The 56553-nt window shown below is 62.9% G+C and carries 55 protein-coding genes (1 of these 55 only partly in view); 21 read left to right on the forward strand and 34 right to left on the reverse strand.

The window, feature by feature from the left end; genetic code table 11:
* The coding region (locus ISP15_RS17185) for a two-partner secretion domain-containing protein (protein WP_404549068.1) at positions 1 to 2563 on the reverse strand (2563 nt) is incomplete at its 3' end.
* Between the two features lie 587 nt (positions 2564 to 3150).
* Positions 3151 to 4863, reverse strand: a complete 1713-nt coding sequence (locus tag ISP15_RS17190) for a sulfatase-like hydrolase/transferase (protein ID WP_404549070.1) — start codon at positions 4861 to 4863, stop codon at positions 3151 to 3153.
* Between the two features lie 170 nt (positions 4864 to 5033).
* Between ISP15_RS17190 and ISP15_RS17195 the strand changes: the two genes are divergently transcribed.
* From ISP15_RS17195 to thrC, 5 genes are all read left to right on the forward strand, one after another.
* On the forward strand, positions 5034 to 7061 hold the full coding sequence (locus tag ISP15_RS17195) for a bifunctional 2',3'-cyclic-nucleotide 2'-phosphodiesterase/3'-nucleotidase (protein WP_404549072.1): 2028 nt from the start codon (positions 5034 to 5036) through the stop codon (positions 7059 to 7061).
* A 197-nt stretch (positions 7062 to 7258) separates the two neighbouring features.
* The gene (locus ISP15_RS17200; protein ID WP_404549073.1) at positions 7259 to 7408 is read left to right on the forward strand and encodes a hypothetical protein; all 150 of its coding nucleotides are present in this window, start codon (positions 7259 to 7261) and stop codon (positions 7406 to 7408) included.
* An 88-nt stretch (positions 7409 to 7496) separates the two neighbouring features.
* The gene (locus ISP15_RS17205; protein WP_404549075.1) at positions 7497 to 8642 is read left to right on the forward strand and encodes a homoserine dehydrogenase family protein; all 1146 of its coding nucleotides are present in this window, start codon (positions 7497 to 7499) and stop codon (positions 8640 to 8642) included.
* The gene (locus ISP15_RS17210) at positions 8639 to 9628 is read left to right on the forward strand and encodes a homoserine kinase (protein WP_404549076.1); all 990 of its coding nucleotides are present in this window, start codon (positions 8639 to 8641) and stop codon (positions 9626 to 9628) included. Before ISP15_RS17205 ends, ISP15_RS17210 begins: the two co-directional genes overlap by 4 nt.
* On the forward strand, positions 9625 to 10959 hold the full coding sequence (thrC, locus tag ISP15_RS17215; protein ID WP_404549078.1) for a threonine synthase: 1335 nt from the start codon (positions 9625 to 9627) through the stop codon (positions 10957 to 10959). The genes ISP15_RS17210 and thrC overlap by 4 nt, the downstream gene beginning before the upstream one ends.
* 53 nt (positions 10960 to 11012) lie before the next feature.
* Here the strand turns inward: thrC and ISP15_RS17220 are convergent, their stop codons facing one another.
* Positions 11013 to 11582 (reverse strand): hydrolase, encoded by a 570-nt coding sequence (locus ISP15_RS17220; RefSeq protein ID WP_404549079.1) that lies wholly within the window; start codon positions 11580 to 11582, stop codon positions 11013 to 11015.
* Between the two features lie 53 nt (positions 11583 to 11635).
* On the opposite strand from ISP15_RS17220, the gene ISP15_RS17225 reads away from it, so the two are divergent.
* Positions 11636 to 12250 carry a TetR/AcrR family transcriptional regulator gene (locus ISP15_RS17225; RefSeq protein ID WP_404549080.1) on the forward strand — a complete coding sequence of 205 codons (615 nt, stop codon included), beginning with the start codon at positions 11636 to 11638 and terminating at the stop codon, positions 12248 to 12250.
* Positions 12251 to 12254: 4 nt separating this feature from the next.
* Here the strand turns inward: ISP15_RS17225 and ISP15_RS17230 are convergent, their stop codons facing one another.
* Positions 12255 to 12683, reverse strand: a complete 429-nt coding sequence (locus ISP15_RS17230; RefSeq protein ID WP_404549081.1) for a DUF4156 domain-containing protein — start codon at positions 12681 to 12683, stop codon at positions 12255 to 12257.
* A 278-nt stretch (positions 12684 to 12961) separates the two neighbouring features.
* On the opposite strand from ISP15_RS17230, the gene ISP15_RS17235 reads away from it, so the two are divergent.
* From ISP15_RS17235 to ISP15_RS17265, 7 genes are all read left to right on the forward strand, one after another.
* The gene (locus ISP15_RS17235; protein ID WP_404549083.1) at positions 12962 to 13168 is read left to right on the forward strand and encodes a hypothetical protein; all 207 of its coding nucleotides are present in this window, start codon (positions 12962 to 12964) and stop codon (positions 13166 to 13168) included.
* A 255-nt stretch (positions 13169 to 13423) separates the two neighbouring features.
* Complete coding sequence (locus ISP15_RS17240; RefSeq protein ID WP_404549085.1) at positions 13424 to 13894, forward strand: tRNA (cytidine(34)-2'-O)-methyltransferase; 471 nt, start codon at positions 13424 to 13426, stop codon at positions 13892 to 13894.
* A gap of 48 nt (positions 13895 to 13942) precedes the next feature.
* Positions 13943 to 14593: a ubiquinone biosynthesis accessory factor UbiJ gene (locus ISP15_RS17245; RefSeq protein ID WP_404549087.1), complete on the forward strand. Its 651-nt coding sequence runs from the start codon at positions 13943 to 13945 to the stop codon at positions 14591 to 14593.
* Positions 14594 to 14598: 5 nt separating this feature from the next.
* On the forward strand, positions 14599 to 16236 hold the full coding sequence (gene ubiB / locus ISP15_RS17250; protein ID WP_404549180.1) for a ubiquinone biosynthesis regulatory protein kinase UbiB: 1638 nt from the start codon (positions 14599 to 14601) through the stop codon (positions 16234 to 16236).
* A 142-nt stretch (positions 16237 to 16378) separates the two neighbouring features.
* Positions 16379 to 17086, forward strand: a complete 708-nt coding sequence (locus ISP15_RS17255) for a pseudouridine synthase (RefSeq protein WP_404549089.1) — start codon at positions 16379 to 16381, stop codon at positions 17084 to 17086.
* A 29-nt stretch (positions 17087 to 17115) separates the two neighbouring features.
* Complete coding sequence (gene arfB / locus ISP15_RS17260; RefSeq protein WP_404549090.1) at positions 17116 to 17538, forward strand: alternative ribosome rescue aminoacyl-tRNA hydrolase ArfB; 423 nt, start codon at positions 17116 to 17118, stop codon at positions 17536 to 17538.
* Positions 17535 to 18131 carry a 1-acyl-sn-glycerol-3-phosphate acyltransferase gene (locus ISP15_RS17265; protein WP_404549092.1) on the forward strand — a complete coding sequence of 199 codons (597 nt, stop codon included), beginning with the start codon at positions 17535 to 17537 and terminating at the stop codon, positions 18129 to 18131. Before arfB ends, ISP15_RS17265 begins: the two co-directional genes overlap by 4 nt.
* 92 nt (positions 18132 to 18223) lie before the next feature.
* Here ISP15_RS17265 and ISP15_RS17270 read toward each other — a convergent pair whose 3' ends face one another.
* Positions 18224 to 19132, reverse strand: coding sequence for a LysR family transcriptional regulator (locus tag ISP15_RS17270; protein ID WP_404549182.1), 909 nt, complete (start codon positions 19130 to 19132; stop codon positions 18224 to 18226).
* Positions 19133 to 19391: 259 nt separating this feature from the next.
* Here ISP15_RS17270 and aceB point away from each other — a divergent pair, with 259 nt between their 5' ends.
* A complete protein-coding gene (gene aceB, locus ISP15_RS17275; RefSeq protein WP_404549094.1) occupies positions 19392 to 20987 on the forward strand; it encodes a malate synthase A in 1596 nt (531 codons plus the stop codon).
* Positions 20988 to 21021: 34 nt separating this feature from the next.
* Positions 21022 to 22317: an isocitrate lyase gene (aceA, locus tag ISP15_RS17280; protein WP_404549096.1), complete on the forward strand. Its 1296-nt coding sequence runs from the start codon at positions 21022 to 21024 to the stop codon at positions 22315 to 22317.
* 6 nt (positions 22318 to 22323) lie between these two features.
* On the opposite strand, the gene ISP15_RS17285 is transcribed toward aceA, so the two are convergent.
* The 3 genes from ISP15_RS17285 to ISP15_RS17295 all read right to left on the reverse strand — a co-directional run bounded on the left by ISP15_RS17285 (position 22324) and on the right by ISP15_RS17295 (position 26178).
* Entirely contained in the window at positions 22324 to 24120 is a 1797-nt protein-coding gene (locus tag ISP15_RS17285) for a cation:proton antiporter (RefSeq protein ID WP_404549098.1), read from the reverse strand.
* A 65-nt stretch (positions 24121 to 24185) separates the two neighbouring features.
* Positions 24186 to 25700 carry a YifB family Mg chelatase-like AAA ATPase gene (locus ISP15_RS17290; RefSeq protein ID WP_404549100.1) on the reverse strand — a complete coding sequence of 505 codons (1515 nt, stop codon included), beginning with the start codon at positions 25698 to 25700 and terminating at the stop codon, positions 24186 to 24188.
* Between the two features lie 148 nt (positions 25701 to 25848).
* Positions 25849 to 26178 carry an accessory factor UbiK family protein gene (locus tag ISP15_RS17295; RefSeq protein ID WP_404549102.1) on the reverse strand — a complete coding sequence of 110 codons (330 nt, stop codon included), beginning with the start codon at positions 26176 to 26178 and terminating at the stop codon, positions 25849 to 25851.
* A gap of 111 nt (positions 26179 to 26289) precedes the next feature.
* On the opposite strand from ISP15_RS17295, the gene glnK reads away from it, so the two are divergent.
* On the forward strand, positions 26290 to 26628 hold the full coding sequence (gene glnK, locus ISP15_RS17300; RefSeq protein WP_404549104.1) for a P-II family nitrogen regulator: 339 nt from the start codon (positions 26290 to 26292) through the stop codon (positions 26626 to 26628).
* A gap of 1 nt (position 26629) precedes the next feature.
* Here glnK and ISP15_RS17305 read toward each other — a convergent pair whose 3' ends face one another.
* Positions 26630 to 27169, reverse strand: coding sequence for a DUF1453 domain-containing protein (locus tag ISP15_RS17305; protein ID WP_404549105.1), 540 nt, complete (start codon positions 27167 to 27169; stop codon positions 26630 to 26632).
* A 96-nt stretch (positions 27170 to 27265) separates the two neighbouring features.
* A complete protein-coding gene (gene gpmA / locus ISP15_RS17310; protein ID WP_404549107.1) occupies positions 27266 to 28009 on the reverse strand; it encodes a 2,3-diphosphoglycerate-dependent phosphoglycerate mutase in 744 nt (247 codons plus the stop codon).
* A 163-nt stretch (positions 28010 to 28172) separates the two neighbouring features.
* Between gpmA and ISP15_RS17315 the strand changes: the two genes are divergently transcribed.
* Positions 28173 to 28814, forward strand: a complete 642-nt coding sequence (locus ISP15_RS17315) for a DUF4097 family beta strand repeat-containing protein (RefSeq protein WP_404549108.1) — start codon at positions 28173 to 28175, stop codon at positions 28812 to 28814.
* 12 nt (positions 28815 to 28826) lie between these two features.
* Here the strand turns inward: ISP15_RS17315 and hemF are convergent, their stop codons facing one another.
* The gene (gene hemF, locus ISP15_RS17320; protein WP_404549110.1) at positions 28827 to 29732 is read right to left on the reverse strand and encodes an oxygen-dependent coproporphyrinogen oxidase; all 906 of its coding nucleotides are present in this window, start codon (positions 29730 to 29732) and stop codon (positions 28827 to 28829) included.
* A gap of 152 nt (positions 29733 to 29884) precedes the next feature.
* Between hemF and ISP15_RS17325 the strand changes: the two genes are divergently transcribed.
* The 3 genes from ISP15_RS17325 to ISP15_RS17335 are packed head-to-tail and all read left to right on the forward strand — an operon-like array spanning position 29885 to position 32660.
* Entirely contained in the window at positions 29885 to 31093 is a 1209-nt protein-coding gene (locus tag ISP15_RS17325; RefSeq protein ID WP_404549112.1) for a beta-ketoacyl-[acyl-carrier-protein] synthase family protein, read from the forward strand.
* Positions 31090 to 31881, forward strand: coding sequence for a beta-ketoacyl synthase chain length factor (locus ISP15_RS17330; RefSeq protein ID WP_404549114.1), 792 nt, complete (start codon positions 31090 to 31092; stop codon positions 31879 to 31881). Before ISP15_RS17325 ends, ISP15_RS17330 begins: the two co-directional genes overlap by 4 nt.
* Positions 31878 to 32660, forward strand: a complete 783-nt coding sequence (locus tag ISP15_RS17335) for a glycosyltransferase family 2 protein (protein ID WP_404549116.1) — start codon at positions 31878 to 31880, stop codon at positions 32658 to 32660. Before ISP15_RS17330 ends, ISP15_RS17335 begins: the two co-directional genes overlap by 4 nt.
* Here ISP15_RS17335 and ISP15_RS17340 read toward each other — a convergent pair.
* The 4 genes from ISP15_RS17340 to ISP15_RS17355 all read right to left on the reverse strand — a co-directional run bounded on the left by ISP15_RS17340 (position 32645) and on the right by ISP15_RS17355 (position 34684).
* Positions 32645 to 33034 carry a phosphotransferase gene (locus ISP15_RS17340; RefSeq protein ID WP_404549117.1) on the reverse strand — a complete coding sequence of 130 codons (390 nt, stop codon included), beginning with the start codon at positions 33032 to 33034 and terminating at the stop codon, positions 32645 to 32647. The genes ISP15_RS17335 and ISP15_RS17340 overlap by 16 nt on opposite strands.
* A gap of 50 nt (positions 33035 to 33084) precedes the next feature.
* Positions 33085 to 34035, reverse strand: coding sequence for an LpxL/LpxP family acyltransferase (locus tag ISP15_RS17345; RefSeq protein WP_404549119.1), 951 nt, complete (start codon positions 34033 to 34035; stop codon positions 33085 to 33087).
* Positions 34032 to 34292 carry a hydroxymyristoyl-ACP dehydratase gene (locus ISP15_RS17350; RefSeq protein ID WP_404549184.1) on the reverse strand — a complete coding sequence of 87 codons (261 nt, stop codon included), beginning with the start codon at positions 34290 to 34292 and terminating at the stop codon, positions 34032 to 34034. The genes ISP15_RS17345 and ISP15_RS17350 overlap by 4 nt, the downstream gene beginning before the upstream one ends.
* A 122-nt stretch (positions 34293 to 34414) precedes the next feature.
* On the reverse strand, positions 34415 to 34684 hold the full coding sequence (locus tag ISP15_RS17355; protein ID WP_404549121.1) for a phosphopantetheine-binding protein: 270 nt from the start codon (positions 34682 to 34684) through the stop codon (positions 34415 to 34417).
* A gap of 323 nt (positions 34685 to 35007) precedes the next feature.
* Between ISP15_RS17355 and ISP15_RS17360 the strand changes: the two genes are divergently transcribed.
* Positions 35008 to 36000, forward strand: coding sequence for a chorismate transformation enzyme, FkbO/Hyg5 family (locus tag ISP15_RS17360; RefSeq protein ID WP_404549122.1), 993 nt, complete (start codon positions 35008 to 35010; stop codon positions 35998 to 36000).
* 391 nt (positions 36001 to 36391) lie between these two features.
* Here ISP15_RS17360 and glmU read toward each other — a convergent pair whose 3' ends face one another.
* From glmU to tal, 19 genes are all read right to left on the reverse strand, one after another.
* Positions 36392 to 37759, reverse strand: coding sequence for a bifunctional UDP-N-acetylglucosamine diphosphorylase/glucosamine-1-phosphate N-acetyltransferase GlmU (glmU, locus tag ISP15_RS17365; RefSeq protein WP_404549123.1), 1368 nt, complete (start codon positions 37757 to 37759; stop codon positions 36392 to 36394).
* A gap of 220 nt (positions 37760 to 37979) precedes the next feature.
* Positions 37980 to 38402 carry a F0F1 ATP synthase subunit epsilon gene (locus ISP15_RS17370; protein ID WP_404549125.1) on the reverse strand — a complete coding sequence of 141 codons (423 nt, stop codon included), beginning with the start codon at positions 38400 to 38402 and terminating at the stop codon, positions 37980 to 37982.
* A 146-nt stretch (positions 38403 to 38548) separates the two neighbouring features.
* Entirely contained in the window at positions 38549 to 39982 is a 1434-nt protein-coding gene (gene atpD, locus ISP15_RS17375; protein ID WP_404549126.1) for a F0F1 ATP synthase subunit beta, read from the reverse strand.
* Positions 39983 to 40141: 159 nt separating this feature from the next.
* Positions 40142 to 41044, reverse strand: a complete 903-nt coding sequence (atpG, locus tag ISP15_RS17380) for a F0F1 ATP synthase subunit gamma (protein WP_404549127.1) — start codon at positions 41042 to 41044, stop codon at positions 40142 to 40144.
* A gap of 103 nt (positions 41045 to 41147) precedes the next feature.
* Positions 41148 to 42698, reverse strand: coding sequence for a F0F1 ATP synthase subunit alpha (atpA, locus tag ISP15_RS17385; protein WP_404549129.1), 1551 nt, complete (start codon positions 42696 to 42698; stop codon positions 41148 to 41150).
* A 25-nt stretch (positions 42699 to 42723) separates the two neighbouring features.
* Positions 42724 to 43260, reverse strand: coding sequence for a F0F1 ATP synthase subunit delta (locus ISP15_RS17390; RefSeq protein ID WP_404549130.1), 537 nt, complete (start codon positions 43258 to 43260; stop codon positions 42724 to 42726).
* Between the two features lie 3 nt (positions 43261 to 43263).
* Positions 43264 to 43734, reverse strand: coding sequence for a F0F1 ATP synthase subunit B (locus ISP15_RS17395; RefSeq protein WP_404549132.1), 471 nt, complete (start codon positions 43732 to 43734; stop codon positions 43264 to 43266).
* Positions 43735 to 43834: 100 nt separating this feature from the next.
* Positions 43835 to 44125, reverse strand: a complete 291-nt coding sequence (atpE, locus tag ISP15_RS17400; RefSeq protein ID WP_188795436.1) for a F0F1 ATP synthase subunit C — start codon at positions 44123 to 44125, stop codon at positions 43835 to 43837.
* 53 nt (positions 44126 to 44178) lie between these two features.
* A complete protein-coding gene (gene atpB, locus ISP15_RS17405; protein ID WP_404549134.1) occupies positions 44179 to 44982 on the reverse strand; it encodes a F0F1 ATP synthase subunit A in 804 nt (267 codons plus the stop codon).
* A 3-nt stretch (positions 44983 to 44985) separates the two neighbouring features.
* Positions 44986 to 45351: a hypothetical protein gene (locus ISP15_RS17410; protein WP_404549136.1), complete on the reverse strand. Its 366-nt coding sequence runs from the start codon at positions 45349 to 45351 to the stop codon at positions 44986 to 44988.
* Positions 45352 to 45560: 209 nt separating this feature from the next.
* Positions 45561 to 45953, reverse strand: coding sequence for a phasin family protein (locus ISP15_RS17415; protein WP_404549138.1), 393 nt, complete (start codon positions 45951 to 45953; stop codon positions 45561 to 45563).
* 151 nt (positions 45954 to 46104) lie between these two features.
* Positions 46105 to 46467, reverse strand: a complete 363-nt coding sequence (queD, locus tag ISP15_RS17420; RefSeq protein WP_404549140.1) for a 6-carboxytetrahydropterin synthase QueD — start codon at positions 46465 to 46467, stop codon at positions 46105 to 46107.
* A 4-nt stretch (positions 46468 to 46471) separates the two neighbouring features.
* Entirely contained in the window at positions 46472 to 47743 is a 1272-nt protein-coding gene (locus tag ISP15_RS17425; RefSeq protein ID WP_404549142.1) for a glycoside hydrolase family 57 protein, read from the reverse strand.
* Positions 47736 to 49031, reverse strand: coding sequence for a glycosyltransferase family 4 protein (locus tag ISP15_RS17430; RefSeq protein ID WP_404549145.1), 1296 nt, complete (start codon positions 49029 to 49031; stop codon positions 47736 to 47738). Before ISP15_RS17430 ends, ISP15_RS17425 begins: the two co-directional genes overlap by 8 nt.
* A gap of 205 nt (positions 49032 to 49236) precedes the next feature.
* On the reverse strand, positions 49237 to 51558 hold the full coding sequence (locus ISP15_RS17435) for a glycoside hydrolase family 15 protein (protein WP_404549147.1): 2322 nt from the start codon (positions 51556 to 51558) through the stop codon (positions 49237 to 49239).
* Entirely contained in the window at positions 51555 to 53000 is a 1446-nt protein-coding gene (gene zwf / locus ISP15_RS17440) for a glucose-6-phosphate dehydrogenase (protein WP_404549148.1), read from the reverse strand. The genes ISP15_RS17435 and zwf overlap by 4 nt, the downstream gene beginning before the upstream one ends.
* 3 nt (positions 53001 to 53003) lie before the next feature.
* Positions 53004 to 54059: a phosphogluconate dehydrogenase (NAD(+)-dependent, decarboxylating) gene (gnd, locus tag ISP15_RS17445; protein ID WP_404549150.1), complete on the reverse strand. Its 1056-nt coding sequence runs from the start codon at positions 54057 to 54059 to the stop codon at positions 53004 to 53006.
* On the reverse strand, positions 54056 to 56371 hold the full coding sequence (gene pgi / locus ISP15_RS17450) for a glucose-6-phosphate isomerase (RefSeq protein ID WP_404549152.1): 2316 nt from the start codon (positions 56369 to 56371) through the stop codon (positions 54056 to 54058). Before pgi ends, gnd begins: the two co-directional genes overlap by 4 nt.
* Positions 56368 to 56553, reverse strand: the 3' end of a protein-coding gene (gene tal / locus ISP15_RS17455; RefSeq protein ID WP_404549154.1) for a transaldolase. It continues 888 nt past the right edge of the window; 186 of the gene's 1074 nt are visible here — the last part of the coding sequence; the start codon falls outside the window, past its right edge; it ends in the stop codon at positions 56368 to 56370. The genes pgi and tal overlap by 4 nt, the downstream gene beginning before the upstream one ends.

Here is a 56553-nt window from a genome sequence, read left to right on the forward strand (position 1 = left end):
TCAGGTGGCCGGCGCTGTAGAGCGTGCCGCCGTTATTGCTGAGCGCGTCGCTTTGCAACGCGAAGGCACCGCCGGACACCAGGGTGCCGCGGTTATTGGTGATCTGCGAGGCATCGAGCGTGACGTCGCCCTGGCCGCCGAGTGTGCCGCCGGTGTTGTCGAGGCTACCGGTCACGTTGACGGTGGTCGTGCCGTTATCGGTATTGGCGATACGGCCGCCCTGGTTGCTGAGCGATGCGGCATTGAGCGTCAGCGTGGCGTTGCCCGGGCCGGTACCGGCTTCGAGCGCGCCGTTGTCATTGGCCAGCGCGCCGCCGAGGTGGGCGTTGAGGCTTCCTTGCGCGTGCATGGCCCCCGTGTTGCTCGCATCGCCTTGCGTGGTGAGGGTCAGGTCGCTGCCGGCATAGACCTGTCCGGCGTTGCTGAGCGTGCCGGCATGGAGATGGACAGCGGCGTTGCTGCCGAGGAAGCCACCGATACCGTTGGTGAGCGCTTGCGTGACAGCAAGATCGAGGTTGCCATCCAGCGCCTTGATCTGGCCGTTGCCGTTATCGAGCGTGTTGGCGATCAGTTGCGCCTGATGGGCTTGCAGCACACCGTCTGGGTTGATGAGCGATCCGGTAAATTGCCCTTGCAGATGCTGGGCGACCACCGTGCCGCCGGTGTTGTCGAAATCGCGGCCGGCAAGCGTCGCGTTGCCCGCCACGCTGAGCGTGCCGTCCTGGTTGCGGGCTGTTCGCGCGGTGAGGGCGAGGTCGCCCTGGCCGAGGATTTGCCCTTGATCGTTGGTGAGCGTGTCCGCATCGAGGCTGAGCATGCCTGCACCGGCCTGTTCGATCGCGCCCCCCGTGTTGTCGATGGCATGGGCGTTGATGGCGACGGTATCGGCATTCGCTATCCAGGTGCCGTGCGTGTTATCCAGCAGGCCGCCGATCCGCACGCTCATCGGGCCGCTGCCGGTTTGCATCACGCTGCCGTAGGCGTTGCGCCAATCGCCCACCGCCTGCGCATCGAGCTGACCGGCTTGCAGCGTGCCGCCGCTGTTGTCGACGGTGCCGGCGCTGTGCACGGTGAGCGCACCGTCCGTGGCAAGGGTGGCCTTCGCGTGGTCGATATCGCCCGCGGCGCTGACGAGGGCGACGTCACCGCCGGCGCGGGTTTGCGCGCCGGACAGGTCCAGCGCGCTGCCTTGCAGGGTGATCGCGCCGCTGGCGAGATGGCTGCCGGTGGACGACAGCGCACCGGCCGTGACGACGCTCAACGCCGCGTTGCCCTGCAGGGTGCCGTCGCGGGCGACACCGGCACCCAGCGTGCCGGTGGAGGCCAGTTGCTGCGCGCGCACGCTGGCCTCGTTGGCGGCGGCGATCACGCCGGCATGATTCACCGCGCCGGCGCTTTGCATCGCAAGGTCGCCGCCGCTGTAGACGGTGCCGGTGTTGGTGATGTCGCCGGTACTTTGCACGGTCATGCTGCCTGCCGATTGCAACGCGCCGCTATTGCCCAGCGAAGCGGCTTGCAGCGACAGGGTGTTGCCGCTGTAAAGCGCGCTGCTGTTGTCGATGCCGCCCGTGACTTGCACGTTCATCGCACCACCGGATTGCAGCGTACCGCTGTTGCTGAGCGAGGCTGCGTTGAGGGCGAGGTGGCCAGCGGAGGAGGTGTTGCCGGTCAATTGCAGCTGGCCGGCTTCATCGATGGTGAAATCGCCGCTTTGCGTGGCCAGCTCGCCGGCATTGCGCACGCCCAGGCCCGCTTCGGTGCCGATCAGGTGGATGGTGTTGGCATACATGCCGCCCAGCGTGGCCACGTCGATGCTTACCGTCGGCGCCTCGCCGGTGCCCGCTATCGCCTGCGTGGACAGATCGCTATAGCCGACCTGGTTGGCGCCGGTGATGACGTTGAGGTGTTGGGCCCACACCTTGCCGCTGACGCTGAGGCTGCGCGTGATCAGGTCAAGGCGATCGATGTGGGAGACATTCAAGCCCTCGCCATCGATGCGGAGGGCGCCGCCGGTGACGCGGAACGCGCTCAAGGCGCCGTCGGTGCCGAAGACCGGGATGCCCGTGGTCAACGTCGCACGGTTCGTGTTGATGAAACCACCGCCATTGACCGAAATCCCGTTGGGATTGGCGATGATGACATCGGCCGCCTGGCCGGCCACTTCCGTATAGCCGCGCAGGGAGGTGGGCTGGAGCGAGGTGACTTCGTTGACGATCACCTTCGCCGATTGGCCGGCCCGGTAGTTGGGATTGCCGACGATATAGCCGCCCAATTGCGTGGCCGAGACGCCGGCGGCGTTGTTGAGGATCAGGCCCTGTTTGTCGACGTTGAACTGCTGGTACGGGTTATGCGACACGCCCGCCGCCGAGGGCGCCACAAGGTTCACCACCGGCACGCCGTTGCCGGCCGCGCCGATGCCGGGGCGGTGCGCGCCGGCGTTGGGGTCGGCGACGACCTGGGCCTGCACGGTCCACGGCGAGCCCAGCAGGGCGGCGATCACAGCGGCGCTGAGTGCGCGCCGGGAAAGGGAGAACGAGGAAGCCTGCGTAAAGGGGCGGTGCATGCTGTCTGTCCTTGACGGTAGGGCCGGCGTTGCTCGTGACCGGAGCGCTTATCCCCCCATGGATAAGCCCGCATCATCCAAGACCTGCGGCGTCGTTTGTCTCGCATCGGCTTGCCATACCCCGCGCAAGCCGTGGGTCAACACCATAGTGGCAACCACGGTTGCTGACGCACGCCTGACAGAAAGATAGACGTTACTTACATACGCTTGAGAGTTCTGCTGGCAACCAGGCTCGTGCGGTGCATGACGGCGCACGGAGTGGTTGCTCATGGCACGTGTTGAACGGCCTGGATTGCCGCGGAAATTACGTTCTGGCACCCATGGTCGCGCCTTCTGACGGGAGAGCCGCTAAATCAGGCCTTGTATGGCATTACCGGATCGCGTGATCCGCAATGACTAATACATGCCGAGCAGACAACGCGCATTGCGTCATCCAGCAAGCATCGCTTAGCCGCAAAATATAGAGGCAAGCCCAGGTTGTCCTGCCCACCCAGGAACAAAGATAGAAAGTCGCGCGATGGCAGCGCCTTATCTCGATCCTCTCGCGCGCAGGAGAGAGGAAGGAAGCGTGCGCGGTGTGCGCAATATCACTGATACACGTGCAGGCGATTGAATATCCAACCGTAGTACGACTTCACCAGGTCCTTGTCCCCGCAATCAGCATAGAGCCCATGGCAGCGCTCGCGCAGCGAGGTGAGCGCGGAGAAATACCCATCCATCGGCAAACCCGCCGCCTTCAGCACCATGCCCGGCAGATGTGCGATATCCAGCATGGGATAAGTCGGCAGTGATGCGCCCGGCACGTTGCTCTTGATCATGTAGTACGTCAGGTAATCCTGATAAGGCACCAGCGCCGGAGGGAGGTTGCGCGGCAGCGTGCGCATCAGGTCGTCGAACGATGGCTGGTGATCGCCGAAGTGCACCAGCACGGTCGGTTGATCGCGATCGAGGAAATGGTGTTCCAGCCCGGCCATCGCCACATCCGAATCGTGCAGGCGCTGCAGATAGGTATCGAAATTCAGCGCGGTGGCCGGCGGCAAGCCTTGCAGCAGGTTCTGGAACGGCTTGGGCAGCGTGGACATCGGATCATCGTGCGGGCCGTGCTGGTTGATGGTGAGGATCATCATGAAGACCGGCTGGCCGGGCTTTTTCAGCTTGTCGTAGACGCGCCTGGCGGCGTCGAACATCTGCGTGTCCGTTTCGTCCCAATCGTCCAGGCCGAGTTCGCCCGCGCCGTAGAAATGATCGACCCCGTAGGCCTTGTAAGCGTCCCGCCCGTTGAGGAATTCGCCATGGGTGGGATAGATCGCCACGGTGAGATAGCCGAGCCGCTTCAGCTGCAGCGGCAGCGAGTCGCGCACGTGCGGTGCGAGCACGTAAGGCGCGTACATGCCGCCAGGACCGAAGATATCCTGCGGCATGCCGGTGAGCGCCGCGAATTCGCTGACCCAGGTGCCGCCGCCAAACGTATGCACGCGCATCACGCCGGTGCCGCGCGTGCGCGCATCGGCCTTGAGCATCGCCACATCGCACGCGGGCACGGTGCAGTGCGTATACGGAGCGGGATCGAACGTGCTTTCTTCCAGCACTTGCACGATATCGGGGTATTGGCCCGGATCGACCGTCGCGGGCACGCCGCCGGCGGTAGCCTGCCAGTCGCGGGCGGCGGTGGCGTCGTCCGCGTTGGCGGGCACGCGCACGCTGGAATCGCGCAGGTTGACGAAGAAATTGGTCAGGTCGGCATCGTCCGACATTTTTTCCCATGCGCCGCGCGCGTGCACTTGCGCGAACGGACCAGAAGGAAGCAGGCACCACCAGAACGCGATCGCGCACAGGGCGATACCGCCCAGGCGCAGCAAGCCTTGCGGCAAGGCGCGCATGCCGGCAAACAGGCGGCGGTCGTAACGCCACGCCAGCCACAGCACGATCGGCACGGCGATGACGACGCACAGACCAACACTGTAGATGTTCGGATAACGCCGTAGCGTTTCGAACAGGCTGGAGCGCACGTAGTACACGAAATCCGCCGGCATCAGCGGCGATTCGAGATATTCCTCCTTGAGCACGGTAATCGCGCGCAGCAGCAGGAACAGGCCGCCGCTGAACACCAGCGCAAACGCCAGCCGCGCGAATACAAACGCGGCCACGCCCAGCACGCAGAGCATCAACGCCAGCACGAATGCGCGCTGTTCCAGCAGCGGCTCTTGCCAGGCGGTAAACCAGGCGCAGATGGCGAAGAATGCCAGTGCGCAGGCCGTGGTCGTGCGGTTTCGCGCGGCGCGAAACGGAATCAGCGGCATGTGGAACGTCCCCCTGGTACGGCGTCGCCTCTCGTTGGGCGGCGCATCATGGTGTGCGAGCAAAATCGATATTTTAGAGCTTTTTCCTGCCCAGGCGGTCGGCCGACAGGCGCGAAATGTCATCCATATCTGCTACGTTCATGCGCCGACTGCCTCTTGCCGGAAGCCCTATGCGTTTGCGTTCTTGCCGCCTGACCGCCCTTATTGCCACCGCCTTGCTGGCCGGCTGCGCCAGCCAGCCACAGCAGCACTCCCAGCCGCAGGCGCTGCCTGCCGGCTTGCGCGCCGACGTGGCATTGCTGGAAACCACGGACCTGCATTCGAACGTGCTTAGCTACGACTACTACAAGCAAAAAGCCGACCCGACCCTGGGTTTCGAACGCACGGTTACCTTGATCCGCAAGGCACGCAGCCAGTTCACCAACAGTTTCCTGTTCGACGCTGGCGACACCATCCAGGGCAGCGTACTGGCCGACTACCAGGCGCAGGTGCAGAAGATCGACTGCGGCCAGGAACTTGCGATCTACAAGGCGATGGACGCGATCGGCTACGACGGCGGCACCATCGGCAATCATGAATTCAACTACGGCCTGCCCTTTTTGTCGCAGGTCACCGGCACACCCATGAATGTGGATGGCGCCAACCCGCAGCGTTGCGCCGGCCCGCATTACCCACTGGTGCTGGCTAACGTCAACAGCGTTCGCGACGGCAAGCCGATCTTCAGGCCGTGGACGATCGTCGAACGCAAGATTGCCGCTTTTACGCCGGATGGCAGCCAGCTGAGCGTGCCGCTGAAGATCGCCATCATCGGCTTCACGCCGCCACCGATCATGCAGTGGGACAAGCAGAACCTGGACGGCAAGGTGACGGTGACCGGCGTGGTCGAGGCAGCCGAGAAATACATGCCCCAGATCCAGGCGCAGCATCCGGATCTGGTGATCGCGATCCTGCATGGCGGCCTGAATACTTCGCTCTACTCTGCCGACATGGAAAACGGTGGCTGGTATCTGGCTGGCGTACCGGGTATCGACGTGTTGCTGATGGGACACGAGCACACCGATTTCCCCGGCCCGCGCTTCGCCCACATGCAGGACGTCGATGACCAGCGCGGCTATGTGCGCGGCGTACCGGCAGTCATGGGTGGCTTTTTCGGCAAGGATCTGGGCGTGATCCGGCTGGCGCTGGTACGCCAGCAAGACCATTGGGCGATCGACAAGAGCAAGACCTTCAGCCAGGTATGGCCGATCTGTCCGCCGATGATGATGGCGGGCAAACCCGCCGTGTCCGCATCCAATTGCGTGCCGGCCGATCCCCAGGTACGGCTGGCGGTGGGCAAGGTGCAGCAGGCCGCCGTGGACTACGTCAATACGCCCATTGGCCAGAGCACGGTACGCATGAGCAGCTATTTCGCCGACGAAGGCGATATGAGCGCGCTCGCGCCGGTGAATGCCGCGCAGATCGATTACACCCGGCGCGAGCTGCCAGCCACGCACCCTGAGTTGACCGGCGTGCCAGTACTGGGTTCCGCCGCGGCTTTCCGTACCGGCTTCGGCGGCCCCGACGATTACACCGATGTGTTGCCCGGTGCGCTCACCCTGCGCAACGCGGCCGACCTGTACTTTTATCCCAATACGCTCACGGCAGTAGAAGTGGATGGCAGCGGACTGAAGGCATGGCTGGAACAGTCCGCCCGGCGCTTCAACCGCATCGATCCGAACGCGCATGGCGAACAGCCGCTGATCAACGAGAAATACGTCGGCTATAACTTCGACCAGATTCAGGGCGGCGTCGCCTACGTCATCGATCTCTCCAAGCCGGCCGGGAAGCGCATCGTAAAGCTGACCTATCGCGGCAAGCCGGTGACACCCTCACAGCATTTCGTGGTGGTGACCAACAACTATCGCGCCAACGGCGGCGGCCATTTCCCGGGATTGGACGGGCATAACGTGGTGCTGGCCGCGCCCGACGGCACGCGCGAGATCCTGGCGCGCTGGTTGCAGTCGCATCCTTCGCTCGGCGCCAAGGATCTGCCGGCCGCGTCATGGCATTTTGCGCGGCTGAAGACCAAAGGCACGGTGGTGTTCACGAGTGCCAGCAACAAACAGGCCCTCGCCGCCACCGACGGGCTGCACGCCGTCCGGCAGCTGCGCGACAACGGCGATGGCACGGCGGTGTACGCGATCGATCTATCGCACTGAGGAAAATCAGGCCGATTGCAGGATGTGGCGTGAAGGAATCGTGCAATCGGCCACTGCGCCCGAAGCTGTCAGTTTCTGTTGCAACCGTTACCCATGCTGCATCGAGCGTTCGGCCGTCCAAATAACCCGCACCCAAATGCGATAGTTTCATTAGCCAAGCATTGACAGCCGCTTCGGGGCACCTCTATCTTCGAGCCATGTCGCCATTATCCACGCCCGCACGCATTGCATTTGCCCCGGTGAACACCGGGCATGCCGGCGTGGCGGCGACCATGATCATCGCCACGATCATTACCACCACCACTACCGGTACGACCGGTCATGGGGTGGTGTCTGTGCGCGAATAGGTTCTTACACGCAACGGCCCCGCCCTCGAAGAGGCGGGCCGGCACACCACCGAACCGCAGCGAGACGGGGCCTCAACCGGAGGCCACCATGGACAGCTGTGCATCACTCATTGCCGGACCTTTGCATCGCCTGCCGCCGCTGCCGGCGGCCACGTCGCGGCGTCGAACCCTGGCCGTCGGCCTGGTGGGTCCCGGGCGCGTGGGCAGTGTGCTATTGGAACAGCTGCGTGCGGCACAGGATCGCCTGGCACGCGAGAACGGCCTCGACCTGAAGCTCTGTGGCGTGGCTGCCAGCCGACGCATGTGGCTGGATTGCGATGATCCTGAACTCAATGCGCGCCATGACAGCGCGCAGACCTGGCGCCCTGCCGACCTGGACCAGTTCGCCAACCACGTGCGCGGCGACGGCCAGCGCCACGCGATGCTGATCGATTGCAGTGCCAATGATGCGGTGGCTTCGCAGTATCCCTATTGGCTCGCATCGGGCCTGCACTTGGTTACGCCGAACAAGCTGGCCAGCAGCGGGCCGCTGTCGCGCTGGCAGGCGATCCGCGCGGCCAGCCATCACGGCGGACGGTTTCGCTACGAGGCCACGGTCTGCGCCGGCCTGCCTGTGGTGCAGACACTGCGCGATCTGCTGGATACCGGCGATCAGCTGTTATCGGTCGAAGGCATGTTTTCCGGCACGCTCGCCTGGCTGTGTTGCCATTACGACGGGCAGCGCCCGTTCTCCGCGCTGGTCCGCGAAGCGCATGCGCTGGGCTATACCGAACCGGATCCGCGCGACGATCTGTCCGGCACCGACGTGGCGCGCAAGCTGGTGATCCTGGCGCGCGAAGCTGGCTGGCCGCTATCGCTGCACGATGTGGCGGTGGAAAGCCTGGTGCCGCCGGCGCTGGCCGAACTTTCGCTGGAAGCATGCATGAGCCGGCTCGACGAACTGGACGCGCCGATGACCGAATGGCTCGCCGCCGCCCAATCCAGGCACGGCGTACTGCGCCACGTAGCCAGCCTGGATCGCGATGGCCGCGCCCAGGTCCGCTTGCAGGTGCTGCCGCTGTCGCATCCGTTCGCACACACCCGGCTTACGGATAACATCGTGCAGTTCCGCACCCAGCGCTATCGCGACAATCCGCTACTGGTACAAGGACCCGGCGCCGGCCCCGAAGTGACGGCGGCCGGGGTGTTCGCCGACCTGTTGCGCATCGCCGAATCGCTGGAAGTGCGCGCATGAATACTCCTCTTGCCATGAAGTCCGCCATGCCGCCGCAACGCCTGCTATCCGCTTCCGCCGTCGCCTATGCCAGCGTGGGTAACGTCGGCGTGGGTTTCGACATCCTCGGGCATTGCATGGCCGGCGCGAACGATCGTGTCGACGTCCGCCGCATCGATACGCCGACCGTGCAGATCGCGGGCATCGATGGCTGCGTCGACGTGTTGCCGATGGACGCCGCGCACAATACTGCCGGCGCCGCGTTGATGGCGCTGCGCAAGGCGCTCGGCCTGCAACACGGGTTCGAGCTTTCACTGCACAAAGGCATTGCGCTGGGATCGGGCATGGGTGGTTCGGCGGCTTCCTGCGTGGCGGCATTGGTCGCGGCCAATGCACTGCTGGAGCGCGCGCTATCGCGCGAGGCGCTGTATGAATTCGCGCTGCAGGGCGAAGCGGTGGCCAGCGGCGGCCGCCATGGCGACAACGTCGGGCCCATGCTGCTTGGCGGCCTGGTGCTGGCGACACGCGACCGGCTGTTGCGCATCCCGGTTCCGTCGGGCTGGCACTGCGCGTTGGTGCATCCGCATGTGGTACTGGAGACGCGCAAGGCACGCGCGGCGCTCGCCGGCGATTACGCACTGGGCGAGTTCGTGGCGCAGTCGGCCAACTTCGCGCTGGTGCTCGCCGGTTGCTTCCGTGGCGATGCCGGACTGGTGCGGGAAGGATTGAAGGACGTACTGATCGAACCGCGTCGTGCGTCGCTGGTGCCGAACTTTGCGCGCGTGAAGCAGGCGGCGCTGGATCATCGCGCGCTCGGCGCCAGCATTTCCGGCGGCGGCCCCAGCGTGTTCGGCTGGTTCGAACACCAGGCCGATGCCGACGCCGCCGTCGCCGCGATGGGTGCCGCCTTCGCCGAAGCAGGGCTGGACAGCGACGGCTTCGTCGCACCAGTGGCGGGCCCTGCCGCCTCGCTGGTGGCAGCTGGCGACGCGGGGGAGCACGCATGAGCGGATCGTTGCGCTATCCCAGCACGCGCGGCGGCTGTCCGGCCGCCAGCTTGAGCGAAGCGATCGCCGCCGGGCTCGCCCCGGATGGCGGCCTGTACGTTCCAGAACGTCTGCCGCGACTGGAACCGGCCGCCTTCAGGCCGGGGGACAGCCTCGCCGATACGGCAACCACGCTGCTCGAGCCGTTTTTTGCCGGGGACACGCTGGCCGGTTCGTTGCCGACGATCTGCGCCGAAGCGCTGACCTTCCCCACGCCATTGCGATCGCTGACGCAGCATCCGGGTACCTGCTTGCTGGAGCTTTTCCACGGACCCACCGCCGCCTTCAAGGACGTCGGCGCGCGCTTCCTCGCCGCATGCCTGCGCCGGCTGCGCGGCGATCATGCGCCCCCGCTGACGATCCTGGTGGCCACCTCCGGCGATACCGGCGCCGCGGTGGGCGCCGCCTTTCATCGCCAGCCCGGGATCGAGGTGGTGATCCTGTATCCGGATGGCCGCGTGTCGCCACGGCAGGCGCATCAACTGGGTTGCTTTGGCGACAACGTGCATGCGCTGCGGGTGCAAGGCCGTTTCGACGATTGCCAGCGCATGGTGAAAGCCGCTTTGAACGACCCGGCGCTGCAAGCGCAATCGCCGTTGTCGTCCGCCAACAGCATCAGTCTCGGCCGGCTGTTGCCGCAGATGAGCTATTACGCGCATGCCGCGCTGGCGTGGTGGCGCCAGCACGACCAGGCGCTCAACGTGATGGTGCCTACCGGCAACCTGGGCAATGCGCTGGCCGCGGTGTGGGTCCGCGAAATGGGCTTGCCGCTGGGCAAGATCCGGCTGGCCTGCAACGCCAACGCTACGCTGCCCGATTTCTTCGCCGGCGACGATTACGCGCCGCGTCAGGCGGTGGCGACGCTGGCGAACGCGATGGATGTGGGAGCGCCCAGCAATTTCGAGCGGCTGCTCTGGACCTTTGCGCGGCCGGATGCACTGCGTGCGCAACTGCAGGCACAAAGCGTGGACGACCGCAGCATTGCCGAGACGATCGCAAAACATGCACGCGAACAGGGGGACGTGCTGTGCCCGCACACTGCCACCGCCATGCACCTGCTCGACCGGTACCGCGCTGCCGGCGACGACATGCCATGGGCCGTGGTGGCGACCGCGCATCCGGCAAAATTCGAAAGCGTGGTCGAGCCCTTGATCGGCACATCGATCGAGGTGCCGGCCACGCTGGCCGCCATGCTGCAGCGGCCAGCATCCGCCACGCCGTTGGCGGCGCAAGACGATGCCTTGCGCCAGTGGCTCATGGAACGCAGCCCGCTGCATGCCACCATTGATTGATGCTTCGCTATCCGCAGCCTCTCCCGGGAACCAGGAGAGGGAGAACCCATGCTTCAGCCGAGCATGTCCAGCACTTGCGCGGTAGCGCGCACGCGACCGATGCGCGGAAAGATGTGCTGGACCGCAAAGCCATGCTGTTCGGCATTGGCCGCGCTCATCGCGTCTTCGGCAAAGACCAGCCCGAAGCCCAGTTCCCATGCATTGCGCGCGGTCGATTCCACGCCGATATTGGTCGAAATGCCGCCAAGCACGACGTGCTCGATGCCACGGCGGCGCAGTTGCAGTTCCAGCTCGGTACCGTAGAACGCGCCCCACTGGCGCTTGGTTACCCGAATATCGCTGTCGACCACGCCGAGGTCGGCGGGAAAATCCCACCAGTCGGCCGGCAACGTCCTGGCCGGCATCGCCTGATCGACCGGCTGGCGCAATGCGTCACCGCCATCGGCGGACCAACCCACGCGCACCAGCACGACCGGCGCACCAAGTTCGCGGAATCGCCGGGTCAACGCACTAGCATTGCCCAACACATCGGCGGCGCTGTGGGGACCGCCCGCGAACGGTAGGATACCCTTCTGCAAGTCGATGAGAACGAGCGCCGTGTGGCGCGGATCGAGTTTTTCCACGGGATTCTCCGGATCATGAAAGTGAGGATATCCTCACTTTGGAGTTTATGAGGATGTCCTCGCAAAAAACAAGCAGTGTGCGCCGTGTCCCGCAACGCCAGCGCGGCCATGAGCGCGTGGCCGCGCTGCTGGAGGCGGCCGCAGGTTGCTTTGTCGAAAAAGGCTATGGCGCGACCACGATGACCGAGATCGCCGCGCGTGCCGGCGCGGCGATCGGCTCGCTCTACCAGTTCTTTCCGACCAAGGAAGCGCTGGCGCGCGCGCTGCTGGAGCAGTATGCGCAATCCGTCTATGCAGAACTGGGCAAGCTTGCCGAGCAGTCGGCGCAATGGGATACGGAAGAACTGGCCGCGCGGCTAAGCCTGTTCCTGGTGGCGTTCCGCAGACGCCATCCTGCTTTCGTGATCCTGGTTGAGGCGGCACCGACGCCGGCGGCCGATGCCATGGCGATCCGCCGCCGCGTGCGCGCGGAACTGCAGGCATTGCTGGCCCATCGCGCGCCGCGGCGTTCGAGCGAAGACCTGTACGCGGCGGCAGTCGTGGTGCAGCAGCTGATGAAAGCCGCCGTGGCGATCCAGGCGGAACCGGGCATGCCGGGGCGCCACGCTGCGCTGGGGCAACTGCAACACGCCATGCAGCTGTATCTGCATGACGTGTTCGGCGAATAGCGGATCAGCCGCCCTTGGCGGGATAGGTCTGGAAGCCGCCGCTCTGCGGCGGCGGCGGCGGCGGCGGTTGCGCGCCAGGGCTCTGCACCGGCGGCGGGGCGAACGACCCTTCATGGTGGTTGCCGCAGCTATACGCTTCCCACGGCTGCGAACCGTCGGCCGGGTCGGCGAGCGGCTTGATGGTATCGGCGTGCATGCTCAACGCGCTGTTGCGCGCCTGCACCTGCAATTCGTCGCGCACTTTGATGTCGTTGCGGTCGAACGGCCCCACATGGTCCATCACCGAGACAGTGATCTTGCCCAGATCGCGGCACCCGGAAACGTCGCCGTTCCACACGGTGCGCACAATGCTGGAGCCCGGATCCGGATTGATGCCCCAGGTACAGCCGCCGAGCAGCACGACAGGTGCGAGCAACAGCAGGGTCTTGCGCATGAGTAACTCCATATAAGCGAGAAGGCGAAGGCGTAGCGCCTGCCATCGTAGCGCGTCGCCCCGCCCGGTCGCCGAACGCAGGCTTAGCGCGCGGGCCGGGCGGCGTCCGGACACTGTCCGAACGCGGGTGTCCGGTGTCCGCGGACAAGTTTCGGGTATGCACCGATCATCGATAAATCCATGCCCATCAACGGATTGCGGACGCCGACCCAGCTGGCACGGGGATTGCTGAGTAACGGGCGAGGACCCCACGCGGTCCACTACTCGGAGATAGGGACATGAAATTCGAAACATTGATTCTTCGCGGCTTGTTTGTCGCATGCATGGTGGTTTGCGGACTGATCCTGGCTGCCATGGTCACCACCCGCCCGGCACCGGTGCAATTGGCGAACAGCGCTTCGGTGACCGCACTGCTCACCTCGGCGCCTACGCGCTGCGCGCTGCCATCGGTGGATGAGATGCTCTGCGTGCGCGTAACCGGCTGAGCATCGCGGTGAGAGAGGAGCATGACGCCAGAAGCAGAAGCCTGCTCCCACGAGCCTGCTCGACGCCCGTTGCTGATGTGCAAACCGACTCTCGCCTCGGATGCTGCCTGGGCGCCAATCTCGGCCGCACGGCTGCAGGGACGACGGCGCTTGCCTCGCCCTGTCCGTCCGCGTCTTCAGTTGGCCCGCATGGTCCGCGTGGACGATATGGGCTGATCGCAACACGTGGCGTCCCGCTCGTCCGATAATGGCCGCATGCTGCATGTCATCCTTTTCCGTCCTGAAATCCCGCCCAACACCGGGAATGTGATCCGCCTGTGCGCCAATACGGGCGCCGCGCTGCATTTGATCCGTCCGTTGGGCTTCGAACTCGACGACACGCGCCTGCGCCGCGCGGGCCTCGATTACCACGAATATGCGCGCGTCGCCGTGCATGACGACCTCGACCGCTGCCTGGTCTCGCTCGGCCATCCGCGCGTCTTTGCGTTTTCGACCCGTGGACGCACCCTGCATGCCGACGCATGTTTCGCGGAGGGCGACGCCTTGCTGTTCGGCTGCGAAACGGCCGGCCTGCCGGACGCGGTGCTGTCCGCGCTGCCCGCGCCGCAGCGGCTGCGCCTGCCGATGTGCGCAAACAGCCGTAGCTTGAACCTTTCCAACAGCGTGGCGGTGGCGGTTTACGAAGCGTGGCGCCAGCTCGGCTTCGCCGGGGCGACGAGCTCCTGATCGCGCCCATCACGGCAACGCCGATGGGCGGGCGGCTACAATCCCGGGATGACTGCCACCGCATCCCCCAACCCGCTTCCGCCGCCGCTGCGCAAACTGGCCGGCCGCGCGCTGGAAAGCGCACTCAATCACGCGCTTTCGCTCGACCCGGATACGCGCGCCAAGCTTCCCGCGCTCAATGGGCGTAACGTGCAGTTGCATGTGCAGGGCGTCGGCCTGGCGTTGGCGATCGGCGTGGAGCGCGACCGGCTGACCGTCGGCCCTGCGCCGGAAACCAGTGACCTGCGGGTAGCCGCCACACCCGGCAGCCTGTTCTCCATGTTGTTCCGCCGTCATAGCGAAACCCTCGCGCCGGGCAAGGTGGAGATCGCGGGCGATGCGGAACTCGCACGCCGCCTGGAAAAACTCGCCAGCGGTTTTGCGCCGGATTTCGAGGAAGCGTTCACGCGGACCTTTGGCGATGTGCTGGGCGTGCCGATTGCCAAGGCCGTGCGCGGCGCACTCGCCCACGCGCGCGAAACCGCCTCGCATCTGAGCCAGGATGGCGCCGCATGGTTGCGTGACGAGGCCCAGCTTGCGCTCGCGCCCAGCGAAGTGGAGACGTTCCTGGATGAGGTGGATACCCTGCGCGAACGCACCGAACGTCTCGATGCCCGCCTGGCACGGCTCGAACGCGCACAGCGGGGATCGCATCCGTGACGCCGCTGAAGGTAGTTCCCGGGCTGCTGCGCGTCACCGTGGTGCTGCTGCGCTACCGGCTCGACGAACTGGTCGAGGCGACACACCTGTTTCGTCCGCTGCGGTTCGTGCGCCCGCTGCTGGGCCGGCCCGCGACCGATGTGCGATGGCTTTCCCGCGGCGCGCGCCTTCGCCTGGCGCTCAATGAGCTCGGCCCGATCTTCGTCAAGGCGGGACAAGTCCTGTCGACGCGGCGCGATCTGGTGCCCGGCGATATCGCCGACGAGCTCGCCTTGCTGCAGGACCAGGTACCACCGTTCCCGGGTGAGCAGGCGCGCGCCATCATCGAGCGCGAACTGAAGCTGCCGATCGACCAGCTTTATGCCAGCTTCGATCCGGTACCGCTGGCCTCGGCTTCGATTGCCCAGGTGCATGGCGCCACGCTGCGCGATGGCCGCGCGGTGGTGGTAAAGGTGCTGCGCCCGCGCATCGACGAGCGCATCGCGCGCGACGTGAGCCTGCTGCATTCGCTCGGCGAGCTGGCACAACGCTGGCATCCGAACGCGGACAAGATCCGGCCCCTCGATGTGGTCGGTGAAGTCGAGAAGATGCTGGAGAACGAGCTGGACCTGCAGCGCGAAGGCGCCAATGCCAGCCTGCTGCGCCGCAACTTCATCAGTGGCACCGACATGTATGTGCCCGAAGTCCATTGGGAGCTCACCGGCGCCAGCGTGCTGACGCTGGAGCGCGTATCCGGGGTGAGCTGCGATGACGTGGCCGCGATCGATGCGGCCGGCATCGATCGCAAGCAGCTTGCGGCCAAGGGTGTGCGCCTGTTCTACGAGCAGGTGTTTCGCGACAACTTTTTCCATGCCGATGCGCATCCGGGCAATATCTGGGTCGATCCGACGCGCGTTGAAGAACCGCGCTTTATTGCGCTGGATTTCGGCATCATGGGTTCGTTGCCGGAAGCCGACCAATACTGGCTTGCGCAGAATTTCATTGCCTTGTTCGAGCGCGATTACGCACGCATCGCCAAGCTGCACGTGGACGCCGGCTGGATGCCCAACAATGTGCGGCTGGACGAACTGGAAGCGGCCGTGCGCACGGTTTGCGAACCCTATTTCACACGTCCGCTGTCGCAGATTTCACTGGCCGAACTGGTGGTAAAGCTGTTCCAGACGGCACGCAAGTTCGAACTCACCTTGCAGCCGCAGCTGATCCTGCTGCAGAAAACCTTGCTCAATATCGAAGGCGTGGGGCGGCTGCTGGATCCGGATATCGATATCTGGGCAGTGGCGCATCCAGTGCTCAAGCGGATCCTGCGCGAGCGCTACAGCCCGATGCGCACAGTGCGGGAAATCCGCAAGCGCATACCGGAATGGTTCCACAATGCGCCGCAGCTGCCAGAATTGGTGCGCGACGCCCTGCGCCAGGTGTCGGCAGGAGAGCAGCGATTGCTTGCCGATGCCGATGAACTCAGTCACCAGCGGCACCTGGTCCGCCGACTGATGCAAATGATGGGAAGCGGCCTGCTCGGCGCGACCCTGATTCTTTGCGCCACCGTGCTGTGGACGTTCGGTCCCCAGCATGGTCCATGGCTGCCGCTGGGCGTAGGCCTGTGCGGCCTGCTTTCCTTTGCGTCCGGCTGGATGCGCCGTTAGCTTCGTTGTAACCATCCTGCTGTCAGCGTTGACGTGCCCGGCACGGCGATTCCCACGAAAAGCAGGCTTGGCGGCGCCAATGCAGCGCACTGTCGCCGCGATTTCCGCACAACACCTCCCACGCCGGTCACATACGAAAGCCATGCTCGAGTTGCTTTATCAGGACGACGCACTGATCGCGGTGAACAAACCCGCTGGACTTGCCGTGCACCGTTCCAAGATGGTCGCCAACGCCGACGAGTTCTTGATCGATACATTGCGCGAACAGGTCGGCGGCCATGTGTATCTGGCGCATCGCCTCGATCGCGCTACCAGTGGCGTGCTGTTGATCGCCCGCTCCACCGAGGTTGCCGGCGCGCTCGGCGAACAGTTCATGGGCCGCGACGTGCACAAGCAATACCTGGCGGTGGTACGCGGCTGGCCAGATCCGGCCGATGGCATGGTCGACTATCCCTTGCCGGGTGCTCGCGATACCGGTCCGCGACGCGAAGCCCGCACCGCGTACCGTCGGCTGGCCTGCGTGGAGGTGCCGATCGCACTGGGACGCTATCCGCAGCAGCGCTATGCGCTGGTGTTGGCCGAGCCACAGACCGGCCGCTTTCGCCAGATCCGCAAGCACATGGCGCACATCCATCATCCGCTGATCGGCGATTGCCAGCATGGACGCAGCGACCATAATCGCCTGTACAAGCAATATTTCAGTTGCCACCGCATGCTGCTGCATGCATGGCGGCTGCATTTCCGGCATCCGCTCGACGGCCGGCCAATGACGCTGGAGGCTCCGCTCGATGCGGCTTATCGGGCCGTGTTGGAGCGTTTCGGCTGGACGCTTCCTGCCGAGCCATCATAAGCGGCGCGCTGACCAGCTAAACTGGCGCCATGTTGCCCGTAAGCCGTTCCATCGTCCTGCCGGAATCCGAGCTGGTCGTGCGCTTCCTGCGTGCTGACGGGCCCGGCGGCCAGCATGTCAATCGCACTGAAAGCGCCGTCGAATTGCGCTTCGACGTCTTGCATTCACCATCCCTGCCAGAAGAAGTGCGCACGCGCGTGCTGGCACGCAGCGATCGTCGCCTCACCGACGAGGGCGTGCTGGTGATCCAGGCGCGCCGCTTCCGCGACCAGGGCCGCAATCGCGAGGACGCGCGCGAACGGTTGGTGGAAATCCTGCGCTCCGCGCTGGTCGCACCCAAGAAACGCATTGCCACCAAGCCCACCCGTGCTTCGAAACAACGTCGCCTGGAGGGCAAGCAGCAGCGGGCGAAGGTCAAGCAAAACCGGTCGCGAAGCTGGAGTCCCGAGTGAGCGAACCCGTGCTGCCGCCGGCGCCACCGCAAGCCCCCAGGCTCAATAGCCGCTTCTGGCCGTGGCTTTCGCGCAGCGTGTTGCGCCTGTCCGGCTGGCGGCTGGTGGGCCGGCTGCCCGACCTGCCGAAACTGATCATCATCGGTGCGCCGCATTCGTCCTATTGGGACGGCGTGTGGGGCCTGATGATGAAGATCGGATTGGGGGTCAACGTCAACATCATGATCAAGCGCGAAGTGCTGGAGGGGCCGCTGGGCATCATCCTGCGCCCGATCGGCCTGATCCCGATCAATCGCAGCGCCGCGCTCAATGTGGTCGAGCAGATGGTGCAGCGTTTCGGCGAACACGAGCGCATGTGGCTGGGCATCACGCCGGAAGGCACGCGCAAGCGCGTCAAGCACTGGAAGTCCGGTTTCCTGCGCATTGCGCGCGATGCGCAGGTGCCGATCCAGACGGTATTCATCGATTATCCCAGCAAGACCTTCACGCTCGGGCCGCTGGTGCATGCCGGCGATGATCCGGAACAGGATATGGCCATGATCCGCGCGCTATTTCAGCCGTATCGCGGCAAGCATCGCAATACCGAAGCGTAGGCTCATCGCGCACGGCGAGCCGATGCAGGGATGACTGGCAACAGGTATCGCGCGACGCAGGCGTCATGCTTGCGCTGCGGCTTGGCCGATGCTCAGCGTTCCGAATGTCCCGATTCGTCGTAATCGCGATGAGTCAGCAGGCCCGGTCGGATCAAGTCGACGAAGGCGCGTGCCTCGGCGCTGAGAAACTTGCCTTTGCGCATCACCACGCCGTAGCTGCGCTGCGGAAAGTACTGCCGCATATTGCGTACGGCCAGGCGTTGACGATCCGTCTCGGTAATGCAGATGCCGGTGACGATGGAGATGCCCATGCCCATCGCCACGTATTCCTTGATCACCTCCCAGCCGCCAACCTCGATCGCCACGTGGTAGTGCACCTGCCGCTGCTGGAATACCAGGTCCACCATTCGGTACGTGGACAAGCGCTGCGGCGGCAAGATCAGGCCATAAGGCGAAAGGTCCTCCAGCAGGATGTTTTCCTTGCGCGCCAGGGGATGATCGGGCGGCATGATCAGCATCGGGTCGTAGTGATAGACCGGCGCCCACGCGATGTCGTTGGGCACGTCGAGCATGGAGCCCACCGCGAAGTCGGCCTCATCCGCGCGCAACAGCGCCAGGCCGTCCTTGCCGGTGACATTGGCCAATTGCAGGTGCACCGCCGGGAAGCGCTCGCGGTAGCGCTGCACCAGCTCCGGCAGCAGGTACTGGATCGTAGAACTGCCCGCAGCCACGATCAGCCGGCCTGATTGCAGGCCCTTGACCTTGCCTTGGAAATCCCGGTCGAGGTTATCCCAGCCTTCCACCAGCGGACGCGCCAGTTCGTAGAGCGCCTCACCCGCGTCGGTGAGATTGATGCGCCGGCGGCTGCGCTGCAGCAACGCCACGCCAAGCTCGCGCTCAAGCGCCTGCAATTGCAGGCTGATCGAAGGCTGCGAGAGATACAGGGACTCGGCCGCACGGCTCAGGGTGCCCAGTTTCACGATGGCCACGAAAGCGCGCATCTGCTTCAGGCGATTGCCCTTGTAGTAGTAGCGCCCGGCCTCGCCTTGAACGGGCGCGTCTTTTCGGGTTCGTCTCCTGGGCGACGCTGTCGGTTGTTTTTTTGTCATATTTTGGCGTCCAGACCCGGATTTTTAGCCTTTCATTTCAAATAGATGAAAGGCGCATTGAATTTTTTAATAGCAAGGATTGAAACATTTGCTTTGTCAAATAGTACTGCAATAACTAGCTTCTCTACCGAACCCGACGGTGGAGAAACACATGGCAGTACCTAGCGAAAAATTCGTCAGCCAATCTGCCGAGATCCATACGGACCACCCTGGCTATGCAGACATCCTGACCTCCGAGGCGCTGGCTTTCCTGGCCCGGCTGCATCGATACGCCGAGCCTCGACGCCAGTCATTGCTGCAGGCGCGGCGCCAGCGCCAAGCCCGTTACGATGCCGGCTGCCTGCCGGATTTCCGGGTAGATACCCGTGCCATTCGCGAATCGGAGTGGACCGTGGCTCCGATTCCCGCCGCACTGCAGGACCGTCGCGTGGAAATTACCGGCCCGGTCGAGCGCAAGATGATCATTAACGCGCTCAATTCCGGCGCGAAGGTGTTCATGGCCGATTTCGAGGATTCTTCCGCGCCCAGCTTTGCTAATCAGCTGGAGGGCCAGATCCATCTGCGCGACGCGGTGAACGGCACGCTCGAATACCGTTCGCCCGAAGGAAAGCACTACCGGGTAGGCAGCGATCCGGCAGTGCTGGTGGTACGCCCGCGTGGCTGGCATCTGCCGGAACGGCATGTGTCGGTCGATGGCGAAACGATGGCGGGCGCACTGGTCGATTTCGGCCTGTTCGTGTTCCACAACGCTCGCACCCTGCAGGCGCGCGACCTGGGGCCCTACTTCTACCTGCCCAAGCTCGAAGCCATGGAAGAGGCCGCGCTATGGGACGAGGTCATGGCCTTGGCCGAAGACGAACTCGGCCTGCCATGCGGCAGCATGAAGGCAACGGTGCTGATCGAAACGCTGCCGGCGGTATTCCAGATGCATGAAATCCTGCACGCATTGCGCCGTCGCGCGGTCGGTCTCAACTGCGGTCGCTGGGATTACATTTTCTCCTATCTCAAGACGCTGCGCGGCCATCGCGATCGCCTGCTGCCGGAGCGCGGCCAGGTGGTCATGACGGTACCGTTCCTGAAAGCCTATTCGGAGTTGCTGATCCAGACCTGCCATCGCCGTGGCGCCTTTGCCATGGGCGGCATGGCGGCGCAGATCCCGATCAAGGGTGATGACGAAGCAAACGACAACGCGATGGCGAAAGTCCGCGCCGACAAGCTGCGCGAAGTGCAGGCCGGCCACGACGGCACGTGGGTGGCGCATCCCGCGCTCGTGCCGGTGGCAAAGGAGATTTTCGATCGGCATATGCCATCGCCGAACCAGTTGCACGTCCGGCGCGAGGACGTCGAGGCAAACCGCGATGCCCTGATCGCGCCGTGTGGCGGCACCATCAGCCGCGCCGGTTTCGATAACAACGTGGAAGTGGCGCTGCGCTACACGGCCGCATGGCTGGAAGGCCTGGGCTGCGTACCGATCCATCATTTGATGGAAGACGCGGCGACTGCCGAAATTGCCCGCGCGCAACTTTGGCAATGGCTGCACCATGGCAGCCTGGAATTTCCGGATCACGCACCGATCGACTTTGCATGGTTCGATCACGCCCTGGCCGCGCACACGCATCGTCTGCGCGAAAGCAGCTTGCCTGGCGCCAGGCGCGCCGATGATGCCGCACAACTGCTTGCCACGCTCACGCATGCCGACCAGCTCGGCGACTTCCTCACCCTTCCCGCTTACGCACAGCTCGCCTGATTACGCGCACCCAAGCCTTCAAGGAGTACATGTCATGAAAACCCAATTGCCGACCGCCGATCAAATCGCGCTGGAATGGAAAAACAATGGCCGCTGGGCCGGCGTCCAGCGCACCTACACGGCAGAAGATGTCGTCCGCCTGCGCGGCACGGTCGCCATCGAACACACGCTGGCCCGGCGCGGTGCCGAACGATTGTGGAAATCGCTGCATACGGAAGATTTCGTCAATGCGCTCGGCGCGCTGACTGGCAACCAGGCCATGCAGCAGGTCAAGGCGGGGTTGCAGGCCATCTACCTGAGCGGCTGGCAAGTCGCGGCGGATGCCAACGTGGCGGGCGAGATGTATCCCGATCAGTCGCTTTACCCGGCCAACTCGGTGCCGCAGGTGGTCAAGCGCATAAATAACACGCTGTTGCGCGCGGATCAGTTGCATCACGCTGAAGGCAGGGATGACATGGATTGGCTGGTGCCCATCGTGGCCGACGCCGAAGCCGGTTTTGGTGGCGTGCTCAATGCTTTCGAACTGATGAAGGCCATGATCGAAGCTGGCGCGGCCGGCGTGCATTTCGAAGATCAGCTTGCCGCGGTGAAGAAATGCGGCCATATGGGCGGCAAGGTATTGGTGCCCACGCGCGAGGCCGTGGACAAGTTGAATGCCGCACGGCTGGCGGCGGATGTACTTGGTGTGCCGACGCTGCTGGTAGCGCGCACGGATGCCGACGCCGCCGATTTGCTCACTTCCGACATCGATGACAACGACAAGCCGTTCACCACGGGCGAACGCACCGTGGAAGGTTTTTTCCGCGTGCAGGCGGGCCTTGAACAAGCCATCAGCCGCGGCCTCGCCTATGCTCCTTACGCGGATCTGATCTGGTGCGAGACCAGCAAGCCCAACCTGGAGGAAGCGCGCAAGTTTGCCGAAGCCATCCACGCGAAGTTCCCGGGCAAGCTGCTGGCCTACAACTGTTCGCCGAGCTTCAATTGGAAGAAGAATCTGGATGATGCGACGATCGCGAAATTCCAGAGGGAACTGGGCGCGATGGGCTACAAATTCCAGTTCATCACCTTGGCGGGCTTCCATAGCCTCAACTACGGCATGTTTGAACTCGCGCACGGCTATGCACGCCGCCAGATGAGCGCTTTCGTGGAATTGCAGGAGAAAGAATTCGCCGCCGCCGAGCGCGGCTTCACCGCGGTGAAGCACCAGCGTGAAGTAGGCACCGGCTACTTCGATGCGGTGACCCAGGCGATCCAGCAGGGGCAGTCGTCCACCACGGCATTGAAGGGCTCGACCGAGGAAGCGCAGTTCCATCACGCTTCGGCGGCCTGAGCATCCCTAATTGGCTGGTGCCGCTTCCGGCGGCACCAGCACGATCACGGTCCAGCCGGGACGCGGTTCCAGTTCGCGTCGTTCCGCAGCGACGCGAAGCGCGCCTTTTTCATCCACGCCGAACAAGAGCAAGGACGTAGAGCCGTACTGTTCGACGAAGTGCGGCCAGTCGAACGTGGCGGTAAGACCGGTGGACTTGATGCGCCAGCCACGCACCAGCAATTCGGCAAAACGCATGTGCGTCATGGTGTCTTCGAACAGCGCCGGCACCAGCAGGCGATCGTTGAAGGCTGCGCGGTGACTGGTCTCCTGCGGCGCCAAATTGCGCAAGCGATATACCTTTTCGCGTCCGAATTCCTGCTGGTAGTGCAGGCAGGCGAGTGAATTGCGCTCCCGATGCGTGGAAAGACCGAGCATCTGCCCGATGCCAATCAGGTCAAGATGGCGATCGGCATGTGCGGACGCTGGATTGCCGTAGAACGTATGGAGGCCATCCATGCGTGCGCGGCGGATACCGTCCCAATCATCGTCGGCCAGCAACACGCGAAAGCCGGCTTCGTGCAGGGTCTTGCCAATGGCGCGAGCGACTGCGTCGGAACCGAAGATCAGCACGCCATGCGGCTCCGGTTCGGCCACCTTCAACCAGCGCGCGAGCGGACGTGCCGTGGCGCTTTGCAGGACCACCGTGCCGATGATCAGGATGAACACCAGCGGCACCAATGCCTCGCTGCCAACCACGCCCAGGTGCGCCAGCCGCAGCGAAAACAACGCGGAGACCGATGCGGCGACGATACCGCGCGGCGCTACCCACGACATCAGCGCGCGTTCGCGCCAGGTCATGCCGCTGCCCAGGCTGGACACGATTACCGTGATCGGGCGCACGATGAACTGCGCCGCCAGGAAAATGGCGATGCCCGCCCAGAGCATGCCCGGAGGCAACGGCCAGCTCAATCGCGCGGCGAGCAGGATAAACAGCATCGACACCAGCAGCACGGTGAGGTGCTCCTTGAAGTCGAGGATATCGTCGATATGCACGTCGCGCATGTTGCCGAGCGCGATGCCCATGATGGTTACGGCGAGCAAGCCGGAGTCGTGCGCGATCTCGTTGGAAAGCGTAAACGACAACAACACGATGGCCAGCGCGCCAAAGTTTTGCAGATACTCGGGAATAAACTGGCGCCGCAACAGGAAGGCCAGCACGATTGCGCCAACGGCGCCGATCACTACCCCGGTCAACACCGTCGAAAGGAAGATGCCGATGGCGTGGCCTTGATGCCGCGAGACGATGGCCTCATAGATCAGCACGGCAAACAGCGCACCGAGCGGATCGATCACGATACCTTCCCAGCGCAGCGTATTGGCGATGCGCGCGTTGGGGCGCAGCGTGCGCAGCATCGGTACGATGACCGTGGGACCGGTGACGCAGGTCAGCGCACCGAACAGCAGGGCAAGATCCCATCCCATGCCAGCGAAGTAATGCGCCGCGACAGCCAGCAGCAGCAACGCCACGATCGCGCCATAGCTGACCAGGCCGCGCACCACATGACCGATGCCTGAAAGTTCCTTGAAGCGCAGCGTGAGGCTGCCTTCGAACAGGATCAGCGCCACCGACAGGGAAACCACCGGGAACAGCAGCGGGCCGAGCAGCTTGTCCGGATCGAGTACGCCGCCGACAGGCCCGAGCAGGATGCCGGCCAATAGCAGGAACAGGATGGCAGGCAGTTTCACTCGCCAGGCCAGCCATTGCGCGAAGAATCCTATGGCCAGCATGCCCGTCAGCATGAGGCCGAGTTCGATGCTCATGCGTGCACCTCTCGCGGCAGTTCTGGATGGCCGTATCGCAACATAAACATGGGGAGCTTCCGCGTCTAGTCGGACAGCAGGGACACACGTCGATACTGCAGTGCCTCGGCCAGATGCTGGCGATCGAGTGCCGCGGCGCCGTTATCGAGATCGGCAATGGTACGAGCTACACGCAGGGTACGGTGGTAGGCACGGGCGGAAAGTCCCAGGCGCCCCAGCGCAGCGTCGAACCACTGCCGCTCGGCCGGGCCCAGCGCACAATCACGCTCGAGTTCGCGCGTGCTGATTTCCGCGTTCGACCGGCCGGCACGTGCCAAGGCGTGCTGGCGCGCACGAACCACCCGTTTGCGCACGGTCGAGGAATCTTCGTCCTTCGGGCTGCGCGGCGTGCTCAATTCGGCCAGCGGTAAGCCGGGCACTTCGATACATAGATCAATGCGATCGAGCAAGGGGCCGGAAATGCGTGATCGATAACGCTGTACCTGGTCTGGCGTGCATCGGCAGCGCTTGTGCTTGTCGCCCGCATAGCCGCAAGGACATGGGTTCATCGCCGCGATCAGCTGGAACTGTGCCGGGAATGTCAATTGGCGCGCGGCGCGGGAGATCAGGATGTGTCCGGATTCCATAGGCTCACGCAGCACTTCAAGTACGTGCCGGCTGAATTCCGGAAATTCGTCCAGGAACAGCACGCCATTGTGGGCCAACGAAATCTCGCCCGGCCGCGGTTGGGAGCCGCCACCGACCAGGGCCACTGCCGAGGCGGTGTGATGGGGTGCGCGGAATGGACGGCGACGCCATTGCGCCGGATCGATCGACTGTCCGGCCACTGACAATACTGCGCAGGTTTCCAGCGCTTCCAACTCGGTCATCGGCGGCAGGATGCCTGCCAGGCGCTCGGCCAGCATGGTCTTGCCAGTACCAGGAGGCCCCATCAGCAGCAGGTGATGACCGCCGACCGCGGCGATTTCCAACGCTCGGCGCGCCTGCAGTTGGCCGCGCACGTCGATCAGATCCGGTCCGATGCTTTCGCCGGAACGGGTCAAGGCCGCAGCAGGCGGCAGCAACTCCTGAGAACCGCGCAGCCAGCCGCATACGTCTGTAAGCGTGTCCGCTATGCGTACATCGATCTCGGGTATCAATGCCGCCTCATCGGCGTTACCGCTCGGCACCACCACGCGACGCCCGCGCGCCCGGGCTCGCAATAACGCTGGCAGCACGCCGGAAACCGGGCGCAACTGGCCGGAAAGGGCCAGTTCGCCCAAGAATTCGCAGTCATCCAGCTTTTCACGGGGCACCTGGTGGCCAGCGGCCAGGATCCCCAGGGCAATCGCCAGATCAAAACGACCACCGTCCTTTGGCAATTCGGCAGGAGCGAGGTTTACCGTGACCTTACGGTTGGGATACTCAAAGGCGGCGCTCTGGATGGCCACGCGAACACGGTCACGCGCCTCGCGGACCGCCGCTTCGGGAAGGCCTACGATACTGGTACTGGGTAGCCCCCCGGAGAGATGCACCTCCACCATTACCTGCGGTGCGGAGACACCTTCCTGGGCACGGCTCAGCGTGACGGCCAGGCTCATGGACTACAGGGACTACAGGGACGTCCGGAGGGGGCAGAGTCGCTGTTTGAGCGGTCCATCGAGCGACTCCATTCGGTGCGGGGATCAAACGGCCGCCCCCGACTCCTTGGGGTGATGGTGACGAATCGGGGGCGGCGACCGGAACTGGCTATGCCCCTCCAGGCGGCACGCCGGCTTCCAGTGCCGCTACGCGCCTTTCGAGCTCCTCGACCCGGGCGCGCGTGCGCGCCAGTACTTGGGTCTGGATATCGAATTCCTCTCGGGTAACCAGCTCGAGATGGCGCAATCCCTGCGCCAGGATATCGCGAAAATTGGCGCGCAAGTCCTTGTGCGCGTCTGCCATCCCTGGCGGTACCAACGAAGCAAGTCGAAGGGCAATTTGATCGATATCCTGCCTCCCCATCATGGTAGGCACCTCGAACTCGTCGATGTGAAGTCTAAAAAGAATCTCAAAGGGGATGCCATCGGTGAGCTCCATCAAAGTTTGTAGGCATTTTCCTACATGGCAGGGACAGACTGCTTTCACGCAGGCAGAATGTATGCTCCGCAGCGCGCGATCGGGCCATTATCGGCCTGTTGAGGAAATTCCATGAAATTGGTTGTGGCCGTGATCAAGCCGTTCAAGCTGGACGATGTCCGCGAAGCCCTTGCCGAAGTCGGGGTACAAGGCATTACCGTGACCGAGGTCAAGGGTTTTGGCCGCCAGAAGGGCCATACCGAACTTTACCGCGGGGCCGAATATGTGGTCGATTTCCTGCCGAAGATCAAGCTGGAAGTGGCTGTAGGGAACGATCAGCTGGATCGCGTGGTAGAGGCCATCGTCCAATCGGCCCGCACCGGCAAGATCGGCGACGGCAAGATCTTTGTCAGCAGCCTGGAACAGGTGATCCGCATCCGCACTGGCGAACTGGATCAAGACGCGCTCTGAATCAAGCCGACTGCCTGGGCCGACTGCGCACGATGCGCTGATAATGGATCAGCAGCCCTGCGAAATAGCAGACGTAGTAACCCACCACCAGACCGGACAAGGCCAGGGTCAAGGGACTTTGGCCGAGTTCCGGTCCGCGGATGGGCGACGTGGTGCCCATGGGGTCCCGCCATTGCGGCGACAGCATCGCAAAGCGCCACACCAGTCGCCCCAGGAACAAAACAATAACCACGGCACCGATGTATGGATTGGGCACGTAGCAATCGCCCTTTACCGGGTGCAATTCGAATCGGCTCAGCCGTAAACCGAGCAGGCCCAGCCCCGCGCCGACCAGCAAGCCACCGCCGAGCCCTGCCAGCAGTTGCGTATCGCGCATGGCATAGAGGCCGATGGCAATACCAAAAACGGCGAAGAAAACGACACGCGCGACCATCTTCCACGGCCTGATCGGCTGCAGCCCGAACTGATTGCGCACACGCCGCCACACCGCGAGTGCCATCAGCGGAACCATGATGAGCGGCATGGTGATCGAAGGCGCCATGGTATCGGTCCAATGAGGAATGGCCGCAGCTTATCAATCGCCAGCACGGCCGGCGACTGATGTCTGTCACGCATCTTGACGGCGCTTGACGGCGCTTTACCTGGCTTTGCCCTGATTCGCCACCGCCGCCATCTTCGCCGCGATCGCCTCCGCATCGCCCAGGTAATAATGGCGCAGCGGCTTGAGATTATCGTCGAATTCGTAAACCAGCGGCACCCCGTTGGGGATATTCAATTCGACGATGTCATCGTCGGAAATATCGTCCAGATATTTGATCAACGCGCGGATCGAGTTGCCGTGCGCCACCAGCAGCACGCGCTGTCCGGCGCTGATCGCCGGCGCAAGCAGCTCGTTCCAATACGGCATCACGCGGGCAACGGTGTCCTTCAGGCATTCGGTATCAGGGATCAGTTTGGGATCGAGCCCGGCATAACGCGGATCGCCTAGCGAGGGATTGGCATCGCGTGCAAGCGGCGGCGGCGGAATGTCATAGCTGCGCCGCCAGACCTTGACCTGGTCTTCCCCATACTTGGCTGCGGTTTCAGCCTTGTTGAGGCCGGTGAGTCCACCGTAGTGGCGTTCGTTGAGGCGCCAGTCGGTAAGCACCGGAATCCACATCAGGTCCATCGCATCCTGCACGTGCCACAGTGTGCGCACGGCGCGCTTGAGCACCGATGTATGCGCCACGTCGAAGTGGTAACCGGCCTGCACCAGCAGCTCGCCCGCCTCGCGCGCCTCGGCTGCGCCCTGGTCGGTGATATCGACGTCGGCCCATCCGCTGAAGCGGTTCTCGAGATTCCATTGGGATTGACCGTGGCGAATCAGTACTAGTTTATGCATGGGCTGGTTTTTGTTGGGACGGGCAAGTGAGGCCAAGTGAGGCCAAGTGAGGCATGGTGAAGCCCACTCCCATCGCCGTCAATTCCCGACCCTGCCGGAAGTCACGCTAAACCCTGGACCTGGGCTAAGCATCCTATGCGTGTCCACCCATCGGAATGTGCTCATGCGCCTTACTATCTTAGCCCTGACCCTGCTTTTGCCCCTGGCTGTCGCCGCCCAGGATATCGACAAGATCAACGGCACGGCTTCGGTCGAAGCCGGCGAACACGTCGGCAATGTCCGTAGTGTCAACGGTTCCGTGAATATCGGCGATGGCGCCGTGGTTGAGGACGCCAGCACGGTCAACGGGACAGTCGAACTCGGCGAAAAAGCCCATGCCAACGCCCTGCATACGGTCAATGGTGCGATCACGCTTGCGGCGAACAGCCAGGTGCGCGGTGAAGTGAAAAGCACCAATGGCGCCATCTCGCTGGATCCTGGTGCGGAAGTGACCGAAGGCGTCGCCAACGTCAACGGCAGGATTACGTTAAATCATGCCCACGTTGCCGGCGGCATCGAAACCACCAGCGGCGATATCATCGTTGGCGAAAATTCGCGCGTGGAAGGCGGCATCCTCGTCAACGAAGCCAGCCGCTACGGTTGGAACAGGCAGGAGCGCAAACCGCATATCGTGATCGGGCCTCACGCCATCGTGCGCGGCACATTGGAATTCCGCCGTGAAGTCGTGCTTGAGGTCAGCAGCAGCGCCCAGATCGGACCAGTGAAAGGCGCCACGCCGCAGACCTTCGGCGGCTCGATGCCTTGACCATCCGACGGCTCATAACCATTCGCGCGGCTTCAGGTAATCGGCAAGCCGCGCCTCGGCTGAGCCTTCCTCGGGCTGATAGGCATATTCGAAGCGCACGCGCGGCGGCAGGCTCATCAGAATCGACTCGGTTCGCCCGCCAGACTGCAGGCCAAACAAAGTGCCGCGATCGTAGACCAGGTTGAACTCCACGTAGCGCCCGCGCCGGTAAAGCTGAAACTCCCTTTCACGTTCGCCGAAAGGAGTGCCCTTGCGGCGTTCGACGATCGGCATATAGGCGTCGAGGAACCCTTCGCCAACCGCCTGCATGAACGCAAAGCTGCGTTCGAATTCACCGTCATTGAGGTCATCGAAAAACAAGCCGCCGACGCCGCGCGTTTCGTCGCGATGCTTCAGGTAGAAATATTCATCGCACCATTTTTTATAACGCGGATAGACGTCTGTTCCATACGGCGTACAGAGGTCGCATGCAACCTTGTGCCAGTGCCGCACGTCTTCTTCGAAAGGGTAGAACGGCGTGAGATCGAAGCCGCCGCCGAACCACCATGCCGGCTCGACGCCCGGCTTGCTGGCTTCGAAATAACGCACATTCGCATGCGTCGTGGGCACATAGGGATTGCGGGGATGCAACACCAGTGACACACCGGTAGCGACGAAGCTCCCGCCAGCCAAATCCGGCCGGTGTGCCGTGGCGCTTGGCGGCAGCCTGTCACCATGTACCAGGGAGAAATTCACTCCGCCCTGCTCGAATACCGCGCCATCGCGCAACACGCGCGTGCGGCCACCGCCGCCACCGGCGCGGGTCCAGGCATCCTCGACGAACCTTGCCCCGCCATCCATCTGCTCGACCGTGCGGCAAATGCGGTCCTGCAGGTTCCGCAAAAAGTGCTCGGCTCTTTCGACTTGCTCGCTGCTCATCATCTATCCGCCAGCGTGGATACAGGCTAAAAGCTTAGCAAGTCCGTCTTCGCATCAAGCTGTGCCAAGGCGCCGCACTGCGGGTGAACGTTTGCCGGCAAGGTTCGGGAGCCCATCTATGCAAGTTCGAAAGCGCTCGCTAGGCTCATGACATGCGCGTTACATCCCTTCCGCTTGCGGTCTCGGCATACACCGCCACTTCCGCGCTGGGCCTCGGCCTGGAGGCGCACCTGGACGCGCTTCGGCGGCAACGCAGCGGACTGCGCAGCAATGACTTCAGCGAAGCGCCGCTGGCCTGCTGGATCGGCCGCATCCCGAACCTGGAAACGCACGCCCTGCCCGATGCCTTTGCCCAGTGGGATTGCCGCAACAATCGCCTGGCCTGGCTGGGCCTGAATCAGGATCGCTTCCTGTCTCAGGTCGATGCGGCCCGACAGCGTTACGGCGCAAGCCGCATCGCCCTGCTGCTGGGTACATCAACGGCCAGCATAGCGGCTACCGAAGAAGGCTATCGACGTCTCGACGATGACCAACGCCTGCCGCCCGACTTGCATCGCGCGGCTATCCATACGCCGCACTCGCTGACCGCGTTCGTGGCGACGGCGCTGGATATCGGCGGGCCCTGCCTCACCGTTTCCACCGCTTGTTCGTCCAGCGCCAAGGTCTTCGCCAGCGCGGAACGACTGATTCGAATGGGCATGGCCGATGCCGCCATCGTGGGCGGGGTGGATTCGCTCTGCGCCAGCGTGTTGTTCGGTTTCAATGCGCTGGAACTGGTTTCGCCCGAACCGTGCCGGCCGTTCGATGCCGCGCGTCGCGGTATCTCCATTGGCGAGGCAGCCGGCTTCGCGCTGCTGGAACGCGCCACCGCTCAGCCAGCATGCAGCCTGAGATTGCTCGGCTGCGGCGAATCCAGCGATGCCCACCACATGTCTACGCCAGATCCGGATGGCGCCGGCGCGGAGCTGGCCTTGCGGCAGGTGCTGGACCGCGCCAGCATCGGGGCGACGGATGTGGACTACATCAACCTGCACGGCACAGCAAGCCAGAAAAACGATGCGATGGAAGCCGCGCTCGTGGCGCGCCTGTTCCCGCCCAGCACCCGCGTCAGCTCCACCAAAGGGCTGACCGGCCATACCCTGGGGGCGGCAGGAATTGTTGAAGCGGTGATTACGCTGCTGGCTTTGCGTGAAGGCTTCGTACCCGGTAACGCTGGTGTCGTCGCGGCCGATCCTGTGTGCACGCCGCACTTTGCCTGGCGCAACGAAATGCGGCCGTTGCGGGTAGCGCTGAGTCATTCGTTCGGTTTCGGCGGCAGCAACGCATGCCTGGCTTTCGCCCGTGCGGATACCTTCGCATGACCGTCTTGCATGTCCAGGTGGAAGGCATCGGGCTCTGGTCGCCACAGTTGGCGGATTTCGACGCACTGCGTCGCCTGCTTTCCAATGGAAGCCTGGCGGATATCGAAGCACACCCCGGCGCGGCGGCGCTATCGCCCAATGAGCGCAGGCGTGCTCCCGAAGGTACCTTGGTGGCCATCGAGGTGGCTGCGCAAGCGGTCACCATGAGCCGTCATCGCGCCGATCATCTTGCCTGCGTATTCGCCTCTGCCTATGGTGATCAGACCAATACCGACTACATGTGTCGCGTGCTTGCGCGTGTCCCCACCGAACTTTCACCCACCCGCTTCCACAATTCCGTCCACAACGCATCGGCCGGCTATTGGACCATTGCCACCGGTTGTCGGGCGCCTTCCAGTGCGGTGTGTGCCGGACACGCGAGTTTCGGGGCGGGTTTGCTGGAAGCGGCTACGCAAGTATGCGCCGACCACCGTGCGATATTGCTGGTATGCAGCGACACGGCCGGGGTCGGGCCGCTCGGCGAGTTGACCGAATGCCGGCTCGCTTTTGGCTGCGCATTGGTACTGACGCCCGTCGGCGGTGAATCGGACACACGGCTGAGTATTGCTGCTGTCGAAGACGCACCCCGCCATGAGCCACTGCCGGACCCGTGTTCGGCATGGATGCGGGAGAACCCTTCCGCGGCCTGCTTGCCGCTGCTGGCCATGCTGGCCAAGGAAGATGGCGCGTGCGTACTGGCGGCATCGGAACGCCTTGGATTATATGTACAGAGGGAGGTAACGGTGTGAGCGATGCATTGCGTTGGTGTGTGCTGATTCCCTGTCTCAATGAAGAGAAAGCGATCGGCCCGGTCGTGAAATCGGCACTGCGGCTGGGCGCGCCGGTAATCGTCATTGACGATGGCTCCAGCGATCGCACCGTGGAAATCGTCAGCGCGCTTCCGGTTACCTTGCTGCGTCACACCCGGCGACAAGGTAAGGGCGAGGCGTTGCGCACAGGCTTTCGCGAGGCCTTGCGACAGGGATTCGGTGCCGTAGTCACCATGGACGGCGACGGCCAACACCTGGCCGAGGATATTCCGCGCCTGGTCGATGTCGGCAAGCGCTTCCCCGACCACATCGTTATCGGCGCACGCCTGCTGCACCGTGAGCAACAGCCGAAAGGGCGACGGCGCGCCAACGCATTGGCCGACTGGGGGATTTCCTGGGCATGCGCACAACCGATTGCCGACACCCAGAGCGGGCAGCGCTGGTATCCGCGCAGCGCGCTCGACCTGGTGGAACTGGATGCTCAGAACTTTGTGTTCGAAGCGGCGGTATTGATCGCCGCCTCACGCGAAAAAGGCCTGGGCATCGTTTCGGTACCGATCGCCTCCCGCTATGAAGGCTCGTTCCGGCTGAGCCATTTCAGCCCAATTCGGGATGTCTTGCGTATCTCTATGTATACGGCCGGACGCATCTTCCATTACGGCCGGGTCCGAGCCAGTTACAGCCGTTCGCGGGCGCAGCCGCTGGTCGTGGATGATCTAGTCCCGTCAAGCGGCATAGCGCATCAGCTATCGGCGTAAATCACTACGACACGGCCGGATGCGAGTGGCCGCTGACGCTGTTCGATCTTGAATGTGTACTGTGCGCCACGCTCGTCGGCCATGAGGCGCGTTGCCTGGATGTCCAGACGTCCAAGCGAAAGGTCGACATATTCCACGGCAAGCTCCACCTCGCGCAGGCTCGCCAGGCGGCCCGCGCGTATGCTGGCTTCGTCACCTTGCGCGGCCGCAAGCAACGCGCCATGGACAGCAACAGCCTGCGCACCGTATTCGGCCAGATGTATGGCATGCAACCCGACCGTGCTTCGCAAAGGATGCCCATGCAGTGCATGCCGTTCACCGATGGCGTGAATCGATCCGGCATCCCAGTCCAGCACGGCATCCAGCAATGCCATGTCCCGGGCATGCGGAATCCGATCTGCCCATGCAGTTGCCGTCAACGCGCTCACGTTTCCTGCACGGCGCGGCTACGGGCCAAAGTCACCGCCCTGGCACTGCTGTCTTGTTGCCAGAAGTCGTAGAAGTTGAACCAGTTATAGGGCTCAAGGCGAGCATAGTGCTCCAGGCGCTGCGCGTACCGGATCAGGATATCGTCGAGCGCCTGATTGCGGGCATCACGTGGAATCTCCACACGCTCCATGAAAGGCTCGAAGCTGAGCGTGTAGCGCCGACCGCCACGGTATAGACCAAAACAAAGCATCACCGGCACTTGCAACGTATTGGCCAGCAGCCAGGGCCCTACTGGAAATGGCGCGGGTTGGCCCAAGAAATCGACATGGCGCAGCATCTCGTGCGAGCGTCCGCGATCAGCCAGCAAGGCCACCATGCCGCCAGTGCGGCATGTCTCCGCCACCGCCAGGGTAATCGCTGCGCCACCCTGTGAAACGTCGATCACCGCCTTGCCCACTTCAGGCGCCAGGGACTCCAGCAGCTCGGTAATCGCCGGCGTCTTCTGTTTATCGAGCAGCACGCGCAATGGCACTTCCGGGCAACGGGCGCTAAGTGTTCGCAACACTTCGAAGCTACCCTGGTGCGAACCGACCAGCAGCACGCCGCGTCCTTGCGCGACATGCTGCTCAAGCAGCTCGACCCCGGTCACTTCGATGTCAAAGCCGCGTTCGCCATGTGCAAGCAAGTAGACGCGATCGACCATGGTGACCGCGAAACAATGCAGATGCCTGATCACTTGCCATGCGCTTGCGGGACGGCCGAACAGGCGACTCAGATAAGCACGGGATGCACGGCGTTCGACGCCGCGCCGTAAAAAATAATAAAGGCTGATCGGGTACATGCAGGCGCACATGAAACCTCGCCCACAACGCAGGGTTGCGCCAATCAATAGCCTTACCGAGAACCGGTCGCCGCCTTCGCGCTGATCCTGCCAGTGGGCGCTCATGCTGCGCCCTCGACGATGCCCCGCGCCAGCACACGATCTTCACGTTGCACCTGGAAACGGATGCGCCCAGCTCTTTCCTCCAGTTCCAATGCGGCTTCTTCATCGGGATACAACGGTGCGAGGAACTTAGCCTCCACGACACGTGCCAGACGCTGCCGGCGCCAATCGCGCAGCGCACTTGCGACCTGTTCGAGCAATACGACCCCCGGAACCAGCGGATGCCCGGGGAAATGCCCCGGCAGGCAAGGATGGTGCATGGATATGCTGAAGGTGACGCGATAATGGATGGCGCTTGGATTGGGTGAGTCCACGTCAAGACACCGCAGGGGATTCAGTACGGATGATGCCGTTCCGACCTGTCACAGGGCTTAACGCAAGATCAGACGGTTCGCTCTCGTTCGATGTGTTCGCAGAGCGCGCGCAAGCTGCTGAAAATGCGTTGGTTATCTGGATGGTCCGAACGTAGCTGCATTCCGTAGCGCTTGGACACCGCCAGGGCAATCTCCAGGGCGTCGATCGAATCCAGCCCAAGCTCGCCACCGAACAGCGGCGCCTGCGGATCAATCTGCGCCGGATCGACCGCTTCCAGGTTAAGCGCCTCCACGATCAGGACGGCCAGTTCGTATTCAGCGGCGGACTGCGTCGACATGCCTGCTTCGTAGCTCCGGATGCGTTGCCAGCCAGGGGCTGGGTCGGCCGGCCAGTGTAACATAGGGGCCTGCCAGGCCGGCTTCACAGGCCCCATCGCCATCTCAGCAAGGCCGGCAACACCATCTGGCCCGAGACCAGGAGAAACGAAGACGTGTATGTCGATACGCCGTTGAAAAGTACGACCCGGCGATTAGCGGGCGCGGCCTGATGGTTGCCCACGCAACCTGGCTTTGCAGCTAGCTGCGGTACTGTGCCCGTATTCCCTTGGCGGCCGCTTCGCGGTAACGCGAGATAAGTTGAAAACGCAATCAGGCTTTGAACATGGTTCAGGCAAGCGAAACCCTTCAAGTCCAGCACGACCTTCCACGTACTCCGCGCATCACCTATCGCATGGCCGAGCCGAGTTCGCTCCGCACCGAATCAGGCATGCTTGCCGCGCTCGGGTTCGGTGCAGGTACCGCCGATTGCGACGATCCGCGCTGGCTGCGCGTTGCGCTGGAGTGCTTCGACGCCCCCGCGCCATTGGAAGTCTGGCAAGTCGATGCGGATGTCGTTTACGGGCGTGACGAAGAGGTGCGCTGGTCCGCTGGCGGTGGTTGGCTATTCGCCGCGCTCGAATTGGACGAGCGTGATTTCGGCGGCATCGAGCAAACGGCTCGCCATGCCTACACGCAGCTACGACGGTTCATGAGCAAGCGCGGCGGGTGCTGCGTACTGCGCATCTGGAACTACATAGCCGATATCAATCATGGCGCCGGCGACGCCGAGCGCTACAAGAAGTTCTGCGATGGCCGGGCCGCTGGCGTCGGCGATTTCTTTGCCAATGGCTTCCCCGCAGCCACGGCCATCGGGCATCACGGACCCGCCCATCTCCTGCAGATCTATTTGCTCGCCGGCATCGATGCAGGCTGCGCCGTGGAAAACCCGCGCCAGGTCAGCGCCTGGCGCTACCCGCGCCAATATGGGCGCACATCACCCGGCTTCGCCCGCGCGATGCTGATGCCCGCACGCGACGCACTGGCCATCTCCGGCACCGCTGCCGTGGTCGGCCATGCGTCCGCGCACGAAGGGGATCTTGAAGCGCAACTGCATGAAACCCTGGCCAATCTCGAAGCCCTGCTCGCTAACGCCGACATGCCGGCCGGTTTCGATACGCATTCACCCTTGAAAGCTTACGTGCGCCGCACGATCGATGCATCTCGCGTGCGAGAGATCCTGCAGCAACGCTTGCCGGGTGTTCCCGTATTGCTTATGCACGGCGACGTGTGCCGCAGCGAACTGTTGGTGGAAATCGACGGCTGGCGTTTCGCCTAGGGATGCTCTGATCAATGCTACGCAGGCGGCATGATGTCCAGAAGGCTTGCAGAGTGTGTTGTGCGGCGCCGGGAAGACTGGCCGTCTTGCCAAGCCGCGCGGCGCACTCTGCGAGCCTTCTGGTCATCACCCCATCGCTTTAAATTCAACATGTTGGGGCCAGCTCTGTCTGTCCGCATCCCTTCCTCGCTCCTCAAAGCCGAGTGCATCCATGCACTCTCCCCGCGTGCGGTCCGTCGTTTCGACAGACGGCCAGTCTGCCTTCCTCGCTCCTCAAAGCCGGGTACATCCATGTACCCTCCCCGCGTGCGCCGACAACCTATGGTCTGCGAACAGACAGAGCTGGTGACGCCTACGTAGCATTGATCAGAGCATCCCTAGCGCCAGAGCGCTATTTCTTCTCTGGCCGCTTCCAACCCACAAGCAAGGTTTGGCGGCCGCGCGCGACACTCAGCTCCCCGGCCGGCGCATCCTTGGTAATCACTGACCCGGCGCCGATGGTGGCGTGCGCGCCAACCGTCACGGGAGCCACCAGCGCACTGTTGGAGCCAATGAAGGCGCCATCCTCGATCGTGGTGACGAATTTGTTGATGCCATCGTAGTTGCAGGTAATGGTACCCGCGCCAACGTTGACATCGCGGCCAATAATCGTGTCGCCGAGATAGCTCAGGTGATTGGCCTTGCTGCCTTGCCCTATCCGCGTTTTCTTGATTTCCACGAAGTTGCCGACGTGCACGCCTGCAGCCAGTTCGGTGCCGGGGCGCAGGCGTGCGAACGGGCCGATGATGCACGGACCATGTGTCGTCACACCTTCCAGGTCGCAATGGGCCTGCACGATGGTACCCGCCGCCAACTGCACATTTTTCAAGCGGCAATAGGGGCCGATGCGCACGCCCTCGCCAAGTCGCACATCGCCTTCCAGGATGACGTCGATATCGATCTCCACATCATGGTCGGTTTTTACCGTGCCCCGGACATCAAGCCGCCGCGGATCGGACAGCCGCACGCCTTCCAGTAGCAGCGCCTGCGCTGCACGCCGGCGATAGGCGTCTTCCAGTTCGGTCAGCTGCCATGGCGTGTTCGCACCCGCGGCTTCCATCGGATCGTCGCATTCGATGCACAGCGCAGGAGTGCTTTCCGCGCAGGCCATCTTGAAGATATCGGTGAGGTAATACTCGCCCTGTGCGTTATCGCGGTCCAATCCGGCGATCCAGCGCTTGAGCGAGGCCGCTTCGGCGGCGACGATGCCGGTGTTGATCAGGTTGATGGCGCGTTGGGTTTCATCGGCATCCTTTTCCTCGACCACCGCGCGCACCGAACCGTTTCCATCGCGCAGCACGCGGCCATAGCCATGCGGCTGGGCAACGCGGGTAGCCAGCATGACCAGCGCATGTTCCGCTTGTACCAGGCGATCCAGCGTCTGCGCGCGAGTCAGCGGTACGTCGCCATAAAGCACCAATACGCGCGCCTCATCCGGAATATTGCGCAACGCCTGTCCTACTGCATGGCCCGTACCCAGCTGTTCAGCCTGCAGGACCCAGCGCAAATCCGGCTGTTCGTCGAACGCCGCCAGCACTTGATCGCCATGAAAGCCGTACACCACATGGATCGCCTCCGGCTGCAGCGCCCTTGCCGTGGCCACGACGTGCCCCAGCAGAGTTTGGCCGGCCAGGGGCATCAACACCTTGGCCTTTTTCGATTTCATGCGCTTGCCTTCGCCAGCGGCAAGAATGATCACGTGCAGGGGTAATTGACTCATAACAAACCACGTTGCTCGGTGAAGGGACAAGGATAACCTGCTCACCCGGCTCCACTTTAGGGTAAAGATGCTTTCTTACGCGGGGCACGGCCCATCGGGCGGCAGATACTTGTGAGGCAGAGGCGATGAAAGCCACGTGCAGGATCGGCGCCGTCCCGGCGACGACACAAAAAAACGCCGGCGCAAGGCCGGCGTTCTCTATCGTTCAAGCCTTATACGATCAATGCTTGAGGTTCTTGCGCAGGCGTTCCAGCGCCTGCAACTGGGCCAAGGCCTGGGCGAGCTTGGCCTGCGCCTCGGATACCTCCACGGCATCGGTACGGTTGGCAAGGGCTTCCTCAGCCTCCTGCTTGGCGCGCCTGGCGGCAGCCTCGTCCAGATCTGCCGCGCGCGCGGCGGTGTCGGCGAGAATGGTAACCACCTGCGGCTGTACTTCAAGGATGCCGCCCGAGACGTAGAACTGCTGGCGCTCGCCACCTTCCAGTACCACGTCGATGTGGCCGGGCTTGAGGCGGGTAATCAATGGCGCATGGCGAGGCGTGATGCCCAGTTCGCCCAGCTCGCCGGTGGCAACTACCATCACCGCGTCGCCGTGAAAGATTTCGGCCTCGGCACTGACGATGTCGCAACGGATGGTGCTCATAGTTTTCTCGCTTCGCTCGACGGAAATGGAGAACAAGGAGCGGGAAATGGCAAAGCCTGATTCAAGGCGCTTTGACTGTCCCGCTCCCGGTGCTGCATTCCGCGGTCTGTTTAGGAAATCACAAGGCTCGCACTAAGCGCGTGCGCTCAAGCCGCCTTCTTGGCGCCCATTTCCTCGGACTTCTTGATGGCTTCGTCGATGCCGCCAACCATGTAAAACGCCTGCTCCGGGATATGGTCGGCGTCACCGTCCACGATCATCTTGAAGCCGCGGATGGTCTCCTTGAGCGGCACGTACTTGCCCGGCGCGCCGGTGAACACTTCGGCCACGTGGAACGGCTGCGAGAAGAAGCGCTCGCACTTGCGTGCGCGATACACCACCTGCTTGTCTTCCTCGGACAACTCGTCCATGCCGAGGATCGCGATGATGTCTTTCAGTTCCTTATAACGCTGCAGCATGCCCTGCACACGGCGGGCCACATCGTAATGCTCGGCGCCCACCACGTTCGGATCCAGCTGGCGGCTGGTGGAATCCAGCGGGTCCACGGCCGGGTAGATGCCCAGCGACGCGATGTTGCGCGACAGCGTCACGGTGGAATCCAAGTGCGCGAAGGTGGTCGCCGGCGATGGATCGGTCAGGTCATCCGCAGGCACGTAAACGGCCTGGATCGAGGTGATCGAACCGGTCTTGGTCGAGGTGATGCGCTCCTGCAGCACGCCCATCTCCTCGGCCAGCGTCGGCTGGTAACCCACCGCGGACGGCATGCGGCCGAGCAGAGCGGACACTTCGGTACCGGCCAGCGTGTAGCGATAGATATTGTCGACGAAGAACAATACGTCGCGGCCCTTGCCGTGCTCGTCCTTCTCGTCGCGGAAGTACTCGGCCATGGTCAGGCCGGTCAACGCTACGCGCAGGCGATTGCCCGGCGGCTCGTTCATCTGGCCATACACCATCGCCACTTTCGATTCCGGCAAGTTGTCCAGCTTCACGACGCCAGCATCCTGCATTTCATGATAGAAGTCGTTGCCTTCGCGGGTACGTTCGCCCACGCCGGCAAACACCGACAGACCCGAGTGCTGGGTGGCGATGTTGTTGATCAGCTCGAGCATGTTCACGGTCTTGCCCACGCCGGCGCCGCCGAACAGGCCAACCTTGCCGCCCTTGGCGAACGGGCAGATCAGGTCGATCACCTTGATGCCGGTTTCCAGCAACTCGTTGGCTATTGCCTGATCGTCATAGGATGGCGCCTCGCGGTGGATGACCCAGCGATCTTCGGCATTGATCGGGCCGACCTCGTCGATCGGATTGCCGAGTACGTCCATGATGCGACCGAGCGTCGCCTTGCCGACCGGCACCTTGATGCCTTCGCCGGTGTTGCGCGCGACCAGACCGCGCTTCAGGCCATCGGTAGAGCCGAGGGCGATCGTGCGTACCACGCCGTCGCCGAGTACCTGCTGGACTTCCAGCGTGATCTCGGTGCCGTCGATCTTCAGCGCGTCATACACCTGCGGCACCTGATCGCGTGCGAACTCGACGTCGATGACCGCGCCGATGATCTGTACAACTTTGCCCTGGCTCATGGATGTGCTCCGGATGGATCTTTAAGTATTTGTTTCGTCGTCAAAGCGCCGCCTGGCGTCGCTCTTCATTTGAAGGTGCTGCCATGGACGGCAACTTTCCTACTACTTCTGCGTCACGGATGGCCGGCTTCTGCGCTTCGCGGCCAACCGTGAGCGCCCTTATACCGCTGCGGCGCCACCTACGATTTCCGAGATTTCCTGGGTAATCGCCGCCTGGCGCGCCTTGTTGTAGCTCAACGTCAATTCGGCGATCACCTTGGTGGCATTGTCGGACGCCGCCTTCATCGCCACCATGCGTGCGGCATGTTCGCTGGCGAGGTTTTCCAGCACAGCCTGATATACCACTGACTCGATATAGCGGCCGAGCACGTGCTCGAGCACGGCGGCGGCATCGGGTTCGTAGATGTAATCCCAATCGTGCGGTTGTTCCAGCGCGACACCCGCCACATGCTGCGCTTCCAGCTCGGCAGCCACCGCCGGCAGCGGCAACAGCGCGTCGACGGACGGCTTTTGCGTCATCGTGTTGACGAAGTCGTTGTAGGCCAGGAATACGCGATCCAGCTTGCCTTCCGTGTAGGCATCCAGCACTACCTTGATCACGCCGATCAATTGTTCCAGCTTCGGACGCTCGCCCAGATGGGTAGCGCTGCCGATAAGGTTCACGCCCTTGATGCGGCGGAAAAACTGCACCGCTTTCTGGCCGATCGCCACCACATCCACCTGCACTCCCTTCTCCTGCCACTCGCGGATCGCGGGCAGCAGACGGCGGAACAGGTTGGAATTAAGGCCGCCGCAAAGGCCACGGTCGGTGGTCACCACGACATACGACACGCGAGCGACATCGGTGCGCTCGATCAGGAACGGATGGCTGAATTCGGTGTTGGTGGCCTGGGCAACGTGCGCGATCACCTTGCGCATCGCGCGCGCATAGGGGCGCGAGGCCTTCATCAGATCCTGCGCCTTGCGGATCTTGGAGGCCGAGACCATTTCGAGCGCGCGCGTCACTTTGCGCATGTTCTGCGTGCTCTTGATCTTGGTTTTGATTTCGCGTCCGCTTGCCATGTATTCGCTCGCTATGCTCGCTCGTGTGAATCGAGAATCGGGGTGGAGCGAATCGGCCGCGTGGCCGATCCAGCCTTTTCCCGATTCACCATCCCCGACCTACTTACCAACTGCCCGTTTTCTTGAACTCGTCGAGGCCGGACTTGAAGGTGGCCTCGATATCGTTGTTCCAGTCACCGGTGGCAACGATCTTCTTCATCAGTTCGCCATGGTTCTGGTGGAAAAACGCATGCATGCCCTTTTCGAACGCGAGCACCTTGTTCACCGGCAGGTCGTCCAGGTAGCCCTTTTCAGCGGCGTACACGGACAGGGCCAGTTCGGCGATGGACAGCGGTGCGTACTGCTTCTGCTTCATCAGCTCGGTAACGCGCTGACCACGGTCAAGCTGGGCACGGGTCGCCGGATCGAGGTCGGAGGCGAACTGCGCGAACGCCGCCAGTTCACGGAACTGCGCCAGGGCCAGCTTCACGCCGCCGGACAGCTTCTTCACGATCTTGGTCTGCGCCGAACCGCCGACGCGCGATACCGAGATACCCGCATTCACGGCCGGGCGAATGCCGGCGTTGAACAGGTCGGTCTCCAGGAAGATCTGGCCGTCGGTAATGGAGATCACATTGGTAGGCACGAACGCGGACACGTCGCCGGCCTGTGTCTCGATGATCGGCAGCGCGGTCAGCGAACCGGTCTTGCCCTTCACTTCGCCATTGGTGAACTTCTCGACATATTCCTCGGACACGCGCGCGGCACGCTCGAGCAGGCGCGAATGCAGGTAGAACACGTCGCCCGGATAAGCTTCGCGACCTGGCGGACGCTTCAGCAGCAGCGAGATCTGGCGGTAGGCCACGGCCTGCTTGGACAGGTCGTCATAGATGATCAGCGCGTCTTCGCCGCGATCGCGGAAATATTCGCCCATCGCGCAACCCGAATACGGCGCGATGTATTGCAACGCAGCCGACTCGGAAGCCGAAGCGACCACCACGATGGTGTTGGCCAGCGCGCCGTTCTCTTCCAGCTTGCGCACCACGTTGGCGATCGACGAGCGCTTCTGGCCGATGGCGACGTAGATGCACTTAATGCCGGAGTCTTTCTGGTTGATGATCGCGTCGATGGCCAGCGCGGTCTTGCCGGTCTGGCGGTCGCCAATGATCAGCTCGCGCTGGCCGCGGCCGATCGGGATCATCGAGTCGACTGACTTGTAACCAGTCTGCACCGGCTGGTCGACCGATTTGCGCCAGACTACGCCTGGCGCGACCTTTTCAATCGGCGAGCTGAGCTTGGCATTGAGCGGACCCTTGCCGTCGATCGGGTTGCCGAGCGAATCCACCACGCGGCCAAGCAATTCAGGGCCCACCGGCACTTCGAGGATGCGGCCGGTGGTCTTGGCGGTGTCGCCTTCGCGCAGATGCTGGTATTCACCCAGCACCACGGCGCCGACCGAGTCGCGCTCAAGGTTCAACGCCAGCGCAAAGGCGTTGCCCGGCAACTCGATCATTTCGCCCTGCATCACGTCGGCCAGGCCGTGGATGCGCACGATGCCGTCGGACACGCTGATGATCGTGCCCTCATTGCGGGCCTCCGCGCCGAGCTTGAACTGCTCGATACGGTTCTTGATCAGTTCGCTGATCTCGGACGGGTTCAGGGTGGTGCTGGACATGGTCGTAATCCTGAAATTTGGAAAACTAATTCGTAAGAGCCGAGGCCAGCCGCTCCAGGCGACCGCGGGCGGAGCCATCGATCACTTCGCTGCCGGTATCGATCACCACACCGCCAAGCAGCGATGGATCGACCTGGGTTTCCAGTTCGATCTCGCGCTTGAAGCGACGCTTGAGCGAGGCCTTCAACTGCTCGGCCTGCGCGGAATCCAGAGCCATCGCGCTGGTGACTTTCACCAGCAGCTGCGACTCGGAATCGCGTTTATAGGTTTCATATAGCGCGCCCACTTCCGGCAGCAAAGCCATGCGACGCTTCTCGGCCAGCTCCGCGAGGAACTTCCCGAATGCGCCATCGGCCTGGATGCCTTCCGGGAGATGCAGTGCCACCAATTGCTCAGGCCGCACGCGCGGATCGGTGCTGAGCGCCGCCACGCGCGGATCCTTCGCCACTTCCGCGGCGAAGGCCAGCGCCTGCGACCAGGCGGTGAGAGCGCGGTCCGCCTGCGCCAGCTCAAAAGCGGCGCGGGCATAGGGGCGAGCGAGCGTAATTGCCTGGGCTGCCATCGATCAGATCTCTGCGGCGAGCTGATCGAGCAGCGCACGATGCGCCGCCGGGTCGATCTCGCGCTGCACGATCTTCGATGCGCCTTGCACGGCAAGTGCGCCGACACGTTCACGCAGTTCTTCGCGCGCACGCTGGGCCATCGAGGCGATATCGTCCTGTGCCGACGCCTTCTGGCGATTGATCTCGGCCACGGCATCGGCGCGGGCCTTCTCCAGGATCTGGTTGGCCTGCTGCTGTGCGCGATCGATGATTTCGTTAGCCTGCTGGCGCGCCTGCCTGATTTCGGCCGCGACTTTATTGTCGGCGTCCTTCAGTTCGGCATGCGCGCGTTCGGCGGCGTTGAGGCCTTCGGCGATCTTGATCTGACGTTCTTCGATGGCCTTGTTGAGATGCGGCCAGACGAAGCGCGCACAGAACAGGATCAAGATGGCGAACGAGATCATTTCGCCGATCAAGGTGGCGTTGAATTCCATCGCTGCGTTACCTGTACTTGCGTAGTGTTACGGGTATGGGCGCCGAAGCATCCCTGCGAGGCTGCGGTGCCGCTTTCACGGCGACACCGCAGGCCAAGGCTTAGTGGCCGGCAGCGGCGCTAATCACGTTGCCGAGCAGCGGGTTTGCCACCGCGAAGTACATCGCCAGCGCAACGCCGATCAGGAACGCCGCGTCGATCAGGCCGGCCAGCAGGAACATGCGGCCCTGCAGCAGCGGGACCAGCTCCGGCTGACGGGCAGCGGCTTCGAGGAACTTCGAGCCCATGATGCCGATACCGATACAAGCGCCCAGTGCGCCGAAACCGATGATCAGGCCGAGCGCGATAGCAGTGAAGCCCTGGACTTGAGCAATGTGAGCAACTAGTTCCACGATAATCTCCTCAAGAAAAATAAAAGCAGTTGTTCTGATAAAAGCTGTGCGAATCAGTGGTGATCATGAGCCATCGAGATATACACGACGGTGAGCACCATGAAAATGAAGGCCTGGATGGTGATGATCAGGATATGGAAGATGCCCCACACCGCATAACCAATGATGCCCATGCCGTACAAGATCCAGCTGCCGGCACTGAACAGACCCGCGATCAGCAGGAACACCAGCTCGCCAGCGTACATGTTGCCGAACAGTCGCATCGCCAGGCTGACCGGCTTGGAGGCAAGCTCTACCAGGTTCAGAGCGAAGTTGAAGGGAAAGAACCACTTGCCAAACGGCGCGGTGAACAGCTCATGCATGTAGCCGCTGAAGCCCTTGGCCTTGAAGCTGTAGAAAATCACCAATAGCAACACCGTGATGGACATGGCGAACGTCATATTGACGTCAGCCGTGGGCACGGGACGGAAGTGACCAATACCAAACTTCGCGGTGATCAACGGCAGCAAGTCGACCGGCAGCAGGTCCATGGCGTTCATCAGGAACACCCAGACAAATACCGTCAGCGCCAGCGGACCCAGAAAACGGCGATCACCATGGAACACGTCCTTGACCTGACCATCGACGAACTCGAGCACGATCTCCAGGAATGCCTGCCCCTTGCCCGGCACGCCCGCCGTGGCCTTGCGCGCCTTCAGCCAGAACCACAGGCAGAACAGTACGCCAAGCGCCAGCGAGACGGTGATGGAGTCGATATGCACGGACCAGAAACCACCCTCACTGACATGCGGGGGCTTCAGATGCTCCAAATGGTGCCGGATATATTCGGTAAGACCGCCCTGCGGCTCGCTTGCCATCTCTTAACCCTTGAACCTGAATGCCAGCAGATTAACCGCGTAAGCAGCCACCAGCCCCGTAATAGCGGCTAGCGGCGGCAATTTGTATTGAACCATGATCGCGATCATCCCCCCGATGATCACCATCCATTTCAGGATCATGCCCGTCAGCAAGCGGCCTAGCGCCATGCCGGCACCGCTTGGCTGACCGAACACTCTCGCCGACATCAGCGCGGTACCCAACGCCACTATCGTTGCTCCCGCCGCCGCCGCTATCGCTTCGCGACGTCCCAGCATCGCAAAAACGAGGCCCACGATAAGCGCCGCAAATAGCTGCCATAGCAGCAATTGCAGCGCGAGACGTCGACCGGAGGCAAGACTGTTGAGCACGTGAGGTTCCCGCGGTTTTCGCACCAGGCATTCACCACGCCACGGGTCACGATCCAATCCTGAAAAGTATATCAGCGTGACTTTTGGCCCAGCAAGCCAAGCCACCTGCGACAAGCCGCCTCACATCCGGGCATTCCAAAGAAAAAGGCCGGACACCAGGGTCCGGCCTAAGGCATATCGCAAGGGGAGTCGCGATATACGGGAAGGTATTACTTGGCCGCAGCGGCCGCCTTGATGGCAGCAACCGGTGCAGCCACGGCTTCGTTGGCGGCTTTCTGCTGCTCTTGCAGGAGCGCATTGAGGGATTCGGCGGTCTTCTGCGCCACGGCGGCCACTTCCTTGGTCACGGAAACGGCGTGTTCGGCCTGCTCGCGGCTGAGCGAGGTGCCCTTCTCCCACAAGCCGCGCAGCGCGTCGGCGTCACGCACTTCGGTAGCTTGGGCGATGAATTCGGCGGTGGCCTTGGCCTGCTTTTCCAGCGCAGCCAGCTGCAGTTCGGCAACTTGCTCCAGACCCCTGATGGTCAGGGCATGCGCCTTGAATGCGTTGTCGGACAACTGTTTGGCGTAGGCAAAAATCTGTGTGTTCAGCTGCTGGGTCATGGCTTCGCCCTCGAGGGGAAATCGGAGAGTGAGCAAAGCCTAGCAAAGGCTTTTGTGCAGTGCAATATCTTTTTTGTTAAGCAAGCACCCTGTCACAAAATCTTCATTAAGGGCAAAGGCTTGGTGACAAATAATGATTTTTTGCGCCGCATCAAAAACTCGCCCGACTACAGCTGGCGCCCGAGGTACAGGTCTCGTGCACGGTTACCTTGTCCAGGCCAGGCAAGGTCGGTTCCAGGCGCTGCCAGATCCAGCGCGCCAACATTTCACTGGTCGGGTTCTCCAGCCCCTCGATGTCATTCAGATAGTGGTGATCGAGCTGCTCATACAACGGGGCAAAGGCGGCCTTCACATCGGCGAAGTCCATCACCCAGCCAAGTTGCGGATCGGGCTCGCCAAGCACATGGATTTCGACGCGGAAAGAGTGCCCGTGGAGCCGCGCGCATTTATGTCCGGCGGGCACATTGGGCAGGCGATGCGCCGCCTCGATCTGGAAAATCTTGAAGATATGCATGCGGTTATTCTACCCCGCCCGCATCGCCACGCCTTACCGGCGGTGCGCAACTACAACGGATGCGGCGCGGCGCTCCCGCCCTGATGGCGAGGTCGGCCAGCACATTCATGTAGTTGATATAGGCATCATAGGGCGAGTCGAACGGACTGAAATATTTGTGCACGTCGCCATCCGCCCAATGCTTGGTGGACATGTAATACACGTGATCGCTGGTGAGCAGGCGTCGCCAGTCTTCGACGAGCTGTGCGCCATCGGCACCGCGATAGGCGCGCACCGCCGGCTCCAACGCAAAAGCCGTTTGCAAGGCGGACTGTTGGATGCGATTGCCATCCCAGGCTGAGGTGTCGCGCTCGAGATCGGCCCAGGAAATCGGCTCGGGCAAGCTTAGACTTGCCGAAGCCTCCCCGCGACCGGCCAATGCCTGGGAAGCGGTGACGAACCGGAACGTGCGCGGATGGCGCAACACGCAGCCGGGCAAGGCGCGCATGAATTCGAAGATGCCAGTGCTGGCCCATTGATGCTCGCCGAACGTTTCGTAGTCCATGAACAGGCCAAGGAAGCCATGCTCCTGGTCATATGCATGCGATAACGCATGCAACCATTCCGTGTAGCGATCCGCCGTCAATGGCCATTCGGTCCAGTTCCGGTCGGAAAAGCGAAAGGCAATGTCATCGCTCAAGGGATAACTGCGCGGCAACGCCGCTAACGCGGGTGCGGCGGCGAAGTGACAGGGCCGCATCACGCTGCGCTGATGGAACAGGCGGTCCGCCCCTTCGATACACATGCCGCGAAAGCCGAGCGCCGCCACCTGGGCCGCCACGGCATCGCTGGCGATCAATTCCGTGTTCCGGAATACGCTCCCTGGCGTGCCCAGCAGTTGGGTGCAGACATGCCGGTGATGTGTGACCTGATCCGTGAACTCAGCCGGGTTATATAACGCCGCCAAGCTGTGATGCGAGGTTTCCGAAAGCAGCTCCACCGCGCCGGTCGCCAATAACCGGCGAAACGACAGCAGCACTTGCGGCGCGTAGGCGGCCATCTGCTCCAGCGCTGTCGCGGTGATCGAATAGCTGACGCGAAATCCGGGCTTGTACGCTTCGATCAGCTCCAGCATCAGCGCGTTCATCGGCAGGTAGCACTTCTGCGCCACGCGCCGAAGGATGTCGGCGTTGGCCTCATCATCGAAGTAGTCATGCCGCCGACCTGCTTCGCGATAGTGATAGGACCGCAGTCGCCAGGGTTGATGCACCTGGAAGTAAAAACAAATATCAAGCACCTGCAGCTCCTGCCACGGCACCGCCGTCGGCATAGCTTTCGATGATGCGCTGCGCAGAGTCCTCCCAGGAAAGCTGCTCGAGCTGCCGGCGTCCCTCTTCCACCAATTGCATTCCGAGCGGAGGAAGCCGCAGCACCGCCAGCATCTGGTCGGCGAGCTTGTCGTGATCCCAGAAATCCACCTGCAGGCTATGCCCCAGCACTTCGCGCACGCCGGATTGCCGCGATACGATCACCGGCGTCCCGGCGCGCAGCGCCTCGAGCGCGACGAGCCCGAAAGGTTCCGAAACGCTGGACATCACCAACAGGCTGGATTGTCCCAGCAGCTTATCCACGGCGGGCGGATCCAGGAAACCTCGGAACTCGACGCGATCGGCCATGCCCAGCTCATGCGCCAGCGCACGTAGCGTTTCGAGCATGTCACCGCTTCCGCACATCAGGAATCGCGCCTCGGCATTGTGCCGCGCAACGATCGCGGCGGCGCGCAGGAAGTGATCGGGGCCTTTCTGGAACGTCAGCCGGCCCAGGAACACCACCCACGGCCTGCGCACGCCAGGCGCCGCCAGCGGCAGGGGAATCGTCGCGATCGCCGCCTCATCGGGTGCGTTGTAAACCACGCTGATCTTTGGCGCCGGCACCGCATAGCGCTCAATCAGGATGCTGCGGGTGTAATCGCTGACTGCAAAAATATGCGTTGCACAGTCGAACGCATGCCGTTCGATCGCAGCGATCGCCTCGTTCGCTCCGTTGCCGCTGCGGTCGTACTCGGTGGAGTGCACGTGCAGGAACAGGGGAATGCAGTGCCTGTCCGCCGCCGCTATCGCGGCTGGAAAAGTCATCCAGTCATGCGCATGCACCAGGTCGGCACAAGCATGCGCTGCCATGCGCCCGACCTCGCCGGCAAAGCGCTCCACCTCGCATCCCAGCTGGCTTCCATAGATGGCTTCGTCGTGGCCCTCGCGGTCCGACGGCTGAAGTTCGACGCTGCGTATTGATCGATACGGCAGCAAGCGCGCCGAGCTACGCACCCATTCCGGATGGCCCGTTGCGCGCGTCGCATTATCCCCCGGTGCGCCCGTGTGCCGTTGCAGCCATTCGTGCACGCCCGTTACCTGCAAATTCGCGGCGTGCTGGCTCAGGCCAAAACCGGGCAATACGAACAATACCTCGATACCGCAAGCTGCCAAACCGCAAGCAATACCCTGGCTGGCTTTGCCAAGGCCGCCCACGTAGCGGGGCGGATATTCCCAGCCAAGCATCAATACACGAAGAGATCTACCGCCACTCAAACACGTCTCCTTGCCACGCACTGCATCGATCTGATTCGCCCGACGGAATGAACAAGCGCAGCGGCAGCGACGCGCCTCATGGGCATTCTTCGCCTGCAATCAGCGCAGCGCTGCCATCGCGGTCAATCGGCGGGTTCGCACACCGAGCTCGAGCTCTTCGCGTACAAGGTATGCCATGCCGACATCTGTCTATCGTGAATCGGCGTCATGCCGTGGCCTGACGATGCTTGAGGATCGGCTTCAGCCATATCCGCCAGTCATGTCCTTCCCAGCCGCGCCCATCGGCAAAATGCCGGGTGAAATCCAGCGCATGCAGGGCGCCGAGTTGCTTGGCGTCAATCCGCACACCGTGCAAGCCAAAGCCAAGCGGTTCGCTGTCAAGGTCGACCGGTTTCTGCCATCCATCGATCCCCACGCGCAGTTGGAAGGGCCGCTCCCCTTCGATCAGCAAGGGCATACCCCGGTCGACAACCTCGCACGGCGCCTGTTCGCGCCAATGCGCCTGCGCCGGCGTCGATGAAGTGCGATAACGCGCCGCCACCGCCGGCAACCGTTCGACCGGTTCGCCGCTGGTGATGGTCGCTACCAGCTTGATCAACTCGGCGTGGGCCCAGACCAACGGCATCGCACTGCCCGTCGGCCGCCCCGGAAAAAGATGACGCGCCTCGATTGGCTCGCTATCCCATACCTGTTCGGGAATCATGCCGCCCTGGCTGGCCGAAGCCAGCATGGCGTCGAGATAAGGCTGCGGGTCTTCACCGGCGAGCACTGCGTAATGGCCGCGTTCGCCACTCAACAAGGGCCATGCACGTCCCACGCCGGTACCATCGAACGCACGCCCATCTTCATGCTCGCCATAACCATCTTCGTTGTAACGGCGGTAATACGGTCCTTGCGGCGTATCGAAACGCAGCAACGCATCGATCAACTTCGTGGTATCGGCCATGCGTGGATCATTCGCCTGGCGCAGCCCAAGCCGAACCAGGTAAAGATATTCGAGCCCCAGCAGGTCGCGCGCCGGAAGCTCCTCCGTACCGCGATTGCGCAAGGCTACATGGCTGCGCTGGGCCGTTTGGCCGGGCGGCGCGATGCGCACGTAGTGGCCATGCACGCCGTGCTGGTGATCCAGCGCCGTGCCGCGCACATAGACCCATGCCTCGATGCGCGCATTCCAATCATCGGCTAGCGACAGCGCGTAATCGCAATCACTGCCTTCCAGGAATCCGCCGGTGACTCCCGCCACCAGCGCGGCAATCGACACGCCCACGCTGAAGGGATTGATGCCCGCGTTTTCTTCCCAGCGATCCTGCGGACTGAACGGTCCGGTGCGCGCCACGAACTGCAAGGCTCTGCGCACCATGCTGGTGGCCTGCGGCTGCAAGCCGTCCAGGCAGCCGCTATCGGCCAGTTTCGCCGCCAGCAGTACTGGCAAGGCCGCTTCGTCGAGCTGCACGCCGGTCCAGTACGGCCGTCCATCGCAATAGAAATTCTGCGCCCAATGACCATCCGGATGCTGGGTCGCGATGAGATAGGCCAGCATGTTGCGCGCGGCCTGCGCATGGCCGCTGGCCAGCAGGGCGAGCCCCGCTTCCACGGCATCGCGCGACCACACCAGGTGATAGCCGCCCGGATCATCCCGGGTGTCACCCCACGGCACGCTCAAGCTGGCGACCAGGGCGCCGGGAAAAGCGCGATCGACGTGCGCCTTCAGCACCATGGCAGCGCGCCGTACCGCATCGCGTTGCGCATCTGTCGCGCCGGGCGGGTCCAGTTCGCCGGTCCAGCGCTGCCAGCCGTCGATGAAACGCTCACGGATGATTTCCCATCCGCTCGCCAACGATGACAGCGCGAGCGTCTGCGCGCCTTCTGCCGTGTTGGCGAATGCCAGCGCAAGCTCGCCCTCGCCTGAGGCCAGTTCTCCCATCAGGGCAACGTTGCCGTTGGGGGCGACGCTATAGTCCCAATACATGGCACCGTGCTGGTGGAAGTCCTGCCAGCCGTCCGACACCCCGACGTAACCGGCACTGCCGCGAGCAAAGCCATGGCTGGCAGCGAGCATCAGCGCGCTCGAACCTTTCATCGCCGCCAAGCCATGCGGCAAGACCTGCGCGTTATTGCCGTATCCGGAACCTTCCAGATGCGGCGCCAGCAAGGTGTACAACTTCAGGTCTTCGCCATGCAGGCGGTAGCGGATCAGCACGACATCGCGCGACGGATCGGCCAGGCATTCCAGCTCCAGCATGTAGCGCGCATGCCGGTGCGTGATGCGCACCAGCGGAATGTCCGGTTCGAGCGTGGATATTTCGTAGCAGTTCTCGCGCTTCACCTCGGACCAGAAACCATCGCCGGCGACAATGAAACCCAGGTCGCGGATTTGCGGCAAGCTGCAGGAAGGCCAGAACACCTCATTGAGGATGCCGTAGCCAATGGTGTACCAGACCCGGCCTGCCCCAAGCGCGGTACCGACAATATCCTTGGCACTGCTCGCCCACGTCGGCGAAAGGCCCGGCCAACCCGGCGCATTCATGTCTCGTCCTCACCGTTGAGCCTGATCGATCGCCAATGATGTTCGGGATCGAGCAAACGGGCTTGTGTCTCCGGACCTTCCGAGCCGGAAGCATAGAAATCCGGCGCGCCCTTTTCCCATGCCTTCAATACCGGTGCCAGCACTTTCCAGGCCCATTCCACTTCGTCGAAGCGCAGGAAGTGCGAGCGATCGCCACCCATGGCATCCATCAGCAACTGTTCGTAAGCCGAAAACTCGCGATCGTCCGGACCGGCATACATGGCGGTCAGGATGGAAGGACGCCCGGCAAGCTTCAGGCCCGGCTGCTTGGCGGTGACCAGCAAATCCATGCGCTCCACCGGGCGGATGCGGAAAATCATCCAGTTGTTGCCCGCGTGCACGGCATGGGGCACCGGCCCGGGCACCTGCCGGAACTGCACGGCGATTTCCGAGTAGTTGCTGGCCAGGCGCTTGCCGCTGCGCAAATAAAACGGCACGCCACGCCAACGCCAGTTATCCACTTCCAGCCGCAGGGCGGCAAAAGTTTCGGTGTCGGAGCTGCGCTTGATTCCCGGTTCGCTGCGGTAGCCGACCAGCTTCTTGCGCCCGAGCTTGCCCGCGCGATATTGCCCGCGCACCGCATGCGCGTTGACCGTCTTGGCGGTGATGGGTACCACCGAACGCAACACTTCGACTTTGTGATCGCGCAGTACTTCCGCATCCCAGCTCGACGGCGGCTCCATCGCCGCCAGACTGAACAACTGCATCAAATGGTTCTGCAGCATGTCGCGCAACGCGCCGGCCTTGTCGTAGTACGCAGCGCGTTGCTCGACACCCAGCGTTTCGGCGTAAGTGATTTGCACCTGCGAGATATGCTGCGCGTTCCAGATCGGTTCGAGGAAGCGATTGGCAAAGCGGAACACCATCAGGTTCTGCGTGGTTTCCTTGCCAAGGAAATGATCGATGCGCAAGATCTGTTCTTCTTCCCAATGCGCATGCATCTGCTCGCGCAGCAGCTGGGCCGAAGCCAGGTCGGTTCCGAACGGCTTTTCCACCACCAGTCGCCGCCAGCCGCCGTGCGGACTCTTGGCGAATCCCGCCTCGCCCAGGGCGGTGGCCGCGACGCCAAACAACGGCGGCGGCAAGGCCAGGTAAAACAGCGTCGAAGGACTCAATTTGTCCTTCAAGGCGGCCAACTGGTCCGCTTGCAATTCGCCGCCGACATAATCGAGTTGACGGCGAAAGCGGCTCCAATGCGCGGGTTTGAAATCCTCCGCGAAGGATTGCAACGCCTTGTGGATGTGCCGCTGGAAATAGTCGCGGCTCCACGGCTCCTTGGCGTAGCCGACAATGCGCAAATCCGATGTCAACCCCAATGCATGCAGGCGATACAGCGCCGGCATCAGCAAGCGTTGGGTGAGGTCGCCGCTTGCACCGAGAATCACCAGCGTGGTGGCGGTCATGGCTCAATCCTTGTTGCCGGCTTTGATTTCGTTGTGGCCGCCGAATGCGTGGCGCATCGCGGACATCACCTTGTTGGCATAAAGCTCGTTGCCTTGCGACGTGAAACGCCCGAATAGCGCCGCGGTGAGCACCGGTACCGGCACGCCCTCGTCGATGGCGGCTTGCGCAGTCCAGCGGCCTTCGCCGGAATCGGAAACGCGGCCGGTGTAATCCTTGAGCGAGGGATCGCGCGCCATCTCGATGGCGGTCAGGTCGAGCAGCCACGAGCCGATCACGCTGCCACGCCGCCATAGCTCCACGACATCGCCGATCGGAAAGTCGTATTGATAAAGCTCAGGGCGTTCCAGCGGCGAGGTCTCGGCATCCGCGCTGCGCTGCTGCTTGCCGGCGTTGGCGCCCTTGAGCACATTGAGCCCTTCGGCATAGGCAGCCATCAAGCCATACTCGATGCCGTTATGCACCATCTTGACGAAATGTCCCGCGCCGTTCTGGCCGCAGTAGAGATAACCCTTCTCGGCCGGCGACGGATCGCCGCTGCGGGTTTCGCTGCGCGGCGCCGCTTCCACGCCGGGAGCCAGGGCGGCGAAAGCCGGCTCCAGTCGTTTGTAGGCCAGTTCCGGGCCACCGATCATCTGGCAATAGCCGCGCTCGCGTCCCCACACGCCGCCGCTGACGCCCACGTCCACATACATCACCTGATGCTTGCCCAGCGCTTCGGCGCGGCGCAGGTCTTCGACGTAATGCGAATTGCCGCCGTCGATCACTGTATCGCCCGTGCCGAGCAGCGGCGTCAATTGATCGAGCACCGCATCCACCACCGCGGTGGGCAGCATCAACCAGACGGCGCGCGGGGCATCCAGCTTGGCGACCAGATCCTGGATCGATTCGGCTGCGGTAGCGCCATGGCTGGCCGCCTCCTCCCGCGCTTGGACGTGGGTATCGAACACCACGCAATCGATGCCGGCATCCTGCATGCGGCGGACCATGTTCAAGCCCATTCGGCCCAGCCCGATGAAGCCCAGCTGCAGCTTTCCCTTTCCTGCCTTGTCTGCGCTCATGCCTTGTTCTCCCATAAACGGAATCCGCCCGCGAAGGCGTTGTGATTGTCGCCACGGCGCACGCCGGCAGGCAGCTCATTGAGATAACGCACGTTGCCACCGCCCAGCACCACGTAATCCGGTTCGAGCGCGGCCTGCAGCTGCTCGATCACGTCGAAGACGTGCGCATGCCATTTCTTTTTGCCCAGCTTCTTGAGCCCGCGCGCACCTACGTAGTCCTCGAACGTGCCCTTCTTATAAGGAAGATGCGCCAGCTCCATCGGCTCGATGATGCCGTCGACAATGAAGGCCGAACCCAGCCCCGTGCCGAGGCCCAGGAACAACATGCGACCGCCCTCATAACTGCCGAGCGCCTGCATGGCCGCATCGTTGACTATCTTCACCGGGCAGCCAAAAGCCTTGGCGAAATCGAAACCCACCCAGCCCTTGCCGAGGTTGTAGGGCTCACGTGCGATGCGTTCATGGACGACCGGCCCGGGATAGCCGATGCTTACGGCTTCGTATTTCCAGCCGCGGATCATCGTGCGCAATTGCTTGATCATCTCGGCCGGAGCCAGCGTTCGGGTCGACTTGATCGCTACTTCCCGCTGGCTGCCAGTCAGCATCGCCTTGACGTGACTGCCGCCGATATCGAGCACCAACACCTTGCGCTGAGCCTTTGCGGGCGATTTGGATGCGCCTTCGTCCGTCTTGCTGCGCGCCTTGCGATACCAGGCAATGGTGGCATTGGTCGCACTATCATGATTGAGCGGCTTGCGCGGCGATTCGATTTCATCGACCACGCGCAGCGCCAATTGCTTGCCCAGCTCCACGCCCCACTGATCGAAGGGGTTGATGTTCCAGATCGCCGCCTGCGTAAACACGATGTGCTCGTACAAGGCGACCAGGCTGCCCAGCGCCGTGGGCGTCAAGCGTTCGGTCAGCAACAGGCTGGATGGACGATTGCCCTCGAATACACGATGCGGCGCCAGCTCCTGACTGATGCCCTCGTCCTCCACTTGCTGCAACGTCTTGCCGAACGCCAGGGCTTCAGCCTGCGCGATCATGTTCGCCAGCAGCAGGTCGTGATGCCGTCCGGACGGGTTCAACGACTGGCCGAAACCTATGAAATCGCATGGGATCAGTCGCGTGCCCTGGTGGATCAGCTGGTAGAACGAATGTTGTCCGTTGGTACCCGGTTCGCCCCAGTAGATCGGTCCGGTGGCGACATCGACCGTAGCGCCGTCGAGGGTGACGTGCTTACCGTTTGATTCCATCGTAAGCTGCTGGAGATAGGCCGGAAAGCGCTTGAGGTATTGCTCGTATGGCAACACCGCGACGGTTTCCGCACCGAAGAAATCGTTGTACCAGACCCCCAGCAAGCCCATGATCACGGGCAGGTTGCGTTCCAGCGGTGCGGTGCGGAAGTGCTCGTCCATCGCATGGAAGCCGGCCAACATGTCACGAAAGGCTTCCGGGCCGATCGCGATCATGGTGGACAGGCCGATCGCCGAGTCCATCGAATAACGTCCGCCCACCCAGTCCCAGAAACCGTACATGTGATCGGTGGAAATGCCGAACTCTTCCACCGCCTTTTCGTTGGTGGAAAGTGCCACGAAGTGCTTGGCAACCGCGGCCTTGTCGCCGTCCGCCGCCGCCAGCAGCCAATCGCGCGCACTGTGCGCGTTAGTCATGGTTTCCAACGTGGTGAACGTCTTGGAGGCGATGATGAAAAGCGTCTCGTCCGGACGCAGGTCGTGCACCGCTTCGGCAAAATCGGTGTAATCCACGTTGGAGACGAAGCGCATCTGCAACTTGCGGTCGCTGAAGTGGCGCAAGGCTTCGTAGGCCATCACCGGCCCGAGGTCGGAGCCGCCGATGCCGACGTTCACGATGTTGCGGATGGGCCGTCCGCTGAAACCGAGCCAACGCCCTTCGCGAATCGCAAGGGCAAATTCGCCCATGCGCTTGAGCACCGCATGCACTTGCGGCACGACATTGGCACCGTCGACCTTGATCACTTTGCGCGCGGGCGCGCGCAGGGCGATATGCAGTGCCGCGCGCTGCTCGGTCGTATTGACTTTTTCGCCAGCGAACATGGCATCGCGGCGCGCCTCCACGCCGCACTCCCGCGCCAGGGCAAACAAGTGCTCCAGCGTCTGGTCATTGACGCGATGCCTGGCATAGTCGAGCCGCCAGCCGGCCGCATCCGCGCGATAGCGCTCGGCGCGACCGGGGTCGGCCGCGAAAAGATCGCGTAAATGTTGATTTTCCAATTGCTGCCGATGCTCTTCCAGCGTGCGCCACGCCGCCTTCTCGCGCAGTGCACTCATGCAGTGGCCTCCAGGCGCTCACTGACGGTATCCAGCAGCTCGCGCCAGGATTTTACGAAGGAATCGGCACCTTCCTTCTGCAAGACCTTGGCCAGTGCCTCGACCTGGATGCCTTCGGCCTCGAAACGGGCCAGCGTGCTTGCCGCGCCGGGATCGTCCAGCGCCATCAGCTGTTCGGCCTT

It is taken from the genome of Dyella jejuensis (assembly GCF_044904675.1).
GTDB classification, from domain to species: Bacteria; Pseudomonadota; Gammaproteobacteria; order Xanthomonadales; family Rhodanobacteraceae; genus Dyella_B; species Dyella_B jejuensis.

What these genes read in the sequence shown, in the direction of transcription:
- aceB (WP_404549094.1), top strand. Translation starts at nt 19,392, where the DNA reads ATGGCAGTACCTAGCGAAAAATTCGTCAGCCAATCTGCCGAGATCCAT.
- ISP15_RS17370 (WP_404549125.1), bottom strand. Translation starts at nt 38,402, where the DNA reads ATGAGCACCATCCGTTGCGACATCGTCAGTGCCGAGGCCGAAATCTTT.
- ISP15_RS17350 (WP_404549184.1), bottom strand. Translation starts at nt 34,292, where the DNA reads ATGCACCATCCTTGCCTGCCGGGGCATTTCCCCGGGCATCCGCTGGTT.
- atpA (WP_404549129.1), bottom strand. Translation starts at nt 42,698, where the DNA reads ATGTCCAGCACCACCCTGAACCCGTCCGAGATCAGCGAACTGATCAAG.
- gpmA (WP_404549107.1), bottom strand. Translation starts at nt 28,009, where the DNA reads ATGCATAAACTAGTACTGATTCGCCACGGTCAATCCCAATGGAATCTC.
- queD (WP_404549140.1), bottom strand. Translation starts at nt 46,467, where the DNA reads ATGCATATCTTCAAGATTTTCCAGATCGAGGCGGCGCATCGCCTGCCC.
- ISP15_RS17255 (WP_404549089.1), top strand. Translation starts at nt 16,379, where the DNA reads ATGCTCGAGTTGCTTTATCAGGACGACGCACTGATCGCGGTGAACAAA.
- ISP15_RS17205 (WP_404549075.1), top strand. Translation starts at nt 7,497, where the DNA reads ATGGACAGCTGTGCATCACTCATTGCCGGACCTTTGCATCGCCTGCCG.
- hemF (WP_404549110.1), bottom strand. Translation starts at nt 29,732, where the DNA reads ATGAGCAGCGAGCAAGTCGAAAGAGCCGAGCACTTTTTGCGGAACCTG.
- atpD (WP_404549126.1), bottom strand. Translation starts at nt 39,982, where the DNA reads ATGAGCCAGGGCAAAGTTGTACAGATCATCGGCGCGGTCATCGACGTC.
- ISP15_RS17235 (WP_404549083.1), top strand. Translation starts at nt 12,962, where the DNA reads ATGAAATTCGAAACATTGATTCTTCGCGGCTTGTTTGTCGCATGCATG.
- ISP15_RS17195 (WP_404549072.1), top strand. Translation starts at nt 5,034, where the DNA reads ATGCGTTTGCGTTCTTGCCGCCTGACCGCCCTTATTGCCACCGCCTTG.
- atpB (WP_404549134.1), bottom strand. Translation starts at nt 44,982, where the DNA reads ATGGCAAGCGAGCCGCAGGGCGGTCTTACCGAATATATCCGGCACCAT.
- ISP15_RS17395 (WP_404549132.1), bottom strand. Translation starts at nt 43,734, where the DNA reads ATGGAATTCAACGCCACCTTGATCGGCGAAATGATCTCGTTCGCCATC.
- thrC (WP_404549078.1), top strand. Translation starts at nt 9,625, where the DNA reads ATGAGCGGATCGTTGCGCTATCCCAGCACGCGCGGCGGCTGTCCGGCC.
- ISP15_RS17270 (WP_404549182.1), bottom strand. Translation starts at nt 19,132, where the DNA reads ATGCGCGCTTTCGTGGCCATCGTGAAACTGGGCACCCTGAGCCGTGCG.
- ISP15_RS17330 (WP_404549114.1), top strand. Translation starts at nt 31,090, where the DNA reads ATGACCGTCTTGCATGTCCAGGTGGAAGGCATCGGGCTCTGGTCGCCA.
- glmU (WP_404549123.1), bottom strand. Translation starts at nt 37,759, where the DNA reads ATGAGTCAATTACCCCTGCACGTGATCATTCTTGCCGCTGGCGAAGGC.
- ISP15_RS17210 (WP_404549076.1), top strand. Translation starts at nt 8,639, where the DNA reads ATGAATACTCCTCTTGCCATGAAGTCCGCCATGCCGCCGCAACGCCTG.
- ISP15_RS17285 (WP_404549098.1), bottom strand. Translation starts at nt 24,120, where the DNA reads ATGAGCATCGAACTCGGCCTCATGCTGACGGGCATGCTGGCCATAGGA.
- ISP15_RS17245 (WP_404549087.1), top strand. Translation starts at nt 13,943, where the DNA reads ATGACTGCCACCGCATCCCCCAACCCGCTTCCGCCGCCGCTGCGCAAA.
- ISP15_RS17225 (WP_404549080.1), top strand. Translation starts at nt 11,636, where the DNA reads ATGTCCTCGCAAAAAACAAGCAGTGTGCGCCGTGTCCCGCAACGCCAG.
- ISP15_RS17240 (WP_404549085.1), top strand. Translation starts at nt 13,424, where the DNA reads ATGCTGCATGTCATCCTTTTCCGTCCTGAAATCCCGCCCAACACCGGG.
- ISP15_RS17355 (WP_404549121.1), bottom strand. Translation starts at nt 34,684, where the DNA reads ATGTCGACGCAGTCCGCCGCTGAATACGAACTGGCCGTCCTGATCGTG.
- ISP15_RS17295 (WP_404549102.1), bottom strand. Translation starts at nt 26,178, where the DNA reads ATGGAGCTCACCGATGGCATCCCCTTTGAGATTCTTTTTAGACTTCAC.
- aceA (WP_404549096.1), top strand. Translation starts at nt 21,022, where the DNA reads ATGAAAACCCAATTGCCGACCGCCGATCAAATCGCGCTGGAATGGAAA.
- glnK (WP_404549104.1), top strand. Translation starts at nt 26,290, where the DNA reads ATGAAATTGGTTGTGGCCGTGATCAAGCCGTTCAAGCTGGACGATGTC.
- ISP15_RS17190 (WP_404549070.1), bottom strand. Translation starts at nt 4,863, where the DNA reads ATGCCGCTGATTCCGTTTCGCGCCGCGCGAAACCGCACGACCACGGCC.
- ISP15_RS17360 (WP_404549122.1), top strand. Translation starts at nt 35,008, where the DNA reads ATGGTTCAGGCAAGCGAAACCCTTCAAGTCCAGCACGACCTTCCACGT.
- arfB (WP_404549090.1), top strand. Translation starts at nt 17,116, where the DNA reads ATGTTGCCCGTAAGCCGTTCCATCGTCCTGCCGGAATCCGAGCTGGTC.
- ISP15_RS17345 (WP_404549119.1), bottom strand. Translation starts at nt 34,035, where the DNA reads ATGAGCGCCCACTGGCAGGATCAGCGCGAAGGCGGCGACCGGTTCTCG.
- gnd (WP_404549150.1), bottom strand. Translation starts at nt 54,059, where the DNA reads ATGAGCGCAGACAAGGCAGGAAAGGGAAAGCTGCAGCTGGGCTTCATC.
- pgi (WP_404549152.1), bottom strand. Translation starts at nt 56,371, where the DNA reads ATGAGTGCACTGCGCGAGAAGGCGGCGTGGCGCACGCTGGAAGAGCAT.
- ISP15_RS17200 (WP_404549073.1), top strand. Translation starts at nt 7,259, where the DNA reads ATGTCGCCATTATCCACGCCCGCACGCATTGCATTTGCCCCGGTGAAC.
- atpG (WP_404549127.1), bottom strand. Translation starts at nt 41,044, where the DNA reads ATGGCAAGCGGACGCGAAATCAAAACCAAGATCAAGAGCACGCAGAAC.
- ISP15_RS17290 (WP_404549100.1), bottom strand. Translation starts at nt 25,700, where the DNA reads ATGAGCCTGGCCGTCACGCTGAGCCGTGCCCAGGAAGGTGTCTCCGCA.
- ISP15_RS17415 (WP_404549138.1), bottom strand. Translation starts at nt 45,953, where the DNA reads ATGACCCAGCAGCTGAACACACAGATTTTTGCCTACGCCAAACAGTTG.
- zwf (WP_404549148.1), bottom strand. Translation starts at nt 53,000, where the DNA reads ATGACCGCCACCACGCTGGTGATTCTCGGTGCAAGCGGCGACCTCACC.
- ISP15_RS17305 (WP_404549105.1), bottom strand. Translation starts at nt 27,169, where the DNA reads ATGGCGCCTTCGATCACCATGCCGCTCATCATGGTTCCGCTGATGGCA.
- ISP15_RS17230 (WP_404549081.1), bottom strand. Translation starts at nt 12,683, where the DNA reads ATGCGCAAGACCCTGCTGTTGCTCGCACCTGTCGTGCTGCTCGGCGGC.
- ISP15_RS17325 (WP_404549112.1), top strand. Translation starts at nt 29,885, where the DNA reads ATGCGCGTTACATCCCTTCCGCTTGCGGTCTCGGCATACACCGCCACT.
- ISP15_RS17390 (WP_404549130.1), bottom strand. Translation starts at nt 43,260, where the DNA reads ATGGCAGCCCAGGCAATTACGCTCGCTCGCCCCTATGCCCGCGCCGCT.
- ISP15_RS17340 (WP_404549117.1), bottom strand. Translation starts at nt 33,034, where the DNA reads ATGGCATTGCTGGATGCCGTGCTGGACTGGGATGCCGGATCGATTCAC.
- ISP15_RS17435 (WP_404549147.1), bottom strand. Translation starts at nt 51,558, where the DNA reads ATGAATGCGCCGGGTTGGCCGGGCCTTTCGCCGACGTGGGCGAGCAGT.
- ISP15_RS17315 (WP_404549108.1), top strand. Translation starts at nt 28,173, where the DNA reads ATGCGCCTTACTATCTTAGCCCTGACCCTGCTTTTGCCCCTGGCTGTC.